This window comes from Thermodesulfobacteriota bacterium, from assembly GCA_040754335.1.
GTDB lineage: Bacteria > Desulfobacterota_D > UBA1144 > Nemesobacterales > UBA2774 > 2-12-FULL-53-21.
In genome coordinates this window covers 230686-288356 of sequence record JBFMCV010000002.1, presented here as the reverse complement: position 1 = coordinate 288356, position 57671 = coordinate 230686, and the positions used below count along the sequence as shown (strand labels likewise).

At 56.4% G+C, this 57671-nt stretch carries 57 protein-coding genes and 1 pseudogene (2 of these 58 only partly in view); 23 read left to right on the top strand and 35 right to left on the bottom strand.

Translation table 11 applies throughout. From position 1 onward, the window contains the following. From AB1598_04740 to AB1598_04670, 15 genes and pseudogenes are all read right to left on the bottom strand, one after another. Positions 1–332 carry the 5' portion of a YIP1 family protein gene (locus AB1598_04740; protein MEW6144309.1) on the bottom strand. 199 nt of this gene lie to the left of the window's left edge, so the window shows 332 of its 531 coding nt (coding positions 1–332); its start codon is at positions 330–332; its stop codon lies beyond the left edge, outside the window. Positions 333–450: 118 nt separating this feature from the next. Continuing rightward, a complete protein-coding gene (locus tag AB1598_04735) occupies positions 451–975 on the bottom strand; it encodes a YIP1 family protein (protein ID MEW6144308.1) in 525 nt (174 codons plus the stop codon). A gap of 113 nt (positions 976–1088) precedes the next feature. Further along, positions 1089–1631 carry a YIP1 family protein gene (locus AB1598_04730; protein MEW6144307.1) on the bottom strand — a complete coding sequence of 181 codons (543 nt, stop codon included), beginning with the start codon at positions 1629–1631 and terminating at the stop codon, positions 1089–1091. 80 nt (positions 1632–1711) lie between these two features. Next, the gene (locus AB1598_04725; GenBank protein MEW6144306.1) at positions 1712–3349 is read right to left on the bottom strand and encodes a GNAT family N-acetyltransferase; all 1638 of its coding nucleotides are present in this window, start codon (positions 3347–3349) and stop codon (positions 1712–1714) included. Positions 3350–3394: 45 nt separating this feature from the next. Next, the gene (locus tag AB1598_04720; protein MEW6144305.1) at positions 3395–3808 is read right to left on the bottom strand and encodes a thiol-disulfide oxidoreductase DCC family protein; all 414 of its coding nucleotides are present in this window, start codon (positions 3806–3808) and stop codon (positions 3395–3397) included. Positions 3809–4299: 491 nt separating this feature from the next. Next, a complete protein-coding gene (locus tag AB1598_04715; GenBank protein ID MEW6144304.1) occupies positions 4300–4863 on the bottom strand; it encodes a hypothetical protein in 564 nt (187 codons plus the stop codon). Between the two features lie 59 nt (positions 4864–4922). Then, on the bottom strand, positions 4923–5660 hold the full coding sequence (locus AB1598_04710) for a Bax inhibitor-1/YccA family protein (protein MEW6144303.1): 738 nt from the start codon (positions 5658–5660) through the stop codon (positions 4923–4925). Positions 5661–5822: 162 nt separating this feature from the next. Continuing rightward, a complete protein-coding gene (locus AB1598_04705; GenBank protein MEW6144302.1) occupies positions 5823–6788 on the bottom strand; it encodes a TIGR01212 family radical SAM protein in 966 nt (321 codons plus the stop codon). 450 nt (positions 6789–7238) lie between these two features. After that, positions 7239–7979, bottom strand: coding sequence for an endonuclease III (gene nth / locus AB1598_04700; protein MEW6144301.1), 741 nt, complete (start codon positions 7977–7979; stop codon positions 7239–7241). Positions 7980–8046: 67 nt separating this feature from the next. Then, a pseudogene (gene fdxA, locus AB1598_04695) lies at positions 8047–8277 on the bottom strand (ferredoxin). Between the two features lie 134 nt (positions 8278–8411). After that, positions 8412–8858: a preprotein translocase subunit SecG gene (gene secG, locus AB1598_04690; GenBank protein ID MEW6144300.1), complete on the bottom strand. Its 447-nt coding sequence runs from the start codon at positions 8856–8858 to the stop codon at positions 8412–8414. Then, complete coding sequence (gene tpiA / locus AB1598_04685) at positions 8858–9619, bottom strand: triose-phosphate isomerase (protein ID MEW6144299.1); 762 nt, start codon at positions 9617–9619, stop codon at positions 8858–8860. Before tpiA ends, secG begins: the two co-directional genes overlap by 1 nt. Then, positions 9616–10809, bottom strand: coding sequence for a phosphoglycerate kinase (gene pgk / locus AB1598_04680; GenBank protein MEW6144298.1), 1194 nt, complete (start codon positions 10807–10809; stop codon positions 9616–9618). The genes tpiA and pgk overlap by 4 nt, the downstream gene beginning before the upstream one ends. Then, positions 10806–11960: a pyridoxal phosphate-dependent aminotransferase gene (locus AB1598_04675; protein MEW6144297.1), complete on the bottom strand. Its 1155-nt coding sequence runs from the start codon at positions 11958–11960 to the stop codon at positions 10806–10808. The genes pgk and AB1598_04675 overlap by 4 nt, the downstream gene beginning before the upstream one ends. Positions 11961–12221: 261 nt before the next feature. Next, positions 12222–13952: a hypothetical protein gene (locus AB1598_04670; protein ID MEW6144296.1), complete on the bottom strand. Its 1731-nt coding sequence runs from the start codon at positions 13950–13952 to the stop codon at positions 12222–12224. A 264-nt stretch (positions 13953–14216) separates the two neighbouring features. Between AB1598_04670 and AB1598_04665 the strand changes: the two genes are divergently transcribed. Next, complete coding sequence (locus tag AB1598_04665) at positions 14217–14654, top strand: YbhB/YbcL family Raf kinase inhibitor-like protein (protein MEW6144295.1); 438 nt, start codon at positions 14217–14219, stop codon at positions 14652–14654. Positions 14655–15032: 378 nt separating this feature from the next. Here the strand turns inward: AB1598_04665 and def are convergent, their stop codons facing one another. The 4 genes from def to AB1598_04645 all read right to left on the bottom strand — a co-directional run bounded on the left by def (position 15033) and on the right by AB1598_04645 (position 18922). Then, positions 15033–15617, bottom strand: coding sequence for a peptide deformylase (gene def, locus AB1598_04660; GenBank protein ID MEW6144294.1), 585 nt, complete (start codon positions 15615–15617; stop codon positions 15033–15035). 128 nt (positions 15618–15745) lie between these two features. Beyond that, positions 15746–16030, bottom strand: coding sequence for an HU family DNA-binding protein (locus AB1598_04655; protein ID MEW6144293.1), 285 nt, complete (start codon positions 16028–16030; stop codon positions 15746–15748). A gap of 195 nt (positions 16031–16225) precedes the next feature. Then, complete coding sequence (locus AB1598_04650) at positions 16226–17644, bottom strand: hypothetical protein (protein MEW6144292.1); 1419 nt, start codon at positions 17642–17644, stop codon at positions 16226–16228. 408 nt (positions 17645–18052) lie between these two features. Next, positions 18053–18922, bottom strand: coding sequence for an anti-sigma factor (locus AB1598_04645; protein ID MEW6144291.1), 870 nt, complete (start codon positions 18920–18922; stop codon positions 18053–18055). Positions 18923–19203: 281 nt separating this feature from the next. On the opposite strand from AB1598_04645, the gene AB1598_04640 reads away from it, so the two are divergent. Continuing rightward, positions 19204–19782: a sigma-70 family RNA polymerase sigma factor gene (locus tag AB1598_04640; GenBank protein MEW6144290.1), complete on the top strand. Its 579-nt coding sequence runs from the start codon at positions 19204–19206 to the stop codon at positions 19780–19782. 14 nt (positions 19783–19796) lie between these two features. Here AB1598_04640 and AB1598_04635 read toward each other — a convergent pair whose 3' ends face one another. Next, positions 19797–20147 carry a DUF3147 family protein gene (locus tag AB1598_04635; GenBank protein ID MEW6144289.1) on the bottom strand — a complete coding sequence of 117 codons (351 nt, stop codon included), beginning with the start codon at positions 20145–20147 and terminating at the stop codon, positions 19797–19799. 143 nt (positions 20148–20290) lie between these two features. On the opposite strand from AB1598_04635, the gene AB1598_04630 reads away from it, so the two are divergent. The 8 genes from AB1598_04630 (at position 20291) to AB1598_04595 (ending at position 28921) form a co-directional block, all read left to right on the top strand. Continuing rightward, complete coding sequence (locus tag AB1598_04630) at positions 20291–21256, top strand: CorA family divalent cation transporter (GenBank protein MEW6144288.1); 966 nt, start codon at positions 20291–20293, stop codon at positions 21254–21256. A gap of 589 nt (positions 21257–21845) precedes the next feature. Continuing rightward, on the top strand, positions 21846–24080 hold the full coding sequence (locus AB1598_04625; protein MEW6144287.1) for a tetratricopeptide repeat protein: 2235 nt from the start codon (positions 21846–21848) through the stop codon (positions 24078–24080). 33 nt (positions 24081–24113) lie between these two features. Then, positions 24114–24599 carry a signal peptidase II gene (gene lspA / locus AB1598_04620; GenBank protein MEW6144286.1) on the top strand — a complete coding sequence of 162 codons (486 nt, stop codon included), beginning with the start codon at positions 24114–24116 and terminating at the stop codon, positions 24597–24599. A gap of 2 nt (positions 24600–24601) precedes the next feature. Then, positions 24602–25216, top strand: a complete 615-nt coding sequence (locus AB1598_04615) for a riboflavin synthase (GenBank protein MEW6144285.1) — start codon at positions 24602–24604, stop codon at positions 25214–25216. Between the two features lie 7 nt (positions 25217–25223). Then, positions 25224–25748 carry a shikimate kinase gene (locus AB1598_04610; GenBank protein ID MEW6144284.1) on the top strand — a complete coding sequence of 175 codons (525 nt, stop codon included), beginning with the start codon at positions 25224–25226 and terminating at the stop codon, positions 25746–25748. Between the two features lie 363 nt (positions 25749–26111). Further along, on the top strand, positions 26112–26798 hold the full coding sequence (locus tag AB1598_04605) for a cyclase family protein (protein ID MEW6144283.1): 687 nt from the start codon (positions 26112–26114) through the stop codon (positions 26796–26798). A gap of 301 nt (positions 26799–27099) precedes the next feature. Continuing rightward, positions 27100–28413, top strand: coding sequence for a magnesium transporter (gene mgtE, locus AB1598_04600; GenBank protein ID MEW6144282.1), 1314 nt, complete (start codon positions 27100–27102; stop codon positions 28411–28413). Between the two features lie 10 nt (positions 28414–28423). Further along, positions 28424–28921 carry a RimK/LysX family protein gene (locus tag AB1598_04595; protein ID MEW6144281.1) on the top strand — a complete coding sequence of 166 codons (498 nt, stop codon included), beginning with the start codon at positions 28424–28426 and terminating at the stop codon, positions 28919–28921. Positions 28922–29338: 417 nt separating this feature from the next. Here the strand turns inward: AB1598_04595 and AB1598_04590 are convergent, their stop codons facing one another. Further along, positions 29339–29539: a hypothetical protein gene (locus tag AB1598_04590; GenBank protein MEW6144280.1), complete on the bottom strand. Its 201-nt coding sequence runs from the start codon at positions 29537–29539 to the stop codon at positions 29339–29341. A gap of 620 nt (positions 29540–30159) precedes the next feature. On the opposite strand from AB1598_04590, the gene AB1598_04585 reads away from it, so the two are divergent. Continuing rightward, positions 30160–30864 carry a hypothetical protein gene (locus AB1598_04585; protein MEW6144279.1) on the top strand — a complete coding sequence of 235 codons (705 nt, stop codon included), beginning with the start codon at positions 30160–30162 and terminating at the stop codon, positions 30862–30864. A 27-nt stretch (positions 30865–30891) separates the two neighbouring features. Here the strand turns inward: AB1598_04585 and trxA are convergent, their stop codons facing one another. Further along, positions 30892–31221, bottom strand: coding sequence for a thioredoxin (gene trxA / locus AB1598_04580; protein ID MEW6144278.1), 330 nt, complete (start codon positions 31219–31221; stop codon positions 30892–30894). A gap of 406 nt (positions 31222–31627) precedes the next feature. Further along, positions 31628–33172 (bottom strand): TolC family protein, encoded by a 1545-nt coding sequence (locus AB1598_04575; GenBank protein MEW6144277.1) that lies wholly within the window; start codon positions 33170–33172, stop codon positions 31628–31630. A 187-nt stretch (positions 33173–33359) separates the two neighbouring features. Between AB1598_04575 and AB1598_04570 the strand changes: the two genes are divergently transcribed. From AB1598_04570 to AB1598_04540, 7 genes are all read left to right on the top strand, one after another. Beyond that, a complete protein-coding gene (locus AB1598_04570) occupies positions 33360–34016 on the top strand; it encodes a TetR/AcrR family transcriptional regulator (protein ID MEW6144276.1) in 657 nt (218 codons plus the stop codon). A 64-nt stretch (positions 34017–34080) separates the two neighbouring features. Further along, on the top strand, positions 34081–35181 hold the full coding sequence (locus AB1598_04565) for an efflux RND transporter periplasmic adaptor subunit (protein ID MEW6144275.1): 1101 nt from the start codon (positions 34081–34083) through the stop codon (positions 35179–35181). An 83-nt stretch (positions 35182–35264) separates the two neighbouring features. Beyond that, positions 35265–38450 carry an efflux RND transporter permease subunit gene (locus AB1598_04560; protein ID MEW6144274.1) on the top strand — a complete coding sequence of 1062 codons (3186 nt, stop codon included), beginning with the start codon at positions 35265–35267 and terminating at the stop codon, positions 38448–38450. Positions 38451–38535: 85 nt separating this feature from the next. Further along, on the top strand, positions 38536–39414 hold the full coding sequence (locus tag AB1598_04555) for an MBOAT family protein (protein MEW6144273.1): 879 nt from the start codon (positions 38536–38538) through the stop codon (positions 39412–39414). 59 nt (positions 39415–39473) lie between these two features. Then, positions 39474–40082, top strand: a complete 609-nt coding sequence (locus AB1598_04550; GenBank protein ID MEW6144272.1) for a type II CAAX endopeptidase family protein — start codon at positions 39474–39476, stop codon at positions 40080–40082. Between the two features lie 57 nt (positions 40083–40139). Continuing rightward, the gene (locus AB1598_04545; protein ID MEW6144271.1) at positions 40140–41141 is read left to right on the top strand and encodes a 3'(2'),5'-bisphosphate nucleotidase; all 1002 of its coding nucleotides are present in this window, start codon (positions 40140–40142) and stop codon (positions 41139–41141) included. Positions 41142–41208: 67 nt separating this feature from the next. Next, the gene (locus tag AB1598_04540) at positions 41209–41988 is read left to right on the top strand and encodes a cyclase family protein (GenBank protein ID MEW6144270.1); all 780 of its coding nucleotides are present in this window, start codon (positions 41209–41211) and stop codon (positions 41986–41988) included. Here AB1598_04540 and AB1598_04535 read toward each other — a convergent pair. The 4 genes from AB1598_04535 to AB1598_04520 all read right to left on the bottom strand — a co-directional run bounded on the left by AB1598_04535 (position 41963) and on the right by AB1598_04520 (position 46109). Next, positions 41963–42526 (bottom strand): CAP domain-containing protein, encoded by a 564-nt coding sequence (locus AB1598_04535; protein ID MEW6144269.1) that lies wholly within the window; start codon positions 42524–42526, stop codon positions 41963–41965. The two genes, AB1598_04540 and AB1598_04535, sit on opposite strands and share 26 nt — an antisense overlap. Positions 42527–42589: 63 nt before the next feature. Continuing rightward, positions 42590–43225: a peptide-methionine (S)-S-oxide reductase MsrA gene (gene msrA / locus AB1598_04530; GenBank protein MEW6144268.1), complete on the bottom strand. Its 636-nt coding sequence runs from the start codon at positions 43223–43225 to the stop codon at positions 42590–42592. 156 nt (positions 43226–43381) lie between these two features. Then, positions 43382–44755 carry a sigma-54 dependent transcriptional regulator gene (locus AB1598_04525; GenBank protein MEW6144267.1) on the bottom strand — a complete coding sequence of 458 codons (1374 nt, stop codon included), beginning with the start codon at positions 44753–44755 and terminating at the stop codon, positions 43382–43384. Positions 44756–44786: 31 nt separating this feature from the next. Then, positions 44787–46109 (bottom strand): ATP-binding protein, encoded by a 1323-nt coding sequence (locus tag AB1598_04520; protein ID MEW6144266.1) that lies wholly within the window; start codon positions 46107–46109, stop codon positions 44787–44789. A 357-nt stretch (positions 46110–46466) separates the two neighbouring features. Between AB1598_04520 and AB1598_04515 the strand changes: the two genes are divergently transcribed. Continuing rightward, complete coding sequence (locus AB1598_04515; GenBank protein MEW6144265.1) at positions 46467–47063, top strand: tetratricopeptide repeat protein; 597 nt, start codon at positions 46467–46469, stop codon at positions 47061–47063. Positions 47064–47284: 221 nt separating this feature from the next. Continuing rightward, entirely contained in the window at positions 47285–47755 is a 471-nt protein-coding gene (locus AB1598_04510; protein MEW6144264.1) for a YHS domain-containing (seleno)protein, read from the top strand. 100 nt (positions 47756–47855) lie between these two features. Here AB1598_04510 and AB1598_04505 read toward each other — a convergent pair whose 3' ends face one another. The 6 genes from AB1598_04505 to AB1598_04480 all read right to left on the bottom strand — a co-directional run bounded on the left by AB1598_04505 (position 47856) and on the right by AB1598_04480 (position 54925). Next, entirely contained in the window at positions 47856–49262 is a 1407-nt protein-coding gene (locus AB1598_04505; protein MEW6144263.1) for a bifunctional enoyl-CoA hydratase/phosphate acetyltransferase, read from the bottom strand. Positions 49263–49370: 108 nt separating this feature from the next. Then, positions 49371–50318: a GDP-L-fucose synthase gene (locus AB1598_04500; GenBank protein ID MEW6144262.1), complete on the bottom strand. Its 948-nt coding sequence runs from the start codon at positions 50316–50318 to the stop codon at positions 49371–49373. A 63-nt stretch (positions 50319–50381) separates the two neighbouring features. Next, positions 50382–51425, bottom strand: a complete 1044-nt coding sequence (gene gmd, locus AB1598_04495; GenBank protein ID MEW6144261.1) for a GDP-mannose 4,6-dehydratase — start codon at positions 51423–51425, stop codon at positions 50382–50384. A 201-nt stretch (positions 51426–51626) separates the two neighbouring features. Further along, entirely contained in the window at positions 51627–52595 is a 969-nt protein-coding gene (locus AB1598_04490; GenBank protein MEW6144260.1) for a nodulation protein NodZ, read from the bottom strand. A gap of 157 nt (positions 52596–52752) precedes the next feature. Continuing rightward, entirely contained in the window at positions 52753–53715 is a 963-nt protein-coding gene (locus AB1598_04485) for a nodulation protein NodZ (GenBank protein MEW6144259.1), read from the bottom strand. 73 nt (positions 53716–53788) lie between these two features. Continuing rightward, on the bottom strand, positions 53789–54925 hold the full coding sequence (locus AB1598_04480) for a lytic polysaccharide monooxygenase (protein MEW6144258.1): 1137 nt from the start codon (positions 54923–54925) through the stop codon (positions 53789–53791). Positions 54926–55241: 316 nt separating this feature from the next. Between AB1598_04480 and AB1598_04475 the strand changes: the two genes are divergently transcribed. From AB1598_04475 to AB1598_04465, 3 genes are all read left to right on the top strand, one after another. Next, positions 55242–55697 carry a cupin domain-containing protein gene (locus tag AB1598_04475; GenBank protein ID MEW6144257.1) on the top strand — a complete coding sequence of 152 codons (456 nt, stop codon included), beginning with the start codon at positions 55242–55244 and terminating at the stop codon, positions 55695–55697. Between the two features lie 37 nt (positions 55698–55734). Beyond that, positions 55735–56184 carry a cupin domain-containing protein gene (locus AB1598_04470; GenBank protein MEW6144256.1) on the top strand — a complete coding sequence of 150 codons (450 nt, stop codon included), beginning with the start codon at positions 55735–55737 and terminating at the stop codon, positions 56182–56184. 136 nt (positions 56185–56320) lie between these two features. Then, entirely contained in the window at positions 56321–56731 is a 411-nt protein-coding gene (locus AB1598_04465; GenBank protein ID MEW6144255.1) for a GFA family protein, read from the top strand. A gap of 116 nt (positions 56732–56847) precedes the next feature. Here the strand turns inward: AB1598_04465 and AB1598_04460 are convergent, their stop codons facing one another. Together AB1598_04460 and AB1598_04455 are read right to left on the bottom strand one after the other, a co-directional pair. Further along, entirely contained in the window at positions 56848–57228 is a 381-nt protein-coding gene (locus AB1598_04460) for a hypothetical protein (GenBank protein MEW6144254.1), read from the bottom strand. A 231-nt stretch (positions 57229–57459) separates the two neighbouring features. Continuing rightward, positions 57460–57671, bottom strand: the end of a protein-coding gene (locus AB1598_04455) for a nitronate monooxygenase (GenBank protein ID MEW6144253.1). The gene runs 877 nt beyond the window's last position; only the last 212 of its 1089 coding nucleotides appear in the window; its start codon lies beyond the right edge, outside the window; the stop codon is at positions 57460–57462.

Here is a 57671-nt window from a genome sequence, read left to right as displayed (position 1 = left end):
ACGACCGCGAAGACCCTGAAGATACCCGGAGCGCTAGCGAACCCGAGCACGCGCATGACCTCCCACTGGTCGCTCCTGGTCTCGGATTCGGGGAAGAGCTTCGTGCCGATTATGTATATGAGGAAGGCGAGCAGTATCCAGAGGACGAAGCTCGTGATTGTGCCCAGTATGAGGCCTTTATAGTCGCCCGTCTGGTAGCTGTAGACGCCCCTCGAGAGGCTCGCGAGGAAGACCACGACCACCGCCTGCCACATGGCGCTCTTGTCGTGCTCGACCTCCTCGTAGAGCTCGGGGTCGAGCGTGAGCGCCCTTATGACTCTCTTGATAAACACGGATGCCTTTCACCTCAGCATTAATAAATATAGGGATTAGAAGATAAATCTAACGAATCCATAAGTCAAAATAAGTAGACAATCGGCCGGCAAATTAAAGCATTACCCGGCGCGCAGGTTATGCGCCGCCCCGGTTCACCAGGAGCGTATTTACAGCGACGTTAATAATAAAATAAATTACTGCTCCCAATACGCATACGCCCACGGCGCGCCATGTGCTCTTGTAGTCGAGCGCCTGTCTCACTCCGATTACCATCGCCGCGAACATCCAGACCGTTATAACGAGAACGATAAACTTGGTCAGCACCGTTATCAGCATGAGAATAAGAAAGATCCCGGGCGACCTGGCGAACCCTATTACCCTGAGCAATTCCCCGAGATCGGATTTGGTCCCCGGCTCGGGCAGGAGCTTCGTGCCTATTACATAAGTCAGCAGAGCCCAGAGAAACCACCCGATCAGGTCCAGCACCGTCCCGACGATAATCCCCTCTATGCCCAGAATCCCGATCGAGCCTATACCCGCCGCGATGCTTACCACTACGACCACAAGCATCGCCTGCCACATCGAGCCCTTATCGGCCTCGACCTCTTCATACAGCTCCGGGTCGAGCCTGAGCGCCCTTATGACTCTTTTAATAAACACGGATGCCGTTCACCTCTCGATCGGAATGGAGGAGTAAAATCAACGCCCGGCAACCGAAAGTCAAAACAAAAAAGGAATTGCCTCTCTCAGGAACCGGCTCGATCGCAAGCACTTCAGGCGGTCGGCTCCCCCGCCGGATTCACGCCGATAATCGTAAGAATGAAATACATGATCACGAAATATATGATGAAGCCGATAATAGCCACGCCTACCGCTCGCCACGTGCTCTTGTAGTCGAGCGCCTGCCTCACCGCGATGATCATTGCCACGAGCATCCATATTCCCACCACGAAAGATATGATGGGGCCGGCCACCGGAATAATACCCAGGATGCGGAGCACCCCGGGAGAGCTCGAAAATCCGATAGTCCTGAGCATCTCGCCCATGTCGGTCTTGGTCTCGGGCTCGGGCAGGAGCTTCGTGCCTATGATGAAGGTCAGAAACGCCCATATGAGCCATCCGATGAGGGCGCCGATGGTAGTGAATATCAACCCCTCTATGCCGAACACGCCTAATGAGCCGATGCCCGCCGCGACGCTCGAAAGCACCACAACCGCAGCCGCCTGTCCCATTGCCCCCTTGTCGGCCTCGACTTCCTCATAGACGCTCACGTCGAGCTTTGAAGCCCTGATCATCCGATCGATTAAGCTAGCCATCTTGGTTCCTCCTTTATGAATTTAGAAATAAGCACATAATAAATCTTTAGGGAGGATTCGTCAAAGAGGGGGTGAAAGTCTTATGCACGTCGGCGGGACATCATTTCCCGGCGAAGCAGATCTACCAGTGGAGACAGGCTGTCCTCGCTGCATTCGCCCATGAGGGCGATCTGTATCCAGTTCCTGTCGAGGAGGTAGTCGCTCCTCCAGTTGAGATAATAGCCGGAGCGTTCGAGCTTGTTCCCGAGCGCCACGGAGCTGACCCTCTCCGGGAGCCTGATAGTAACTATGGCGGGCGACTCGTGACCCTTCCCGGCGACGATATCGAGCCCGGCGTCCGAAAGCCTGCCCCTCAGCCAGCCGGAGAGCGAGAGGATGCGGGCGTACCTTTCCTGTGCGGAGAAATTGCCGAGCGAAGCCTTTAACGCGCGCAGCAGGTTAGACGAGAGCGTAAACGGCGTCCCCACAGACTCCGCGTATAATCCGAGGTCGAGATAGCGGGGCAGCCTGCCCGGCCGGGACGCGACCGCGCGATTATAGAAAACGAACGAGAGCCCCGGATAGGACCTGAGCCCCTTGCCGCTCACGCCCGTCGCCATATCGACGCCGGAGAGGTCGATAGGCACCGTCCCGAGCGAGCTTATGCAGTCGAGGCATAGGGCAACTCCCCTGGCCGCACATATCTCCCCGAGCATCCGAGCGTCGTTCAATACCCCCGTCGAAGTCTCCGAATGCACGGCCCAGAGCCATGACGTATCGGTATGCAGGGCGAGTGTTTCTTCGATCTCTTCCCTGTCGAAGCACTCGCCCCATCCATTTTCCAGGGCATTGAAGGAAAGCCCCCACCTCCGGGCATGGTCTATGAGGCGCTCCCCGAACTCCCCGTTCGAGAGGACGAGGCCCTTCCCTTCCTCAAGAGAAAGCTGGGCGGCCAGGGCGTCGTTGGCGAGAGTGCCCGATCCCATCAGCACAGCCGCGTGTTTGGCTCCCGTGATGCCCGAAAGCATGCGCTTCACAAGGAGCAGGTCATCCGTAAGCTCATCCGCCCTGTGAGAAACGGGTGCTTCGGACATAGCCCTTTCGGCCCCGGCGCAAACGTCGACGGGCCCCGGCAGAAGGTTAAGGGGGAGTATCGAGGACGGCCTGGATTCATCCATCCTGGAGAGGAGCTTCGTCCGCCCCTTCATCCTGTAATAGGATTCGGGAGTGAGGTACATGGGCTGATACCTCGCCCCTTCCGTGCCGACTTCGGGGCCGAAAGGCACGAACCCGAGGTTCGTGTAGAGCTTCTCCTGCGCAATATTGGCGGATATCAGGGCGAGGTCGTATTTTTTCTCCTCGCAGTAGGCGGCGAGGCTCACGAACAGGCCGAGCAGCACTTTCCTGTAGCGGCGCTCTTTCTTCACGGAGAGGAGCCTGAGCTCGCATAATGAACGCGATTGTGGGAGGTATGAATCGAGGCCGGGGAGCTTCCGGTCGAGAGAGAAGGGCCGCTTGTCCCTGACGGCAAGCATGCCGGCGAGCTCGTCCCCGTCGAGGCATATGATGTAGGTATTCTCGTCGTGGAATTTATCTACGAGCCTTCTCGATGCGTTCTTACCGTGCTGGGGTATCTCTTCGACGAACGTCTCGTAGTTGAGCCTGTGAATCTGCTCGAACTCGCTTTCGAGCGTCGCTATCTTGTAGAGGAGTCCGTCCGGTCTTCTTTCGCGGTTCATAAAGTGCGCTCTGACAGGAATAAGATTATATATGACAGCGGGCGCTCATTCGAGGAACCTGTCCTTAATTTCGGGCGTGGGTATCATGCACTCATCTTTCTTGCCGTACCATTCATATCTGTGCCGGGCTATGTAGTCGTAGACGGCGTCCCTTATGGGGGCGGGCACTATGATGAACGCGTAGAGGAGCCTGTGGATACCGCCGAGCAGTTTCTGCACCCTGAGCCCCGCTTCGGATTTGGTATAGAGCTTCCCGTCCTCTATCAATACGAAGGAATCGAGGCTGTCGGTTGGGTAGTTGTATCTCTCCAGGATTCTTTTCGCGGCGCCGGACTGGAAGGGCGCGAACCTGAACACCCCGCGCGGGTCCCTCTCTATGATGAAATTGACCACGCCGCAGCAGTAGTTGCATACCCCGTCGAAGATTACAAGAGGATGGCCGGAATCATTGCCGCTCATATAAGTCTCTCCGGGTAATTATTGTACCCGGAATTCTTATTGCCTCTTCCGCTTCAGGAATCGTAGAAGCCAAACCCGTTCGCTCTGAGCCTGTCGAAGGATGTTTCATGAATTCCCTCCTTAGAAAAAGAACGGTTCTGAACGCGTGCAAGAACCGGACGCCATACCAACAAAGGCGGATGAGTAAATTATCTTCCGCGTCGCCGTTGCCTAAGCCAAAATAGGCTAGGGAGGATTTGCTTTTTTTCTATTTTTAAATCCCCCTTTAATTTGGATTCAATACCTGCATTGCTTCGATCAAGGCATTTCTTTGCCGTTTATCTATAGTGACCAATTCCTCAGATTCTTCGGAATTGTTCCCCTTTTTCTAAGGGGGAAAATGATTCTGTCATTCCCGAGACCGATCGTAAATCTCGTCTTTTCATTTAAAGGAATCGCGGCTGGAAGCCGCTCCTACAGACATGATGCAGGATAAAGGATGCGCACAAGACCTACTGCTGTATTTGCTCCTGTTTCTCTTCTCGCTTCTCGGCGACCTTTTTCACGGGCAAGACTATAAACCACTTGTTATTATTTTGGGTGATTGTATACACCATTGCGCCGACTTTGACCTTCACCTTCGTCTCTTTACCTTTCTCGTCTTTCTTCGGAATCTCCGTCTCCGTTACGAGTACAAGTAAATCCATCGGTGGGACTGGGAAGTAAAGCGTATTTTCCCTGAACACAAGTGTCTGCGTAGCTTTATCGTATTCGGACACTTCTTCAATGGGTTGGACTACGAATTCACCGTTATCAGGCACCGGCAGAGTGAGAAAATTATCCAGCACCTTATCCAGCTCCCCCGGGCTCTTTTCCTGCAGATAAGATACGACCTCGGGATGGATGAGGGACTTGAGCCCTTCCTTGTTCTGTGTTTTGATTGCTTCGAGCACCTTGTTTCCGAGGGCCTCCGGCGTATCGGCTCCGCTCTCCGCCTTTACCGAGGCGACGGGAGCAATAAGAACGGCAACCGCGACGATAAAGCGAGCAGCCGCGCAAATAAATTTGGTCTTCAAATTCTTCCTCCTAGAGAATTATTTTTCAAGGTTAGATCCGCACCGCTGCGACAATGCTGTCACTGTCTCAGCTTCGTGAGGAGCCTCAGGAATTCGATGTAGAGCCATATCAGAGTGACCATGAGCCCGAACGCCCCGTACCATTCCATGTACTTTGGCGCGCCCTGAGCGGCCCCCTGCTCTATGAAATCGAAATCGAGGACGAGGTTGAGAGCGGCTATCACAACGACGAACAGGCTGAACAGTATTCCGATCGTGCCGCCCGAGTAGATCAGAGGCACGTTAACGCCGAAAAACCCGATAACTATGGACACCAGGTATACGAGGAATATCGCCCCCGTGGCAGCCACGACCCCGAGCCTGAACTTCTCCGTCACCTTTATGACGCCCGACCTGTATGCGATGAGAAGCGAGAAGAGCGTGCCGAAAGTGAGAGCGACGGCCTGGAACACTATCCCCTTGAACTGGGCCTCGGCGTAAGCGGATATGCCGCCTATGACGAGCCCTTCGAGCAGCGCGTACACGGGGGCCGAGTAAGGCGCCCACTCCTTCTTGAATATCGTGACCATTGCGACTACGAGCCCGCCTATGAGCCCTCCGTAGAGCCAGGGGCTCACGGCCGCGACGCCCGATTTGGCGAACATGTCCCAGACCCAGAGGGCCGGGACGGTGACGAGCACGAGGAGTATGAGGGTCTTGTTTATGGTGCCGTTTATCGTCATCTGCCCTACGCCCGTATAGCCGGGCGCGAGCCTCTGGAAAGTCTTTTCTCCGAGAGCGGGGTTAGAGCTTTTTATCATTTAGAATTTGCCTCCGGTATGAAGTATCAATATTAACCTAACTTTGGAGAAAGTATATCATCCGAAAGAGAACTTGGTACCTGAAAATGAGCCGCAGGGTGTTCGGGCGAGCCGCCGCAGTATCAATTAAATACAACGATCCGTAACCCTTATACAGGTTCACCGGGTAACTCCCGGCGCTCTCGAGATAGACGGGACATGTCCGGGAGCGTCCCCGGCATAGAGCCTGCCCTGGTACGTACCGCGCCTCTCGAGCTCGTTTTCTATGCCCCTTATCACCTCTATGTGCGACCTGTTCCAGCCGGGGGCGATGAGGAGGCTCCTCGGGGTGTCCGTGAAGAAGCGCTCGACGATAATATCGGGCGAGAGTCTCTCGACAAACCTCACGATGAAGTCTACGTATTCCTCGTACCCGAAGAGCTCGAAAGGCTCGTCCCTGTACATCCTCGCCAGGGGCGTGCCTTTGACTATGTGCAGGTTGTGAATTTTGATGCAGTCTATGGGGAGCGACGACACCTCGTCCGCCATGGCGAGCATCTCTTCCCGCGTCTCCGTGGGCAGGCCGAGTATGATATGCGCGCCGAGCTCGAACCCTCTCCCCTTCGATAACTCCAGCGCCTCCACGACCGAGCGGTAATCGTGGCCCCTGTTCATGAACTCGAGCGACTTGTCGTAAACGGACTCGATCCCGTATTCGAGCGAGACGTAGCACTCTTTAGCGAGCCTCTCGAACATATCCAGCTTCTCCTCGTCGACGCAGTCTGACCTCGTGCCGACGGCGATGCCGACGACGCCCTCGTATTTGAGCGCCTCCCTGTACATGCTTTCGAGCTCCGAGACGCCGCCGTACGTGTTCGTGTACGCCTGGAAGTAGACTATGAACTTCTCTGCCTTGAATCTCTTTTTTAGATATTCCATTCCCCCCGTGAGCTGGTCGTGCATGGAATAGCGGGCGCGGGCGTATGGGGGGACGAAGCTGTCGTTGTTGCAGTATACGCAGCCCCCGCGGGCAAGCGACCCGTCCCTGTTAGGGCAGGTGAACCCCATGTCGAGGGAGACTTTGTTCACCCTGCATCCGAACCTCTCTTTCAGGTAATCGTGGTAGGAGTTGTAGCGCCTCTTCATGATTTATACGGGATATTATACAGGGTGCGGAGTTAATTTTTGTAGGAACGCCATCCCTGGCGCGGTTATTTGAGCGGTTATTTGAATTGGATAGGCTGGATTCCCGATCGGAGCCTGCCCTGGACTTGATTCAGGGTCGGGAATGACAGCTCTTTTTTGTCTTCGCGAGGCTCCGAGGCCTTACGCGAAGGAACCGTGGCGATCTCGCTTTTTTCATGAGATTGCCGCGCTGCGCTGACTTTCGTCAACTCCGCTCGCAAAGACAGGAGTGGCGAGATTGCCGCGTCGCTTCGCTCCTCGCAAAGACAGGAGGGCCCAAGATTGCCGCGGACATACGGGAATGAAACCCGTTCAACCCTTCGACACGCTCAGGGCGAACGGGTTTGGCTTCATTGCAGGTTTAAGCGTAAGAGGTAGAGTAGGATCGTAAAAACACACTATGTGTGTGCGCTAGACTTTTCCTGCCGAGGGGCAGAGGTGGCTTATGACGCATTCGCCGCAGCGGGGTTTACGCGCGAAACAGACCGTACGCCCGTGGTCGCCGAGCGAGTTCGAGAAGAACGTCCAGTCTTTCTCGGGTATGAGTTCCCGGAGGTCGAATTCGATCTTCGTAGCGTCCGTGTTCGAAGTGAGCCTGAGCCTCTTTGATAACCGCATGATGTGCGTGTCTACGATTATCCCCGGTATGCCGAACCAGTTCCCGAGCACTACGTTCGCGGTCTTCCTGCCGACGCCCGCGAGCTTCGTGAGCTTCTCCATCGAAGCCGGCACCTCTCCCCCGTATTCCCCGACGAGCGCCTTCGTGCACGCGAGTATAGATTTCGCCTTGGCCTTATAGAACCCGCAGGAGTGTATCTCATCCTCGAGCGCGGCACTTTCGGCCCGGGCGAAATGTGCGGCATCCGGGTATTTCCTGAAGAGGCTCTTCGTCACTTCGTTCACGCGTTTGTCCGTGCACTGGGCCGACAGTATGCACCCTATCAGAAGCTCGAGCGCGTTCGTGTAGTTGAGGTGGCACCTCGCCTTGGGGTACTCATCTCTCAGTATCTTGAGTATTGCGAGCGCCCTCTTTTTCTTCTCCGCCCGGCTCTCGCCGTCCTTCACGGCTCCTTTCCGACTTTTCCCTTTTTCGGCCATCTTCGGAATAAAAAAAAGGGGACATGCCCGAGGCACGTCCCCTTTCGCTTTCATTTTCAGTTAATCAGTTCCCGGTCCGCCCGGCTCAGTCCTTCCTCGCGGGCTCGAGACCTTCCTTGCCTTCGAAGAAATCCTTGTTCTTGTCAATGTAGTCGTGCCATTTCTCGGGGAGCTCGTCTTCGTGGAAGATCGCATCTACAGGACATGGGTCAACGCAAGCGCCGCAGTCTATGCACTCCTCAGGATGTATGAAAAGCTGGTTTTCGCCCTCGTAAATGCAGTCTACAGGGCACGCTTCGACGCAGGCCTTGTCCTTAACTCCGATGCAGGGCTCCGCAATAATGTACGCCATTCTGAATACCTCCGAATATATGTAAAGTTTAATATACTTAATGCGCTACTCAGCCGCAAGACAGCGTCCGGCTTCCGCCTGCTGTTAAAACCTTGAATCCGCGAATCCGCGTGATGCGAATCCTGCTGGTGTAGTTAGTTCTTGTCCTGCGCCCCGTCGCCCGTATTCCCGCTCTCGTCCCCCGCAGTGTCTCCGGGCTGAGTGGCGGATTCGTTCGAGGCGGGGGTTTCAGGCGAAGCCGCCTCGTCCGCGGGCTCCGTTACGCTTGCAGGGGCTTCCTCCGCAGGCACCGTCTCCTCGACCGCGGCCCCGGGCACGTCGGTAACAACCGACTTGCCCCCCGTGCTCGCAGCGAAGTATCCCAGCGAAAGGGAAGTAAGCAGGAACAGTATCGCGAGTCCCCTCGTCACCTTGACCAGGAACGGGACTGCGCCGCTCGATCCGAATATGGACTCGCTCGTTCCTCCCCCGAATATCGACCCCAGGTCGCCGCTCTTTCCGGGCTGGAGCAGCACGACTATAATGAGCAGTATGCTCACTATTATATGAATTATCTTGACCGAAAATATTATAAGCTCCACTATTTCTCTCCTGCTGTCTCGACTATGCTTGCCATCGATTCCGCTTTGAGGCTCGCGCCTCCGACGAGAGCGCCGTCTATATCGGGCTCGGCAAGCAGGTCTCCTATATTTTCTTCGTTAACGCTCCCCCCGTAGATTATCCTCATACGGGAGGCCGGGTCCCCCAATATATTACCCGCTATTTCGCGGATTGCAGCCTGCACGATCTCCGCCTCGGCAGGGGTCGCGTGATGGCCGGTCCCTATGGCCCATACGGGCTCGTACGCGATTACGAGTCCGGACGGGTCGTCCAGACCGACCCCGGTGAGCGCCTTGACAACCTGCCCGTCGACCACCTTTACCGTCTGCCCCCGCTCTCTCTCCTCGAGCGTCTCGCCTACGCAGACGATCACCTTGAGGCCGGCCTTAAGCGATGCGCCTATCTTCATCCTCACCATTTCGTCCGTCTCGCGGAGTATGCGCCTCCTTTCGGAGTGGCCTATTATCACCCACGTGCAGCCGGCATCGGCAAGCATACCGGGCGAAACCTCGCCTGTAAACGCCCCCTTCTCCTCCCAGAATACGTTCTGGGCGGCGATCGTGATGCCCGTCCCCCGCAGCTCCTTCCCCACGGTTTCAAGGTCGGTAAACGGCGGGGCGAGTATTATGTCGACTTTCTCCGCCATTCCCTTCGTCCTTTCCACGACCCCGCGCGCGAGCCCGGCCGCTTCCCCCCTCAGCATGTTCATCTTCCAGTTGCCCGCTATGAGCCTCTTTCTCATCTTGCCCGCCTTTCGAGCGCCCGGATCGCGGGCAGCGTCCCGTTCATAATGAATTCGACCGACGCGTCCCCCCCGCGCGACAAAAAGCACTTTCCGGTCTCACACCCGCCGCCTTCGAGCGCGTCGATAGTGCTGTCCCCTACGGCCGCGCTCCAGGCTTCCGACTCCGAAAGCGCCTTCGCCACGGCCCGGGTTCCCTCGCCGAAACCGGCCCGCTCGCACATACCCAGGGGCCCGTTCCAGAGCACGGTCCGCGCCCTCGCTATATGCTTCGCGAATTGCCTGATCGTTTCCGGCCCTATATCTACAGCCATGGAATCTTTCGGGATACGGCCGCCCGAAATTATATAGGAATGGGAGTCGTTCTTCAAATCCCCTCTGACCGCTACGAAATCCTCCGGGATGACGAGTCTTATATTCCTCGACATGGAGGAGGAAATTAGCCTCTTGGCGCTGTAAATAGTCCCCTCGTCGATCTCGGAGCGCCCTATGTCCCTGCCGAGCGCACGGAGGAACGTGTGGGCGACAGCCCCCCCGATCAAAATAGTATCGACCCTGTCCATGAGGCTCTCGATGAGCCCGATCTTGCCCGGAGAGCAGCTCCCGCCTATGACGGCCGCGAAGGGGCGCTCCGGGTTCGTGATGCGGCCGAGGTTCTCCGTTTCTTCCTTGAACTTTAACCCTATGCACACTGTATCGAAGTAATCGGCGATAGAGAGGAGGGACGCCCTCTGCTGATGAGAGACGGAGAACGCCTCGTTCACGTAGACCTCCGCCACCTCAGAGAGCTTCTTCGCGAAGTCCGGGCTGTTCAGGAGCTCGCCCTTGTGGAACTCCAGGTTCTCAAGCAGCATGACGGAGCCCGGAAGCATCTCTCCCGATATTTTTCTTACAGCGTCCCCGATCGAATTCTCCGGGAAATATATCTCGCAGTCGAGGAGCTCGGACAACTTGCTCCCGAGAGGCTCGAGCGAGTGTCTGCGGCTCACCTTCCCCCCGGCACCGCTCATGTGGGAGGCTATTATCACCCTCGCTTTCTGCCCGGCCGCGTATCTTATCGTCGGCAGCGCGTGTGTTAATTTCCGCGTATCCGGTATTTCTCCGGAGCGCGTGACGGCCACGTCGAAATCGACCCTTATTAGGAGCTTTTTGTCCCTTATGTCTATTTCAGCGATCGACGGCAGAGTCATTGTGGGCCGCTTTTCCTTTCGTTCAGATACACCCCTAGCCTCCTCATCCCTTCCTCAATGTCCGCCAGAGAGGCCGCATACGAGAACCTGAGATAACCTTCTCCGCCCTGCCCGAAATCTATGCCGGGCGTAACCGCGACGCGCGCCTTCTCGAGGATGTCGAACGCGAGCGCGTGAGAGTCCGGGCTTATGCCGGACGCGTTCACGAAAACGTAGAAGGCGCCCAAGGGCTCCGCGCCGAGGACGAAACCGAGCTCTTTCAGACCCTCCAGCATCGCCCTCCGCCTCCTGTCGAATTCGCCGACCATGCCGAGCGCCTCCGCCTTCCCCTGTCTTATCGCGGCAATGCCCGCCCTCTGGACGAACGGGTTCGGGGATATGAAGAGGTTCTGCTGGAGCTTCTGCACGGGTCTTACGAGTTCTTCCGGTACGATGAGGTAGCCCAATCTCCAGCCGGGCATCGAGTAGAGCTTCGAGAAACCGTTCACGGCTATGGCGCTCTCCGCGAATTCGAGTATGGTCCTCGCCTCGGGGCCGTAAACGAGCCCGTGGTAGATCTCGTCCGAGATGACAGGCACGCCCAAAGAGGCTACATCGCTCATTACCCCGGGCGTAAGCACCGTCCCCGTCGGGTTTGCGGGCGAGTTGATGAGTATGGCTTTCGTCCGGGGGGTGACAGCCTTCCTTAACCTTCCGGCGTCGATCTGATACCCCTCTTCCTCGTATACCCTCACCGGCACAGGCACGCCGCCTGCTATCTTAATAAGCTGGGGGTAGCAGGCGTAGTGGGGGTCGGTGATTATCACTTCGTCCCCGGGGTCGAGGAGCGCGAGCATGGAAAGGAAGAGCGCGGGCGAGCTGCCGAGCGTGATTATGACGCGGCCGGGAGGGACCTTTACGCCGTAAGTATTTTCGTAATCCTCCGAAACGGCTTCCCTGAGTCCGCTTATGCCGAGGCTGTGAGTATACCTCGTGTCTCCTTCCCTTATCGCTTCGACCGCGGCGTCGCAAATAACGGAGGGGGTCGAGAAGTCGGGCATCCCGACCTCGAAGTGCACGACGCTCCCGCCCGAGGCCTCTATCTCCTTCGCCCTTTCGAGCACTTCCATTACGTAGAACGGGGAAATTTCTTCGGACAACCTCGACGGCATGGGGATTTATTCTATGTGCAAAGGGCGGGGTTGTCTAGGCGGCGCACAAGTGTGAATTATGACTACATACAGATCCTAAAGCCAACCTACCCTGTCATTGCGAGTGGAGCGAAGCGGAACGTGGCAATCTCATGAATAGAGCGGGATCGCCGCGGTCGCGATCCTGAAAGATCCCGAAATGATCCCGGATCGTGGTCCGGGACGTGGTTCAGGACATGGTTCAGGACAGGCGCTCCCTCGCGAAGACAAAAAAAAGAATATTCACTCCCCGGTCGCCGCGGGCTCGAACGTGGGCTGCGGCGACGGCTGCGGAACGTTGTCCGGGCAGAGCGTGACGACGTAATTTATGTCGTCCCCCTGACAGGTAAAGAGCGCGTTCGCGAGCCCCAGCACCTGGTCCCCGTCGTCGAACGACCAGGCGTACGCGCCCGCCTGTCCCCCGCCGGTATTATCCCCGCACGCTTCGTGCACGTTCTCTATGTATTCCGTCGTATTCCCACCGCCGTCGTAGGTCGGCCAAGCGGCCGTCCTTCCCATGACGGAATCGCACTGTCCGTAGGGGTCGCACATGGTCGCGGGGAATTCGCAGCACGGCGGGGTCGAGTTGCCGGTGGGCGGAATGTTCGTATTAGTTCCGCAGGTGGTAGATGATGTCATCGCGCAGCTGTTAGTGTTGTCGCCGAAGCTCGTCATGCAGACGCCCCACGCGTCCTGGTTCGTCCAGGGGGTTTCATTGTAACCGCCTACGCAGCCGAGCCTGTTCATCTCGTCAGTGGTCATCGAATCGAGGGGCGGAAGCCCTATAGAGGCCATGTTGAACGGCGAGAGGCAAGTCCCTATGTCTCCCGCGGGGGTCTCGACGAAGCCGCCTGTGTTCGGCTGTGTATCCGGCTGGAAAACGTAGGTGTCCCACGGGCACACGGGCAGCATCGTACACCCTGAGCCTGCGCTCCCGCAGCCGTTCTGACAGGGTGCGGTTTCGATCAGCACGTTGAAGCCGGCGACGAAAGAGACGTCGTAGTTATCGGCGCCGGTGCAGTTGGCGGGAATACCGCCGTCGAACGTGAACTCCGCGATGGAGACGGGCTTGGGCCCGTTGATCCCGCCGCAGTTCTCTACTCCGTATGTTCCGCCGCAGTTCCCCGTCTCGCACGTGAGGTTCGTCGAGGGGGCAGGTGACGGCAGCACCTGGCAGCCGGTGCGGGCTACGAGGATTCCCGAATCCCAGCAGTCGGGGATCGTCAGCTGCCTTACGCCGCCGAGCCCAGCCGGATCGTTGTCGCTGGGCGGTATCTCCCAGGTGGCGCCGCCGTCGGTATCCCAGGGCGGAGGCCCTACCCAGTTTGTATTGTTGGGAATAGTGGTGCCCTGGCCGCCCTCGGGGCCGCAGTTGCCTACCCCGGGAGAGCTGCCGGTACCCGCCTCGCAGAGGAGAGAGGTGAAGCCTATGCTTTGCGCGCCAATCCATACGGACTGTGAGCATTGATTAATAATGCTTATAGTGTGTGTCCCGGCCGGTCCGGGCGTTGGGCACGGCAGTGGGGTGGGAGTGGGAGTCGGCGCGGGCGTTGGAACAGGCGTTGGTGCGGGTGTAGGGACAGGCGTAGGCTCCGGTGTAGGAACGGGGGTCGGTACCGGAGTAGGCTCGGGCGTTGGCTCCGGTGTAGGAACGGGGGTCGGTACCGGAGTAGGCTGCGCTCCTATGACACACGCGGCACTTAGATCGTCGTTGCACTTAGTAAACGTGGTTATCTGTTCGACGGTCCCGCAGCCGGCCGGTGTGGTCAGCGTGCAGCAAGCCGCTAGGCCCAGCTGTTCGCATACTTCGCAGGCCGAATCAGAGCCCGTAAGGTCGCACGTCCTCAATTCCGGATCGTCGTCATCCCCGCCGGAGCTTTCACCGGACGTTTCGCACCCGCCGATATTTGCGAGACCGATCATTATGAAAAGAGCGTAAACGAGAAGAAACCGAACGCGAGTGTATTTGGTCATTTTATCCCCTTCTAAGCGCATGAATTTTAAGACCGTCTGGATTCTTATAGCTTGAACCTCAACTTTTACCTAAAAATACGGCCGTTAGGGATTTAGCACAATAGATAAAATATTAAATTCCGCAGAACGTGATATTGGCTGACTCGGCTGACGCCCGTGCCACTCCGGCCCCGGCAATAAGGAGGGATACGCATAACTGCTTGTCAAAGATATGTAAACCGTGAGATAATTTTAATTAGAGGAAAACATTTCAGGAGGCGGACTATGAAGATAACGAGCCCCGATTTCGAAGAGGGTGGGATGATGCCGAGGGAGACAACCTGCGAGGGCAGGGACGAGTCCCCTGAGCTTCACATATCGGGAGTCCCGGAGGGGACGAAATCGCTCGCGCTGATATGCGACGACCCTGACGCCCCGGGCGGCACGTTCGTACACTGGCTCGTGTGGAATATTCCTCCCGATACCAAAAAGATAGAGCGCGGGAAAGAGCCAAAGGGGATTCTTGGCGTAAACGGCTTCGGGGGGAGAGGATACCGAGGGCCCTCCCCTCCCTCGGGAACACACAGGTACTTCTTCAGGCTCTTTGCGCTGAGTGAAGCGCTCAGCCTCAGGGAGGGCTCGAAGAAGCAGGCGCTCAAGGAGGCGATGGACCCTTACATCATAGCCAAAGCGGAGCTGATGGGGAAATACAGGAGGGGGTAGGTTTTTCTGTCATTGTGAGGGAGCGGTCTGTCCCACTCAGTACGAACTTTCTTTTATAATTTCTCATTTCAAGCAGTGCGAGAAATCCGTCATTTGTGTTCCGTCTTTTACCGATACTACAGAATCGCGCCAGGCCTGTCCCGGGCTCGACCCGGGAACTAGCTCCTACAAAGATTAGCCTTGAACCCCGTAGGAGCGGCTTCCAGCCGCGATTGATTCGAATGAAAAGACTGGATTCCCGATCGGTCTCGGGAATTACAAAAACATTTGGATGACCAAAATAAGGTCTCGCGATGAAAGCAAAGGAACGCCGTATAGGAATATAATCAAATGGGGGGTGTAAGCTTACTGATTGAGTAAACCGAATTTAACGGGAAATCACAGCACCGCGTATCTCTTTTCCTCTTTCCCGAGCTCTTTCTCGATCTTGCGCTTTATGAGTTCGCGTTTGAGGCGGGAGAGCCTGTCGATGAAGAGCACTCCGTTCAGGTGGTCGATCTCGTGCTGGAATACGCGCGCGAGGAGGTCTTCGGCCTCGATCTCCACCATCTCCCCTTCCCTGTTGTAAGCCTCGATCCTGACCTTCTGCTTCCTCTTCACATCGCTCGTGAAACCGGGGATGCTGAGGCACGCCTCCTCCGCGATGATTTCGCCATCGGAGGAGATTATCTCGGGATTTATGAGCTCGATAAGTCCGGGCCCCTCGTACTCGGCCTTCCGCCCGTCTTCCGCATCCTCTTCCTCTTCCTCGTCCGTGTCCAGATACCTCGGGCTTATATCAATGACCACCACCCTTTTATCGACCCCTATCTGGGAAGCGGCGAGCCCGACCCCGCGCGCCTCGTACATGGTCTCAGCCATGTCGTCAAGCAGCCTCAGCACCTCGCCGTCGATCTCTTCGACAGGGGCGCATTTCTTTCTCAGAAACGGGTCAGGATATGTAAGTATTTTACGGAGCGCCATAAAAAAGAGGCTATCGCATACGACCGGATTGTCAATGTATCAGGTAAGCGCAGCCGCGGGTCACGGAACATACGTCCCGTCACGACTGGATAAATGTCAGGGCCTCCTGCTGCCGGGCCGGGTCCGCTCTACTCGTTCCCGCCGTTCAGCTTCGTTATAAGCTCTCTGCTCGGCCTGAAATGAGGGAGCTTCTTCGACGATACCATAACCTTGGCGCCGGTCCTGGGATTCCTGCCCTCGTAAGAACCGTAGCTCTTCGTGAAGAAGCTTCCGAAGCCCCTGATCTCGATCCTGCCGCCTCCTTCGAGCACTTCCGTCATATGCTCGATTATGGTATCGAGTATCTGCTCGGATTGCGAAGGTTGAAGGTTAAATTTATCGGCCAATTCCTTTTCTATATCTGAACGCTTCATGGTTAAGCTCCCAACCTTTTTAGTCCACCATTATTCCCGCCCTCTAACTCTTATCACGTCCGCCCCCGGCCTACACTTCCAATGTAGATAATTCTCAAGTGTTTGTCAAGTGTTAGATTGACCAGAATGAAAATATTTTCTGCGCCCGGCAAAGGACGGAATTACAGGCGCGGGAACGCCCGCCCTATGGACGAATCAAGCCTTTATCTTCTTTTTAGTCCCGCCCGCGGCCCTCGCCTCCCTGCCGCCCGGTTTTTCCCCCGCGCGCGGGCGCGCCTCGGGGTGGTCGCTCAGGAACTTCTGCAGGTGCATTTCCGAATAAGAGCCCTTGGGATAGTACTTGTCGTAGAACTCGACGTCTATGTTCATCGCCTGAAATACGAGCCTCATGTACATCGGGTCGACGAAAGCCGGGAACCGGCCGTACGTGTCGTAAATATAGTTCGCCACGTCTTTCACGATTTGTATAGTGTTCTCGGTCGGTTTGGGAGCCCGCATGAGATGCTTGTCAGGCTCGGCGTATGGGAAGGGCTTCTCCGGTTTCCACGCCGCTTCCTTGTGGTGATGAAACGCGTCAATGGCCTCGTCCATGTTCTTGTAATAAGGCGGACAATAGGACTCGAAGACCCCGTCCCTTCCTACCGGGACAGTGGCGGGCGGGTCTATGACTCCCTTCTTCGGCTGAATGAACCTGAAACCCAGCCCCTTGAAGAGATGCGGGGCGGCCCCCATGGCGAACCTCGGTATGAAACCGCTGAACGTCCAGCCGGCGAGTCCGAGCGCCTGGAGCGCGAGGCTCATGTTCTGGCATATGAACGCCTGCTCGACGTTGAGTCCGGTGAGTATCCTCACCTCGAGGTCGAATAGCGAGAGCTTTACCTCGCCCTTGAGCCTCCCCTTGTCTATCCACTTCTGCACCCCCGCGGGCTTGCCCGTGAGGTCGTCTATTATGCTGAACCCGTAGGTGTAGCTGCAGTAAAGGTGAAGCAGGTTGATGTATTCCTCGGTAACGTCCGTAACGGGGATGAATACCGAAGTCCCCGGCTTGTTGGTGTTCCACTGGTTGAATTCGAAGAGTCCGGGCATGCGGTCGGGGAGCTGCGCCCTCCCGTCCTCGAGCTTGACGAGGCTCTCCCTGTATAGCTCGAGAATCCGCTCCATCTTCTCCTCGCGGCTCATGCGGAAGAACATGTCGAGCTCGTTGTTTTTGGGGAGCATGTTCTTCACGTTCACGTGGTAGAGGCCCTTGTCGTTCGTAAAGAAAAGCTCTGTCCCGTGGTTGTTGCACGCGGACGGCCACGTGCGGCCCGTCCACTGGCAGAGGAGGTCGATTCCCGTCTCCGGCGGCAGGTCGGCGAGGCAGAGACCGGTGAGGCCGGTGCCGGCCCACACGAGGAGCGCCTCTTCCATCTCCTCGAGCGGGATCGGATCGTAGCGCGATTCGAACCCGAGCGTGGCGTCCTCGAGCTTCATGCCCAGGCCGAAGCGGCGGGAGCGCCTGTTGAATATGGAATCGAAAAGGGGGTAATTGAGCGCCCGCTCGTACCTTTCGCCGAGAACGAATTTACCGTTCCCTTTGCCGTTATTGCCCTTATTGTTGACGCCTTTAGCCATAACAGACCTCCCAGCAAAATATCAAAAATATCGAAAGAATCATCCCCCCCAACAAGAGAATTTAAAATAAGTCGGCGGAAAAAGCAAGGAACCGGGGGGACGCGCCGGGGCCGGACGTAAGGGCAAGCGCTCGTGGGGAGGGTGAAGTCGAGAAGTTCGAATCCACTGGGAGACGACTATGAGGACTATGTTCATGCAAAGAGCCAGCAGCCGCGTGAGCGGGGAGTCGAAGAACCGGAAATCTGATGAAAAACGAGAGATCGCCACGGTCGCGATCCTGAAACAATCCTGAAACGAGTTCAGGACATGGTTCAGGACAGGCGCTCCCTCGCGAAGACAGAAAAAGTAGTGTCGAGTCCGCCCTGATGACAGCCACGGAGCCGTGTAAGGGATCGGGTACGAGGCAGCTTATATCGACTGCCCCCTCAGGAGCTCTTTGCCTGTAGGCTTTCTCGCGCCGCCGTCGGGCTCGACGGTGACAATGAACTTCTCTATCCTTCCATATTTCTTCAGCGAGTCTATCAGAATTACGCTGTCCCCTTCCTCGTCCACGTCGAACACTCCGACGCTCTTGGGCACACCGCCCACCAAGACCCACCACTGGTAGGTCTTTCCCGGAGGCGCCTTGGGCAGGTCGAGGCAGTAAAGGAGCGCGTCGCTCTCTTCCGTATCCCAGAGCACCCTTCCCGCGGCGCGTATCCCGGGGTCAGACCTCTCCATCCTGATGAGCACTATCTCCTGGTCTTCCATAAACTCCGTTATTTCCTCCAGGCTCGCGAGCTTGGCTTCGAGCCCTCCCACCATGCCCTCCTTTTCCGCGAGCAGGTTCTTGAGCGATTTTATCTCCTCTTCCTGGCCCGAAACCTTTGCCCGGAGATCCCCGACGACCGCTTTCTCCTCGCGGAGTGTCCCCCGGAGCGATAGGTTGTTCACGAAAAGGAAAACGATTACAGCGGCGGCCAGAGCCCCGCCGAGGCCGAAGAAGAAGGGCCTGAGCCTTTCCGCAAGGCCGCCCTCGCGTGCTTCTCCCGCGGCCCTCCGCCTGCGTGCGCTCTTCCTCGCGTACTCCATTATCTCGCGCCTGACGCCGGGGCCGGGCGAGGCCGCACCCGCCGAATACGGCAGGAGAGACGTCACCCCCTCGTACTGCTTGAGCAGCTCGACCGCGCGGGGCGAGCCCTCCCCTATCAGGCGCTCCGCCTCCCTGAGCTCATCGCCCTCGAGCACGCCGAGCGCGTAAAGCGGGATCAATTCTTCGAGTCTTGGGTCTTCGGTCATAGCAGAATCGGTCGAGATGCCGGAATCCGGCAATTTGCCGCAAGAACACTATAAATTATTAAGCCGCACAAATAAATATACGCAGGCGGTCGAGTTTCGGTTTATCCGCCGTCTAAATATTATAACCGCATAAGACACGCAGGCGCCATTACCCGCGGGAGTCCCGGAGAGAGGAAAATTACATTGTAAAACCGGGGGCTGAAATATGTTATAGTGATGGGACCGGATCATACGAATCGGAATTATCCTTATTAAACCAACGACGGTGCGGACGGACGACGATGCCTGCGGCTGATAGTGCCGGAATATCCGAGATCGAGAGGGAGCTGAGGGAGCTCATAAACAAGATCTCGCGCGGCTGCGAATCGGCTCTCGGAAGGCTCTACGACAGGATGATATCCCAGGTCTACGGGCTCGCGCTCAAGATCCTCCGCAGCACTGCGGAGGCCGACGAGGTATCCGCCGACGTATTCAAGCAGATATGGGACAAGGCCCGCGACTATGCGCCAGACCGCGGCACGCCGTCCGCGTGGCTTATCACGCTCACGAGGAGCCGCGCGATAGACAAGCTGAGGTCGGAGAGTAAAAGGAAAAGCCTCCACGACCCGCTCCACGACGATTTACCCTCACAGGCGGACCCTCCGGATGAGACAACTGAAACGAGGGAGAAGCGCGCGCTCATCGAGAGGGCGCTCGCGGAGCTCACCCCCAAGCAGAGGGAGTCGATAGAGCTCGCCTATTTCCACGGGCTCACGCAGACGGAGATATCGGCCCGGATGAACGAGCCGCTCGGCACGGTGAAGAGCTGGATGCGCGCCGGGATGATGAGGCTGAGAGATATAATCGGGACCGGATACTGACGCGCCCGGCGCCCCTAGAGCGGGAGCCCGAGCTTCCTCCCGAGAGCGGCGTACGCGAGATAAAACGCTATCATAACCCCTGACGACGCCGCCATAGACACCCAGAAATTGAAACTATGCCTCAGCATCCAGGGCAGGATCAGGAAGAAGAGGAGGGTCGGAAGGACCAGCCAGAATATGCTTATGGACAGGTCGGCGATCCTCCCCGCGTCCTTCGTATCGGCATAGAGCCACAGCATAGCGAGGAGCGATGTGAGCGGAAGCGCAGCGAGCATGGCGGCGAACGCCGTATGCCTCTTCCCGATCTCCGATACGCCGACGATCACGGCAGCCGTTAACACAGTCTTAATAATGATATATAGCATCGCCCGCACCTTCCCTGTTCATGTAATTGATATTAAAATACTCCCAGTCCGTGAAGGTTAGAATAATCGGAACAGCCGGGTTTGGGAATACCGCGATCCGGCGAACACGCAGGATCGGGAACGCGAGGCATGGAGGCCGGGATTTGAGGATAACATCTTATATAATAGGCGAAGACCTGCACCTCGAGGAAGAAACGTCCGTCGCTACTTTTTCGGATAGGATCAGTGACGGCAGGCCCAGGTGGATCGACATAGTAAGCCCTCTCGACGATGAGCTGAGGACAATACTTTCGCCCCTCGTCCACGACGACTCCATAGTAGAGAATTTCATATTGATGGATCGCAACCTGCCCGTGGCGCATTCGGAAAAAGAGCTCTATTTCGAATTCCCCATCATAAGGGACATGGTCACGTTCGACCTCGAGAACATATCCTTCCTCTGCATGCCTCATCTCCTGATAACGATCCACGACAACGAGATCGAGTCGCTCAACAAGCTGTCACAGGACCTGTGCAAGCACCTCCATCTCCAGAGGGCCACGATAGCGTCGCTCCTGTTCAACCTCATGGCCGAGCTCGTGGAGAAGAACTACTTCCTCTACAGGGACCAGAGGGAGAAGATCACGAAGCTCAGCAACAAGGTGATAAAGGGACAGAACTCGATAGACGTCAGGACCATCCTCCATCTGAAGAAGAATATAGGACGCATAAACATAATGATCGAGGACCAGCTCTACTGCATCAACACCATACAGATTTACGAAGGGGTGGCTTTCGATATAGGCAAGCAGCGGAGGAACTTCAACAACCTCGAGGACGAAGTCCGCAACGGTTTCAGGTTCCTCAGCAGGTACGAGAACAGGCTCGAGGACATACACAAGCACTACGAGCTGATGCTCCAGGAAAAGACCAACAACAGGCTCAAGGTGCTGACCATCGTGGCTGCGATATTCCTGCCCCTTAACCTCGTAGCCGGAATTTACGGAATGAACTTCGAGTATATACCCACCCTCGATTGGGCGTTCGGATATCACACCGCAATAGCGCTCATGATAATAGTCGCCGTGGCGATGGTCTATTACTTCTACCGCCACGGCTGGTTCAAGTGAGGAGGCTGCAATGTGTACTCATAATTGATTCTTCCGTACCTCTTCTGTTTAAACCTGCAGCAAAGCTAAACCGTTCATACTTCGACCCTTCGACTTCGCTCAGGACAGGCGCGCAGTTCAGATTTAACTCCATTATTTGGCCAATACTGAGAAGTGACAGAGGGATCATATACGAGCGCAGGTTCTGCGCCTCAGTACGAACGGTTTTTTAATGATTTGTCATTTCGAGGCAAAGCCGAGAAATCCGTTTTCTGTTGTAAATTTAGATTTCTCACTTCGCTCAAGATGACAAAAAATCCTCCCTACCCCTCCTTTTTCCAAAGGAGGGAATGAAAGAAAAGATGAGATTGCCGTAGCTCCTTCGCTCAAGGCTTACAGCCAGTGAAAACCCGTTCATACTTCGACACGCTCAGCACGAACGGGTTTTAGATTCCCGATTAAAACATTCGGGAATGACGGAAAAGAGTAATGTTTCCCCCGCATTCGAATCAGCCCATCCGGAACATTAATACCCCCCATCCATTGAACGTGGTGTAAAATATAGTCAGCCAGGATAAGAATTCTTTAAAGAGAGCCTCAAGGGAGCAAAATGAATTTCGAGCGGATGTTCTTCTCCACGACGGTGCTTATCCCCCTCGCTCTCGCCGTGGTCATATCCGTTGCGCTCCTGTTCTTTCCCCTCGTGGGCGCGCTCGGCTTCGAGTACGCGGCGGTCACGGGCTTCCTGCTCTCGTTCATAGCCGTATTCATATCGGCGGAGCTTATAACGGGCGACAACAGATCCCACTCGGCGGGGAAGCGCATCTCTGACAGGGTATCGTCCATTCTCCTCGTTAACTTCCTCATCCTCGCGGTCGTCTACCTGATAGGCCTCCTGGGCTCGGTCTTCAAGGGGGACTGCTTCATAAAGGAAGGGACAGTGTTCTTCCTCCTCATCACTGTCGTGAGCGTTTTCTTCTCGTCCGCGCTCGGGCTGCTCTCGGGCTTCGTTCTGAGAAGGAGGGGGTTCATCGCGGGGGCGCTCTCTCTCGTCTGCATATTCGCATACGCCCTCCTCGAGCTCTACAACGAGCCATCGCTCTTCGTCTACAATCCGCTCTTCGGGTTCTTCCCCGGCCCCATATACGACGAAGCGATACCGGTCACGGACACTCTCATTGCGTACAGGCTTATCACCGTCCTCTGGGGGCTCCTCTTCCTCATACTGCTCTATATCGCGAACGGGTTCAGCTACAGGCGCGTGGGCGCGTGGGACATGCTTAAGCTCGTCGCAGTCGGCGTCACCCTCGTCACGGCTTACTCGTACGAGCACGAGCTCGGGATAAGCTACGACAGGGAATACATAACGGGGGAAATCCTCCCGGCGTCCTACGAGACGGACGACTTCATCATTTACTACGACCCCGCGTCAAAAGCGGCGAGGCGCATAGACCTCATCGCGGGCGACCACGAATGGAGGTACAGGGAGCTCAGCGAATTCCTCGAACTCGACACCCGGGAGAAGATACGCTCCTACGTCTATCCCGATGCGGAGACGCGGAAAAGGGTCGTCGGAGCGGGCGACACCACTATAGCGAACCCTATACACAAGGAGATTCATCTGGTCTATGACGCGTTCCCCGACCCGATACTCAAGCACGAGCTCACTCACGTGATGGCCGGGGATTTCGGTACCGAGTATCTCCGCATGAGCCCCAAGGTCGGTCTCCTCGAAGGGCTCGCCGTGGCGGCCGACTGGAGCGGGGACGGCTACGACCCCCACCAGTGGTCGAAGGCGATAACGGAGAACGGCATGGCCCCCGATATAGAGGACATAACGGGGTTCGGGTTCTGGTACGCGCCACCCGCGATCGCCTACACGCTAATGGGCTCTTTTTCGAGATATCTCATAGACACGTACGGCATGGACAAGTTCAAGACCGTTTACAGGACGGGGAATTTTTCCGTCTACGGCAAGACACTCACCGAGCTCGAGACCGAGTGGAAGAATTTCCTTAAGGGCGTGCCCGCGTCAGCGGAAATAAACAAGCTCGCGAAGGCCAGGTTCGGAGCGCCCGGCATCTTCACCGCCTCGTGCCCGAGGAGGGTGGCCGAGCTCAAGGCGGAGGGGTTCGAATATTACGGGAGCGACAATTTCGGAAAGGCGCGGGAATCCTTCGCGGAGGCTTTACAGTACGACGGGAGCGACCCGGTCCTTCTCAACGGGCTTGCGTACTCGTGCTACTACGAGGGCGACTACGACGAGGCCGGTAGAATTGCCGGGGAGACGGACGGCCTCACCCAGGTGGACAGGGCGGCCCTCGAGAACCTGAGAGCGAACGCCCTCTGGCAGAAGGGCGATACGCAGGCGGCAGGCCGTATATTCAGCTCTCTCCGCGCGGGCCCGCTGCCCGACGACCTCAAGCGCGAGATAGACATAAAGCTCACCGCCATAGATGCGGGCGGCACTCCCGGGGAAAGCGTGAGGGATTTCTTCTCGACGAGGGACAGGACGCTGCAGTCGGTCTCGCTCTCGGAGTCGATACTGAATTCCCCCGACTACGCGCCGTCCTACTATCTCCTCGGCAGACTCCTCTATAATACGGGGGAGTACGAGAGGGCGGTGCCTTACCTCTCCATGGCCGAATACCTGGGCCTTCCGACAGAAGAGCTCACGAGGGAGAACCTCCGCCTGCTCGGCATATCCCTCTTCGCGACGGGCAGGTACGATGAATCGGACATGATATGGAGCCGCGTCGCGTCGGGCGGGGACAATGAATCGAGGGCGTACGCTCTCGATTTCCTGAAAAGGTCCGCATGGGGCAGGAAAAACCTGTTGAAGTAATCTTTTAATCCTATATAATCTTAGCTTCCTAAAATGGAGAGATACAGGACAGCCGCTATCATCACAGCGATAGTAGTCGTTATCGACCAGGTCTCGAAGTGGCTCGTGGTCGAGAGAGTGCCGCTTTACGGGAAGATAAACCTCCTCCCGTTCCTCGACGTCACCCACATCAGGAACCCCGGGGCGGCGTTCGGCATATTCCGGGAATTGCCGGAGTCTCTCAGGCTCCCGTTATTCATAGTGGTGCTCATCGCGGCCGTAGTCGTTATAGTGTACTTCCTCTCCAAGACCGGGAAGAACGACAGGCTCCTCGTCTACTCCCTCTCCCTGATACTGGGCGGGGCGATAGGCAATTCCATAGACAGGTTCAGGCTCCGCTATGTAACGGACTTCATCGACTTCCACTGGTTCGGGAACCCGGCGCTCCACTGGCCGCCTTTCAACCTCTCGGACTCGGCCATAACCATAGGCGTTATACTAATACTGTTCGACACGTTCATACTTAAACGGGGCAGGTAGTCATGTTCACGGGGATAGTAGAGGACATAGGGACAGTCGCCGGTATCAAGCGCCGCGCGAAGGAATCGTCCATTACGTTCCGGGTGAAGAAGATAGGCGCCGGGGAGATCGCCAAGGGCGAGAGCATATCCGTGAACGGCGCGTGCCTCACGGTGACCTCGGTCGAAGGGGATACGTTCACGGTCGACGCGTCGCGCGAGACGCTTTCGAGGACGAGCCTCGGGAAGCTCAGGGCAGGGAGCCCGGTCAACCTCGAGCGCTCGCTCAGGGCCGGGGACAGGATGGGCGGGCACATCGTGAGCGGGCACGTGGACGGCGTAGGGAAGGTCAAATCGAAAAAGAAGCGGGGGTCGTCCGTGGAGTTCAGGTTCGCGGCCGCAGGCCACGTCATGAAATATATCGTCGAGAAGGGCTCGGTCGCCATAGACGGCGTGAGCCTCACGGTAAATACCGTCGAGAGCGGCGAATTCACGGTGAACATTATCCCCTACACGCTCGCGGAAACGACGTTCGGCTCGCTCAGGGCAGGGAGCCCCGTAAACATAGAGTGCGATATAATCGGAAAGTACGTGGAAAAGTTCATGACCGCCAAAAGAGACGAGTACACGGTCTATTGATCCCGAGATGAGCCCCGAACGGAAAAAACCGAAAAACATATTCCTCGTGGGCTTCATGGGGGCGGGCAAGTCCACCGTCGGCAGGGTGCTCGCGCGGAGGCTCGGGTGGAGGTACTGCGACGCCGACAAGGTGATAGAGACGAAGGCCGGGAAGACGGTCTCCGAAATCTTTTCGGGCCCGGGCGAGGAACATTTCAGGCAGGCCGAATCGGAGACGCTCCTGTCGCTCGCAGGGAAGGAAAGGCAGGTCGTAGCCACGGGCGGCGGGGCTGTAATGAGGGAGGAGAACATGCTGGCGATGAAAAGGGGCGGCGTCACCGTCTACCTTAAAGCGCCGATGAGCGTCATCTGGGAGAGGATAAAGCACAGCAGGACGCGCCCGCTGCTCAACGTCGAGAACCCGCTCGAAGCCGCGACAGGTCTCCTCGCAAAGCGCATCCCTTTTTATGAAGCGGCGGATATAACCGTGGACACTGAGGGCCTCACGCCGGAAGAGGCGGCTGAGGAAATAATGAAGAGGCTCGGGGTTTGAGAGGGGGGACATACTGTCATTGCGAGCGTACGCGAGAAATCTATTTGTTGTCACCCTGAATCAAGTTCAGGGCAGGCTCGTTTCAGGGTCTCATCATTATCTCTTGTTCCTGAAATAATAAAATCAAAGACGAGATGCTGAAACAAGTTCAGCATGACAATACTATTAGATTCCCGCTTTTAGAATTTATTTCATCGGCTCAGTAAAGACATGTAACTGTCCTACGTCTAAGCCTGGGCGTCCAATTGCTCACTCGTTCGCAATTGTTGCGGGAATGACAAATAAAAGAAAGTTCGCTCCTCGCGATGACAGCATTGTGCGCCGTTTGTCCTTCACGCAAATATCGATTAAGATAATCTCGCCATGCAGACGCGCTCCCCAAGACAGTCAGGCGGTAAAAAGAACTACACCCTCGGCTCGGAGGACTGGATAGACATAACCGTGCCTCTATCGGACGGCATGGTGCACTGGCCGGGCGACCCTCCGGTCAAGGTGTTCCGCGTCCGCGACATGGGGAAGGGGGACGACTTCAACATGACCGCGCTCTCTATGTCCGTCCATACGGCGACGCATCTCGACGCCCCTTCTCATTTCACGAAGCTCAAGACAGGGATCGACAAGATGCCGCTCTCGGCCGTCGTAGGCAGGGCGCGCGTGATAGAGATAGAGGACAGGGAGCTGATAAAGCCCGAAGAGCTCCGCCCGCACCGCATAAAGAAGGGCGAGCGCATACTGTTCAAGACGCGGAATTCAAGGCGGAGGTGGGACAAAAAGCCCTTCGCCGAAAATTTCGTCCACCTCTCGACGGACGCCGCGAAGTATCTCGTCGAGCGGCAGGTGCAGACGATCGGCGTCGATTACCTCTCCATAGGCGGATACGAGGGGAACGTCACAGAGGTGCATCACATAATACTGAACGCGCGCATATGGGTCATAGAGGGCCTCGACCTCTCGCAGGTGGAGCCCGGGGACTACGAGCTCATATGCCTCCCTATAAAGATAGAGGACTGCGAGGGCGCCCCCGCCCGCGCATTGCTGCGGCCGGTTTGAAGAATCGAGTATCGTAGGAGCGGCTCCCAGCCGCGATTCATTATCCGTCATTTGAACATATGTGAGAAATCCATTTGTTGTCACCCTGAACTCGTTTCAGGGTCTCATCCTTAATTCTTTGTCTTCTTTAAAGACGAGATGCTGAAACAAGTTCAGCATGACAATAAAACGAGATCGCCACGGCCAAAATACGGCCTCGCAATGAAAGAAAAAAAGCCGACCCCCGGTACCACATCCCACGTTCATTATGTATTCTTGTATATCCCGGCATCAAGGCCGGTTCAATATCCGGAGGTCCAAAATGTTCCAAGGCTCGCCGCTCGAATACTACATAAAGAAATTCTCCGAATACGACCCCGTCATATCGGCGCACGTGATTGAGACGATGGACGTGGAGGAGAGCGCGGAGGTGTTCAAGTCCCTGCCGCCGCACGTATCGAAGACGATATTCGAAAACCTCCAGAACGAGTACGCGGCCATGCTCCTCGGCCGTCTTCCCGACGATATGGCGGGTGAGATCATACGGAGCATGGAGCCGCTCAAGGTGTCGCTCATAGTGAGCGTCTGCCCCATGGCGCTCAAGGACAAGATAGCGAATAACCTTACCGAAAAGCAGAAGCGCGAGATAGGGGAGCTGCTGGAATACCCGAGGGACAGCGTGGGCTACATGATGAGCCCCATATTCCTCGCGTTAAGGGACGACCTCCGCATATCAGACGCCGTGGCGAAGATAAAGCAGATGGCCGGGCAGGAGAACATGCCGCTCTCATACGTCTACGTGGTCGACGCGGACTTCAAGTTGGCAGGTGTGCTCAGCATGAGGGACCTGCTCATAAGGGACCCTCACATGAAGCTCTCTGACGTTATGATAAAGAACGTGTTTTACTTAAACGCCTTCATGGACGTGGAAGACGCGGCCAGCATCGTATCGAAGCAGAAGTTCTTCGCCGTCCCTGTAGTCGACAACAACCAGAAGTTGGTAGGCATCGTTAACACGAGCCAGCTCCTTAGCGACATGCAGGAGGAATACTCGGCCGACATACAGACGATATTCGGCGTCCACAGCGACGAGAGGCCTTTCTCGGATACCGTCTTCTCGCTCAAAAAGAGGCTCCCGTGGCTCAACATAAACCTCGCCACGGCGTTCCTCGCGGGCGCGGTCGTCGCCCTTTTCGACAGCACTATAGCGAAGGTCACGGTGCTCGCGGTATTCATCCCCATAGTGGCTAGCCAGGGAGGGAACGGCGGCGCGCAGTCCTTAGCCGTCGTCATGAGGGGGCTCGTCATGCGCGAGATATCGAAAAGCGATTTCCCGAAGCTCCTCTGGAAGGAGCTCAAGCTGGGCCTCATAAACGGCGTAATCACGGGGCTCATCACGGCGGTTATCGCGTACATATGGCTCGGAGACGCGACGCTCGGTTATGTGGTCGGGCTCGCGATGATAATAAGCCTGCTCATAGCGGGCCTCTCGGGAGCCGTCATTCCCATAGGGCTCAAGGCCCTGGGCCTCGACCCCGCGCAGTCCTCCATGATAATACTCACGACCGTGACCGACATACTGGGGCTTGCGGCGCTGCTGGGTTTGGCTACAATCTTCTTCGGCGTAACTCTGTAAGAGGGACCGGATGGCAAAGGGAAGAGTCAAGCTGCTCATCGGAAGGAAGGAAAAGGTCGATTTCCCCAAGCTCAGGCTCTACGGGATCGACGCCAAGGTGGACACGGGGGCGTACACCTCGGCCATTCACTGCGACAGTATAAGGGCAGTGAGGAAGGGCGGCGCGAGGTTCGTGAGGTTCAGGCTGCTCGACCCCTCGCACCCCGCATACGACGGGAGGGAGATAAGGAAGCCGCTCCTCGGGAGAAAGAAGGTCAAGAGCTCCTTCGGCCAGACGGAGTACAGGTACATTATAAAAACACTCGTAGAGATCTTCGGAAGGACGCACGAGATAGAGCTCTCTCTCTGCGACAGGTCCGGGATGGAGCACCCGATACTGCTCGGGAGGAAATTCATTCAGGACAAGTTCGTGGTCGACGTCTCCAGGTTCGACCTGTCCCGGAAGAAGAAGGCCATAGAGGTCAGGGGGAACGGGACGGCGCGGCGGCGGGGAAAGACGGGCGTTTAGGGATTCCCGCGGAGTGAGGAAGTATAACCCGTTCGTCCTGAGCGTGTCTAAGAACATCAATGTTTTTTCCCCCTTTGAAAAAGGGGGATTCAGGGGGATTTAAAATAAGAAAAATCCTCCCTAACCTATTTGAACTTTGCCAATGTCTAACCAAAGTTAATTTACTTCTCTGCCTTTGTTGTATGGTGTCCGGTTCTTACGCTCGCTCAGAACCGTTCTTTTCCAAAGGAGGGAATTAACTACATCCTTCGATAGGCTTCCGTCTTCGCCAAGGCTACGCCGGATCACCCTACGGCTCATCCCCCTACGGCTCATATCCTTCGGGCGACGTGCAGCAAGCAGGACGAACGGCTTGGGCTTCGATGCGGGTTTAGCAGAAGAGTTCCAGGAGAATCGTACACGAGCGCAGGTTCTGCGTTAGCCGATCACGTCCACGGCCTGCTTCATGAGCGCTTCGGGGAACCTAGCGACCCTGCCGTCGACGAACTGGACTCGGTAGGATTTCCCGTGCGGCAGGTCGAACTCCTCGACTATCTTCCCCTTTAGCCCCTGCTCGAACCTGTCCTTTTTACCCTCTATCGGCTGATTAAGCATCACCTGCAGCCCTTTCCTGAACATCCCGCACCTCCGGCTTATAAAAATAATCGAATGAGAATATATAAAATCGGCGTAGGATTTGCAAATCCACGATATATCATTGCGAGTCCTTCCCGGCTACGGCTCGGCCTACGCCGAGACGAGCGACTTCGCTCAGGACAGGCTCAGCGCGGCAATCTCATGAAAAAGATGAGATGCTGAATATTTTGATTTTTCAAGGACTGACTGTGGAACAGGTGCATTGTTGCATTCAGCCTACGGCGTCCGGTTCTTGCTAATTTGGCTTCTGATTCAATAGTGCGGAGAGCAAATAAGGCTTGTGCACTCAACCGTTAGCGACCAGTTCTTCGCCTGCTCAGAACCGTTGTTCAGAACCGTAGTTCAGCATGACGGAAAAAGCGAGATCGCCACGGCTTCTTCGCACAAGGCTTCGAGCCTCGCGATGACAGAATAAAAAGTGAGATTCCATACACCGGGAATCCCAAATCCCGTTCAATCCTTCGACAAGCTCAGGACGAACGGGATTTTACAAGTCACCTGAGCCAGTTTCAGTACCAGCAGAGGGAATGAAATGCAAAATCCGATCGTCCTTTACATCGATTCCCCAATCGATATATAATGTGATGGCGGAGGTGACGCCGATGGCAGAGTTCCTCGATAAGCTCAAGGTCAGGATAGACAAGGGTCTTGAGACGGTCAACGTAAAATCCAAGGAAATAATCGAGAAGCAGAAGATAAGGCTCCACCTGTCGGAGCTCGGGGCCGAGAGGAAGATGGTGCTCCAGGACCTGGGCAAGCTCGCGTACGGCCAGTATCAGCTCACGGGGGGCGCGCCCGATCTCACGGGAGGGCAGGCCGCGGGCGGGGCGGTTTCGCCGGGCCTAGACAAGTGGGAAGAGTCCGTCCTCGACGTCCTCGGCAGGATTTCCGCGGGGGAGCTCAAGCGGATACTTTTCGAGGATACACCGAAGCAGTTCAAAGTAACCGCCAAGACGCTTTACGAAGAGGTCGAGAAGCTCATCCCCGCCTCCGAGAAAAAGGGGCAGAACCTCCAGTGGCTGGGGCGCGTTCTCGGCAAATTCAGGCTCGCAGCGAAGAAGGTGTCCAAGAGGATAGACGGCGAGCGGGAGACCGTATACGTGTTCGATAAAGAGAAAACCCGCGCGGCGCTTGAAAGCGTGAAGAAGGCCGGGGAGAGCGGCGTGAGATCCGCAAAACCCGGAAAAGACGCAGGCGGCGCACCCGGGACTCAGTCCATGCTCGCCGTTTGCGGCAAGATCTCTGAGATAGATTCGAAGATTGAAAAGCTTAAGAAACAGATGAAGAAAATCGGTGAAAAGGACTGACGTATAACCCTTTTTTATCTGACTTCATCAGAGGGCTTTTCCGACCGCCCTCTCTATTTCCCCTTTAGGCACGGCGCCTATTATCTGCTCGACGGCCATCCCGCCTTTGAAGACGATGAGCGTCGGGATGCTCCGGATCCCGAACTTCATTGTGGTCTGCGGGCTCTCGTCGACGTTGAGCTTGCCGACTTTGAGCTTCCCCTGATATGAAGACGAAATCTCCTCGACGGCGGGGGCTATCGCCCGGCAGGGGCCGCACCAGGGCGCCCAGAAATCGACCAGCACCGGCACGTCGCTCCTCAGAACCTCGGCGTCGAAGTTAGAGTCGCTCAATTCGATTATTCCGTTGGCAGCCATAAAAGAAATCTCCTTTCGTATAAGCTGAATCATAGTATATCAGAAAACTCCGCCGTGTCACATCCGGCAGCGGCGGGCGCGATGCGTCTCTTCAAGATTGCCATGTGCCTGTCGAAGGATGTGGTTTTTATTCCCTCCTTTGGAAAAGAACGGTTCTGAGCGAGCGTAAGAACCGGTCGCTTCCGGCTGATTGCAAGTATGCTCATTCATTAATGCAAAAGTGACACACAAACCAAATCACGCTGTACGCGACCGTGGCGATCTCGCTTTTTCAAGAGATTGCCGCGGCTCCTTCGCGCAAGGCTTCGGAGCCTCGCAAAGACACCCTTCGAGTGGCAGGGCGAATGGGTATGGTTGAGCAGAGTCGGTGAATAGGACCGTATGCCCGCGGGTGCTCACCCGCCCGTTATTTGCTTCCGGGCTTGTCGGGAGCCGGGCCGTAGTTCTCTATGCGGACGTTATTTTTCTCGAGTATGGTGCCGGTCGCGTATTCGAGCTCGGCGAGGGCGATGTTATAGCTCGTTATCGCGGTGATCTCCCTCGTGCCCGCGTCTATCAGGTCCCTCTGCGCCTCGAGCACGTCTCGCGTCGTGCCTATACCCACGTTCAGCCTCTCCTGCTCGTTGCTCACAACCTCCTCGGCGAGCTTTACGGACACCCTCGCGGCGTCGATCGCACGGAGGCTGTTCTCTATCAGCCTAATCGCGCTCTTAACGTCGAGCGCGACGTCGTCCTTCGTCCTGCTGAGCACTATCGCGCTCCTGTCGAGCTCCGCGGTGGCCTTTATGTAATTTCCCCTCGCCGTCCTGTTGAAGAGCGGGAAGCTGAATATGCCCAGCACCTGCCATGTGGCGAAGTCCGCGCCCCAGAGCTGTCTGAACGCGTCGCCCGGGCTGTCGAACTGGGGCGGTATGGGCTCGGGCTCCTCGTCGAAGCTGAGCCTGTCCGGGTTCTCGTCGCCGCCCAGGCCCTGGAGCTGGAGGCTCCCTTCCACGGCGAGCCTCGGGAGCCTCTGGTTCGAGTAATAGTTCTTGAGCGTCTTCTTGTTCTCTATGTCGAGCTCCACCTGCTCCATCTCCGGCCGGCGCTCGTACGCCTGGGCGAGCGAGTCCTCCTCGCTGAAGGTGTAGACCTCCGTAGTGGGCTCGTCGACGGCCGCTATCTCCTGGGAAAGGTCCATCGCGAGTATGTTTTTCAGGTCGTCGTGCGCGGCCTGGAGGTCGTTCTCGGCCCGGATCACGCTCACCTCCCTCGCGGCGACTTCGGACTCGGCCTGCGTCACCGAGACCGGAGGCAGCACGCCCACGTCCACCTGGATCTGGTTCCTCTCCTTGAGGTCTATGGCGAGCTCGAGCGCGGTGCGTTCGAGATCGAGGTTCTTCCTCGCGGCGACTACGAGCCAGTAGCGCCTTTCCACTTCGAGGAGCACCTCGGATATCCTCTTCTCGAGCTCCTTCTCCGATATCTCGCTCGTCCTCGTGGCGGTGATTATGAACGTCCTGTTCACGTCGACGCCGAAATTCCTCAAGAGCTCCTGCCCCAGGCTGAAGCTCACGTTGTTGAACCAGCTCGGGCTCAGGTCCTCGAGAGGGCTGTTAGTCTCTGTCCACGTCGTCGAGAAATTAATCAGGTTATAAAACGTGCCGGTCGGGAGCAATCCTTCGACGCCCGCCTCGGCGTTGAATTGCTTCTGCGAGATCGTGCCCGACGGCACGAAGGTGTTGAGCGTGGGTTCATCCCCGTCGTTATAGAAGGACAGCATGTTGAGGAAGGGGTCGAACACGCCCTCCTGGGTCTTGATCTCGCCCTGAGAGACCTCGACGTTCTTCTCCTCTATCTGTATGTCCCTGTTGTTCTCGAGCGCTATCTTTACGGCGTCGTTCAGAGTAAGGTCGAGAACGCCCCCCGTGCCGGTCACCGAGATCAAAATCAAGAGAAGCGTTTTGGTCATCGTTATCTCCTCTAAAGGCGCGCGCTATCGGGTGCGGGCAATACTCGACATCGGCAACAATATATAATTGAAAAAATCAGGATTTCAATCGGTCTTTTACTCGTTCAACCGGATTTCTTGACACTGCATGCCATCGCTGGTAATTTGTAAGTAATCACTTACTTACAGCCTACAGGGATAAAATTAAATGTCAACAGATAAAGCGCTTGAGAAAACAGAAATAGCCGCGAAGGAAGCGGCGAAAGAGAAGGTCAACACGCACGACAGGATAATCGAGGCCGCGATCAGGCTCTTCTCCGAAAAGGGGTTCAACGGCACGACGACGAAAGAGATAGCGGAGGCGGCCGACGTGAACGAGGCGCTCATCTTCAGGCACTTCTCGACGAAGAGGGACCTCTACGGGGCCATCATCGAGCGGAAGATAAGCGAGGAGCCGGGAATAGAGCTCCCGCTCGAGACCCACAAGGACTCGAAGGACGACCGTCTCGTATTCACCGCGATAGCCGCGCGCATGTTCGAGAAATGCGGGAGGGACCCTTCGTTCATGAGACTCCTTCATTTCAGCGCCCTCGAAGGGCACGACCTCTCGGATATGTTCTTCGATACGTACGTCGAATATATAAACATGCTGATATCCGATTACATAGACACCAGGATAAAGGACGGCGCGTTCAAGAAGCTGAACCCGCTCTACTCCTCCAAAGCCTTCATCGGCATGGTCGTGAACCAGATAATCGTGCAGGAGCTCTTCGGGGAGAAGAAGAAGAATAAAACGGACTATAAAGAGCTTACAGATACGTTCGTCGAAATTTTCCTCGAAGGCATTAAATCGGAAAAATCGTAACACCCCTTAAAGATCATTCGGACCGAAAGCGCGGCTGAACGAATCAGAACCGCAAGAGAGTGAAATGAGACCGATCAAAGCCGGAACATTTATCGCGGTAATATGCGCTTCGGTTTTCATATTTTCGGCGCACGAGACCCCGGCCCAGGCCCCTCCGCCCGCGCCCGTCGAGGTCGACGAGGTCGAGGTGGAGACCCTCCAGAAGCCCGTGAGCCTCGTAGGATGGGTCGAGCCCGACAAGAGGAGCGTCGTAGCGAGCGAGGTGGAGGGCATAGTCGAGAGCTTCCCTGCGAAGGAGGGCATGTACGTACGGAAAGGCGACGTGCTGGCGGAGTTCAACACGCGCACGATAGAGATCGCGCTCGATCAGGCGAGGGCCGGAAAGAGGGAAGCGGAGGCCCGGTACGATATGGCCCGGAAGAACCTCGCCAGGTTCGAGGAGCTCGAGAAAAAAGGTGTCGCCTCAGTCCAGCAGTATCAGGACGCGCTCACGGAGAAAGAGGCGTGGGGCGCCCGCATCGGACAGCTCCAGGCGCAGATAGACTCGAACGAATACAGCCTCGCGAAGTCGAGGATCACCGCTCCCTTCGGCGGATACGTCATCGAGGAGCACACCGAGGTCGGGCAGTGGGTGGAAAAGGGAGGGCCCGTCGTCGAAATGATAGATACGGGGACGATAGACATAAACATCGACATGCCAGAGCGCTACGTGAGCAAGGTTAAGGAGGGAGAGAGCGTATCGGTCGATTTCGACGCGCTCCCCGGAATGAAAATAGGGGGAGTGATAACGTCGGTCGTCCCGCAGGCGGACAGCCAGACGAGGACGTTCCCGGTTAAAGTCACGGTCGACAACAAGGAAGGGCTTATCAAGAGCGGGATGGTCTCGCGCGTATCGTTCCCGATAGGCGACCCTTCGACAGTAAAGCTCGTGCCCAAGGACGCCATAGTGTCCCAGAACAACGCCCAGTTCGTGTACGTGGTGAACGAGGGAGCCGCGCAGCCCCTGCCCGTAAGCACTGGGATGGCTTATGAGGACCGCATAGAGGTCATTGGGCCTGTCGAGAAAGGCATGAGGATAGTCGTCAAGGGGAACGAAAGGCTCATGCCCAACCAGCCCGTGCAGATAATAAACGGGAAAGAGAAACAAGACGGAAAAATTAACTGACCGTTCACCGCGGTAAGCGCCGCATCAAGCCGTCCCGGAAACACGGGAAGGCTTTTTAATCAATCCTCAGGGACTTAACCGTAATGAAGCTCGTAGAGACATCGATAAACAAGCCCGTAAGCGTTGCCGTGGGCGTCATCTTCGTGATACTGTTCGGGATCATCTCGCTTTACAGGATTCCGGTGCAGCTCACGCCCGACGTGGAGAAGCCCCGCATTACCGTGAGCACTTTCTGGGAGGGGGCGAGCCCTTACGAGATCGAGAGCGAGGTTATAAGGGAGCAGGAAGACGAGCTCAAGGCCGTGGACGGGCTCGTCGAGATGACGAGCGAGAGCCAGGACTCGCAGGGCACAATAGTGCTCGAATTCGAGATCGGCACCGACATCGAATCCGCCGTCGTTGACGTCTCGAACAAGCTCAACCAGGTCCCGGATTATCCCGACGAAGTGGAGCAGCCCGTCATCAGCACGACCGACGTGACCTCGACCGCGCTCGCGTGGTTCATGCTCAAGCCCGTCAAGGGGAACGACGCCGACATTTACGCGTATTACGATTTCGCGGACGACTACATCAAGCCCGCTTTCGAAAGGGTCACCGGCGTCGGCTCTTCGAACGTGTTCGGCGGATACGAGCGCGAGATGCAGGTGATAGTCGACCCGAACGCGCTCGCCGTAAGGGGGATAACGCTCCTCGACATGGCGCAGGCGTTAAGAAGAGAGAACGACAACTACAGCGCGGGCGACTTCGACGAGGGCAAGAGGAGATATATCGTCAGGACGGTCGGCGAATACAAGTCTCCCGAGGATATAGGGAACGTAATAATAACCAGGAAGAACGGCGCACCCGTTTACGTAAAGGACGTAGCGGAGGTGAAGCTCGGTTTCAAGGACGCTCAGTTCGCAGTGCGCCAGAACGGAGAGCCCGGGATAGCGATAAACGCCGTAAAGGAAGCCGGAGCGAATTCCATAGAGGTGATGGAAGGGCTCAGGGAGGCCGTAAAGGAGCTCAACGAAGGCGAGCTCGCAAAGATGGGCCTCGAGCTCCGGAACGTCTACGAAGAAACGGGCTACATCATTGACGCGATAGGCCTGGTAAAGGAAAACATAATCGTCGGCGGGCTTCTGGCGATCCTCGTGCTCTTTCTCTCGCTAAGGAGCGTGAGCAGCACGCTGATCATAGCAGTGGCCACGCCGCTGAGCGTCGTAGGCACGTTCGTGGTCATGATGTTCATGGGGAGGACGATAAACGTCATCAGCCTGGCGGGCATGGCTTTCGCCGTGGGCCTCATAATAGACAACTCGATCGTAGTGCTCGAGAACATCTACAGGCACATGGAGATGGGCAAGTCGCGCATCCGCGCGTCATTCGACGGGACGGTCGAGGTCTGGGGCGCTCTCGTCGCGAACACGCTCACCACGACCTCCGTATTCATCCCGATAATATTCGTCGAAGACCAGGCGGGCCAGCTGTTCAAGGACATAGCCATAGCGATCACGGTCACGTCGTTCCTGAGCCTCGTGATCTCGATAACGCTGATACCGGCTCTCACCGCGAGGACTCTCAGCCTGGCGAAGGAGAAGGAAGGCCGGAATTTCTCTAACCTCTGGGGATACGCGGAGAAGACGACGGGATTCGCCGACTGGACGGCCGGTCTCGTAAAACGGATCATTACACACAGGAAGACGAGGCTCGCGGTGATACTGGGATTCACGATCGGGTCCATTTTCCTCAGCTGGATAATGACGCCGAATGCGGAATACCTGCCCGAGGGGAACCAGAACCTCGTATTCGGCATACTCATCCCTCCCCCCGGATACAACATCGCGGAATTCACGGACATAGGGAAGCAGATAGAGAGCGACCTCCGTCCGTACTGGGACGCAAAACCCGGCTCGCCCGAAGCGGAGAAGCTGGCGGGCCCGCCGATCGAGAATTTCTTCTACGTCGCTGCCGGGCGGCAGGTCTTTATGGGAGCGGCCGTCAAGGAATCGGAAAAGGAAAAGATAAAGGAGATAATACCCGTACTCCAGGCCTCGCTTAACAAGATACCGGGCATGATAGCGATAGTCGCGCAGGCGAGCATCTTCGAGAGGGGCATAGGCGAGGGGCGCTCGGTAAATATCCAGCTCACGGGGCCCGACATGGAGAAGCTGGTCGGCCTGGGAATGAACGTATTCCTCGCCTCCATGCAGAAGCTCCCCGAGGCCCAGGTGCGCCCGATACCGAGCCTCGACCTCGGGAACCCGGAGCTCCAGCTCACGCTCGACAGGGAGCGCGCCTCGGACGCCGGCATCTCGAACGAGGAGCTCGGTTTCATGCTGAACGCGCTCGTCGACGGGGCCGTCGTAAGCGAGTACCAGATGAACGGCGACGAGATAGACCTTGCGCTCAGGGGGAAGGACGAGTACGCGAGCAGGACGCAGGCTGTCGAAGACCTGATGGTGAATACGGGGGACGGCAAGATGGTCACTCTCGGATCGATAGCGGACGTCAGGCTCACGACCGGGCCCGAGCAGATCAACCATTACGAGCGTCAGAGGTCGATCGCCATTTCGGTAATCCCCCCCGCCTCGATGCCGCTCGAGACGGCGATAGAGGTAATAAACACGGAGATACTAAACCCGCTAAGAGAAAGCGGGCAATTGAGCGGCTCGTATAACGCGATACTCACGGGCACGGCGGACGACCTCACGCTCGCGAGAAAAACGTTCCAGTGGAATTTCCTTCTCGCGGCAGTCATCTGCTTTCTTCTCCTGTCGTCCCTATACGAAAGCTTCGTCTATCCCTTCGTAATCATGTTCAGCGTGCCTCTCGCATCGTTCGGCGGGTTCCTTGGTCTCTTCATATTGAACCTTTTCGTCTACGAGCCTCTCAACATACTCACGATGCTCGGGTTCATCATACTAATAGGCTCGGTCGTCAATAACGCCATACTCGTGGTCCATCAGGCGCTCAACAACATGCGGGAAGAGGGAATGAACCCTACAGAAGCGATCGTCGATTCGGTGAAGACCCGCATCAGGCCTATTTTCATAAGCACCCTCACGAGTGTCGTCGGCATGTTCCCGCTCGTCGTCTCCCCCGGCTCGGGGTCGGAGTTTTATAGAGGCCTCGGGAGCGTCGTCGTGGGCGGCCTCAGCGTTTCGACGGTCTTCACGCTCATACTCGTCCCCGCCGTGTTCAGCCTCGTGCTTGAGTGGCGGGAGAGCTTCTTGCACTTCCTCTCCAGAGTAAGGAGCGGCATCTCCGGAACTCTCCAGCCGAAGTAGCTCACACTTGCAGGAAATGCATCCCGCATCCGCTGCGAAAAAATAACCAATCCGAATCCGGGGAATATCCGTATTAATCAGGCAAATGAAGAAATCCCCCACGGACTGGATACCGCTCTTTCTGATCCCTGCGCTCGCGATACCGGCGTCGCGCCACACGCTGCCGGCGTGGGGGACTCTCTTCGCGGTCGCCTTTTCGATCTTCTACGGGTTCAAATGGCTCACGTACAGGAGGGCCGTGCGCATGGGCGCGAGGCCGGGGTTGAAGTGCGCTATTGGGTATCTCTTCTGCTGGGTAGGAATGGACGCCGTCGCGTTTTTCGACAGGAGGATCAAAGTCCCCAGGCCCGCAGGAACGGAATGGCTTCTCGCTTTCCTAAAGACCGCGCTGGGCCTCGTTCTTTTCTTTCTAGTAGCGCGTATGTTTTATCCGCGGCATACCTTGACGGCAGGATATATCGGGCTCACAGGCTTTCTCCTCTTCTCCTTCTTCGGCACATTCCACATGCTCTCACTCTACTGGAGGAGCCGCGGCGTTCACGCCGTCCCGATGATGAACTCTCCGCTCCTCGCATCGTCGCTCCCGGAATTCTGGAGCAGCAGGTGGAACCTCGCCTTCCGCGACCTGGCCCGCATATTCGTCTTCAGGCCTGTCTTGAGAAAGTGTGGCATTGTATACGCCGTCGTGGCCGCTTTCGTATTCTCCGGTATCCTCCACGAGCTCCTCATATCGCTCCCGGCGGACGCCTGGTACGGCCTGCCTACGCTCTTCTTTCTCATCCAGGCGGGCGGGATTTTCATGGAGAAATCCGGACCCGGCATTAGATACGGAATCAACCGCGGACTGAGGGGACGGCTCTTCGCCGCCCTTTTCATTCTAGCCCCGGTCGTGCTCCTCTTTCACCCTCCGTCGATAGAAAGCTGCATGATCCCGTTCATGAAGGCCGCGGGCGCTCTCCCGTAACGGTTGGACTTGCCGCTCCCACGCCGTTAAACTGAACCGGGTTACGGGGCGGGAGAGCGATGCTGTTCTCGATAAAAAAAAGTACGGTGCTTTCTATCGCGGCGACGCTCGTATTCGCGTCTCTCTCCCTCCTCCTCAAATATCTCATCGGAATAGATTGGAATCTATATACAAGTGAAGCAACACTCTGGCAATTCATTCTCGCACTAGGTTTTATACTGGCGTCAGACCTCGCGGTCTGCCTCTTGCTCGTGACAGTATTCCACACCTCATTCGTCAGGCTCTGGATGGAGATGGCCGGATATTTCAGCGTGCAGCGCCTCCACACGATATTAGCCGGAGGCCTCCTCGCCGCGGGCGAGGAGATGTTCTTCCGGGGCATACTCCTTCAGTACATGGTAGAGACTCTCGATTTCGGGAATTTCTCCGCTGTAACATTATCCGCAGCAGTGTTCGCAATATTCCACGTAATACGGAAAAAGCGCCTCGCCCTCTTCTCGCTCTGGGCGTTTTTGGAAGGCGTGATATTGGGAGCGATATACCTCTACACCGGATCGCTTCCGGTCGTGATGGCAGCGCACGCAGCGCACGACATAGCGGGGTTCGCTCTCTTTTCACTGCAGAGGAGGAGGGGGTTCCTCGTCCTGATAAAGCACCCGGGGTTTTGAACAACGAGATACATGGTAGAATTTTCCGCTCGTAAACTAAAACAACAGGAGCAACAGATGAATTATGAATCCGAGCTGAAAGCCGCGGTCGAGGCCGTGAGAAAGGCCTGCGGGCTCTGCATGAGCGTGCAGTCCTCGCTCGTGTCGGAAGAGACGGTGAAAAAGAAGGACGACTCTCCCGTCACCGTCGCCGACTTCGGGGCGCAGGCCGTGATATGCCACGAACTCATGAAATCGTTCCCCGATATACCGATCGTCGCCGAAGAGGACTCGTCCGAATTGAGATCGGAAGGAGGGGAAGCCCTCACCGCCCGCATACTCGAGTACGCGGGGGAGGTATTCCCCGGAATGGACGAAGCGGGCCTCGTCGCGGCGATAGACGCGGGGGACTACGTAGGAGGGGAGAGCGGAGTTTTCTGGACGCTCGACCCCATAGACGGGACTAAGGGGTTCTTGAGAGGGGAGCAGTACGCCATAGCTCTCGCGCTGATTGAAAACGGCCGCGTGGTCCTGGGCGTGCTCGGCTGCCCTGCCCTGCCGCTCGACCTCAGGCATCCTGACGCAGGCAAGGGCTGCATACTTACGGCGGTGAGGGGACAGGGCTCTTCTATGCGCCCTATCGAGCACAACACTCCCCAGCGGATTGCGGTATCCGATATCACGGACACGAAGCACGCGCCCTTCTGTGAGTCGGTCGAATCCGCGCATTCCTCTCACGGGGACTCCGCGCGTATAGCTGAGCTCCTTGGCGTCAAGGCGCCTCCTATAAGGATCGACAGCCAGTGCAAATACGCCGTGCTCGCGAGGGGCGACGCTTCCATTTACCTGAGACTCCCGACTCGCAAAGACTATGTCGAGAAGATATGGGACCACGCCGCGGGCTCGATAATAGTCGAGGAAGCGGGTGGGATAGTGACTGACATAGACGGCAAGGAGCTCGACTTCTCGCTCGGGCGCACGCTCTCGGGCAATAAAGGCATAGTAGGGACGAACGGGCTGATACACGACGCCGTCCTCTCCGCCGTCTCCGAGGTTCTGGGAGCAGGCGCAAAAGACTGACCCATCAGACTCTCTTCCAGACTCTCTTCGTCTTTTCATCCAGGCTGAATTTAAATATAATAGCCGTATGAGCAGAGGAACACGGATCATTGACCTCGGCATAACGATTGAGCCCGCGCCCGGCCCCGAGCACCAGAGGCTCGAGATAAGGTACGAAAAGCACGAGGACACGGCCGAGTACATGATGATGCGCTTTGAGTGCGGCCGCTCCGACCTGCCCGGCGGCCTCGGGTGGGCGAACGAGTACGTGACGCTCGGCACCCACGTCGGCACTCACATGGACGCCCCGTGGCACTATCATCCAATATCGGAAGGAAAGAAGGCGAAGACAATAGACGAGCTGCCCGTCGAGTGGTTCTACGGCGACGGCGTCGTCATAGACATGACGCACAAGAAGCCGGGGGAGCTCATCACCACGGACGATCTCAAAATTTCGCTCCGCGTAACTGGATATGAGCTGAAGCCGTTCGACATAGTCCTCGTGATGACCGGTGCGGACAGGCTATGGGGGAGGAAGGAATACTGGTCGCAGTTCCCGGGGCTCGGGAAGGAGTCCACGTTATGGCTCGCCTCTCAGGGCGTGAAGGTTATGGGGACGGATTCCGCGGGGTGGGACAGGCCCTTCTGGGCGATGGTGGAGGAGTTTAAGAGGACGGGGGATCCGGGCGTCATCTGGGGTGCGCACTTTGCCGGGATCGAGAGGGAATACTGCCAGATGGAGAAGCTCACGAACCTCGACCTACTGCCGCCTTACGGGTTCAAGGTCGTATGCCCTCCTATAAAGATAATTAACGCGAGCGCCGGATGGGTAAGGCCCGTGGCTATTGTCGAATCTGGGCCTGCCTGACACCGCCGTCTTTGGGGGAAGCGAAAACGACCGTCCAGTAGGTCTTGTTCTTCGTGTCCTTGTTGTGAAAACAGGCGCCGCCTATCTCGGTGAAGCTCGCCATCATTATGTTCTCGCAGTGCTCGGGGCTCACGAGCCACGCCGCCACCACCTCTTCCGAGCTCTCCCTGCCCGCGGATATATTCTCGCCGACGCTCATCCATTCGTAATCAAGCTCCTCGACCCTCTCGTCCACCTGACTACCGTCCGAGCCCTTGTGGCTTACGAAATCCCCGGTCGCCATATCGACCGAATGGTCGAGAGCGACTCTCGCGAGCGTGGGGTTCCACGTGACCTGCCCGGCGGGCGTGTATATCTTGTAGCCGCAGTTACGGCTCTGCGCCCTCGCCCTGTTTATGAGCGCGACCATTTTTTCTTTTATGACGTCGAAATCCTCGCACCGGTAGGAGTCGTTCGCGAGGACGTAAGCGATTTCGTTATTCTTTCCGCAGCCGCAGAGAATCATAACGACTGCCGTGAGCGTCAGCAGTCTGGTCACGATCTATATTATACTCGGCATGAGAGAAAATCCATACAGTTTTGTCGTCAGGCGTCTGCGTGTTCAGTGGCTGAGCGCGGCCTCGCCCCAGTATTCCTCGATGAACTGGTCCCTGCCCGAGCCCGACCTGTAGGATTTATACCTGACCGGGTCCTTCTTGTAGAACATCTGGTGGTAATCCTCGGCGGGGTAGAACTCCGCAGCCACGACGATCTCGACCACGATCGGCTTATCGAACCTTCCGGACTTTGCGAGCTTGTCTCTTGACGCCTCGGCCGCCTTCTTCTGTTCTTCCCCGTGATAAAAGATAGCCGGCCTGTACTGCTTCCCCCTGTCGACGAACTGGCCGCCCGAGTCTGTCGGGTCAATGTTCATCCAGAACACTTCCAGGAGCTCCTCGTAAGTGACCTTCTTGGGGTCGTATATTATTTCGATAGACTCCGCGTGCCCGGTCTTGCCGTAAGAGACCTGCTTGTAAGTCGGGTCTTTCTCTTTGCCGCCGGTATAGCCAACGGTCGTTTTCACCACACCTTCCAGCTTATCGAACGGGGGCTGAATGCACCAGAAGCACCCTCCCGCGAATGTGGCGATCTCAAGACCGGCGCCCTTGGCATCGGCGGCGTTGTTATCTTCGGCGCGGAGCGCTCCGGGCAATGACAAAAGAAGCAGCGTAACGAGCATGAACGAAAATTTTTTCATCGGTTTCTCCTATCGGGACGGTCTGACATTCGGACACAAGAACCCCGTTGTTAGCTTATTACATATATACGCTTTCGGGAGCGAAAGGGTTTCAAGGTTTATTTACTTTATTGTTGAGCCCCCGAATGACCGGGAGGTCTGAAAACGAACCCCGCGTCAGCTCAGTAGCCCCCACTTCTTCATGCGGTACCGGAGCACTTCGCGGGTGATGCCGAGCATCTCTGCGGTCCTCGTCTGGTTCCAGTTGTTGAGGTCAAGCGCCTTGGTTATGACCTTCTTTTCTATCTTGTAGAGGGACGCCTCCTCTATCGGGACGTCAATGACCATCTTCTCGTCGGAATTCTGAACCTTGAGGCTCTCCCCCTCCTCGAGCATTATGTACTTGGGGTTGAGCGTGCCGTCTTCGCTCAGGAGCACCGCCCTCTCTATTGTGCTGCGGAGCTCCCTAACGTTCCCGGGCCAGTTGTAATTCATGAACGTCTTCCTGACCTCTTCAGGGATGACCGTGATGTTCTTGCTGAGGTCCGAATTGAAATATGCGACGAAATGGTCCGTCAGCACCGGGATATCTTCCTTCCTGTCGCGTAGCGCCGGCATCTCGAAGCTTATCACCTTGAGCCTGTGATAGAGGTCCTCCCTGAACTCGCTGTGCTTGACCAGAGATTTCAAGTCGTGGTTCGTTGCGGCGATGACGGAGAGGTCGACCGATATGTCCCTGTTGCCGCCTAACCTCCTGAAGGATCGCTCCTCTACGGCCTTGACGAGCTTAGCCTGGAGTGCCAAGCTCATGTCCCCGATCTCGTCGAGAAACACCGTCCCCCCGTCAGCCTGCTCGAGTATGCCCTTCTTCATCTTCTTAGCGTCCGTGAACGCGCCTGCTTCGTGGCCGAAGAGCTCGCTTTCGAGCAGCGTCTCAGGTATCGCGGCGCAGTTTATCTCTATGAAGGGGCCCTGCTTCCTTACGCCGTTGTAGTGGAGTATCTTCGCCGCAAGCCCCTTGCCCGTACCGCTCTCTCCCGTTATGAGTATGGTCTTGGGGTCGGTCTCCGTGAGCTTCTTAAGCAGCCTCCCCAGGTCTTTAATTATCTCGCTCGTACCTATGAGCGACCCGAAGCCGTATTTCTCCTGCGCCCTCATGGCCGCCGCGCTCAGGCTGTCCTTGAGCTCGCTCGTCTTGAGCGCGTTTCGGACCATCACTTTCAACTTGTCGAGGGGGAACGGCTTCTCTATGAAGTCGTATGCGCCTACCCTGATGGCGGTGACGGCGACTTCAACGTTGCCGTGGGCCGTCATCATTATCGTCGTCGGGGGGCGCTCCCACCTCGAGAACGCCTTCAGCACCTCGAGGCCGTCCGTGTCGGGGAGCTTGAGGTCGAGGAGCACGAGGTCGGGGCCTTCCCTCTTCGCGAGGTCTATCCCCTCCCCCCCTTCGTAGGACGTTATGACGGAATATCCTTCCTGCGTGAGCGCCTTATGAAGCTGCTTGCACAGGAGCCTTTCGTCTTCGATTATCAGAATGAGTGAGCTCATATTTTATTTAGACTTCTCCGCTCCCTCCGGATTAGTTGAGTTTATAGTCCTCCGTCCCATGCCCGGCTTCGGCACTGTCTTCCGCCCCGAGCTCCAGATTAAGGTCGGCCGGAATCTCCACAACGAACGTAGAGCCCTCCCCCACCCGGCTCGATATGTGGAGCTTGCCCTTGTGAGCCTCCACTATCCTGCTTGAAATAGCAAGCCCGAGCCCCGTCCCCGTCTCCTTCGTCGAATAGAAGGGCTGGAGTATCTTCTCCATCTCGTCGTCAGGGACGCCGCAGCCTGTGTCGGAGACCGATATCTCGACCGAGCCATTATTACTTCTCGTCTCGACGAGCACCTCGCCGCTCCGCCCCGTGGCCTCTATGCCGTTTATGAGGAGGTTCAGCACAACCTGCTCTATCTGCTCATGGTCCACGTAGAAGGTGCTCCTGCAGGCGAGGTCCTTTTTAATCGTTATACCCTTTTCCCTGGCCTTCATGCTCACGAGGTTGAGGGCCCTCTCGACTATATCGTTAGGGGTGCATTCGATGAGCTGTATGCTCTTCGGATGGCCGAGCTGGAAGAGTCCTTTGACTATGCGCTCGAGCCTCGATATCTCGTTGAGGATGTCCCTTATCGTCTGCTTGTGTTCCTCGTTCTCGGTCTCGTCCTTCATGAGCTCGAGCGCTAGCCCGATCCCCGAAAGCGGGTTCCTCACCTCGTGCGCCACACCCGTTGCGAGCTCCCCTATCGCCGCGAGCTTCTCCGCCTTCATCAGCTCCCAGTGTTTCTCCTCCACCTCGCGTGTCGCCTGGGCGATCTCCGACTCGAGGAGCTCGTTGAACCTCCTCGTCGTCTCGAGGAGCTTCATTATCTCCTCGTTCTTCTTCTGGAGCTCCCTGTTGTTCCTCTCTATGTTGTCTATCATGTTGTTGAAGGCCCTGACGAGCGTATCTATCTCGCTCGAGGTCTTAACCTCCCGGAGCCTCACGGAATAGTCCCCGGCCGCGACCGACTCGGCCGCGTTGAAGAGGCTTTGTATGGGCTTCGTTATCATCTTCGGTATGAATATAGTCAGCACGATCCCGAAGAGCATCGTTACTCCGACGACCGTCAATATCATGACGTATGAGTACTTTATCTGCTTGTCGGAGATCCGTATGGCTTCGAGGAGCATCTCGTTAGCGAATATGCCCTGCTTGCCCTCCTCTTTCTCGGTAAGGAGCTTAGAGAGGGTGTTGTACCGGCCCCTTATGTTGGAGGCCGTCTTGTCGAGGTTGTAGATGCTGTATATAGACAGCCCGCTCGTAAGGAGCATAAAGAAAAACATCAAGGCGTAACCAAGGGTTATCTGTTTACTGAGGTTCAAGGGATTCACACCGTTATTCAGCCGCTAATATACATATACATTAAAAATTCTACCTGTTATTGCAGTCAACTCATATCGAATTTTCTCGGGCCTGCATCGGGTATCGGCATTCCGCGCGGGGGGCGGAAAAACAGGCGCCGCCGCTAAAATTATAGCCCTCAGCCGTTCCGGGTGTAAGAGTACCCGTATCACGGCTCCTCTACACCCCGCGGCCATAAGGGTTCGCCGGTCCCCTATCACGGCCCCCTATTTATACAGTCCCGATCGGAGGGAAGCTCACGAAATCTCATATAGATAAATCCGAAGAATCTGGTAGAGTATTAGCCCTTGGGCGGTTATTCTTAAATCCGTATAACTATGAACATCACGCGCTTGAAACCCGTTTCCGTCGTAGTTCCGTTCATGCTATTAATTTTCACCGGCTGTTACCCTAAAACGGACATCCAGGACCTGTACGACAGGCAGGCGGCGCTTGAAGCCAGGATAGACAAGCTCACGGAGGACATGGAAGCCGGGCTTTCCCGGATTAACCAGGACATCGGCAAGGTAGAGGCCGGGCAGCAGAGGCTCGCACTCGATGTGGAAGCCCTCAAGCTCAGGAACGCAGCCGCTGACAGGACGGCCGTAAAAACGGAGAGCAGGAAGAACGGGAAAAACGGCAAGACCGTTCAGGCGAAGCCGAAAACCCCGTCGAACACACCGGAATTCATATTCTCGAGAGCTGCCGCGAGCTATAACGACGGCCAGTACGAGGACGCCATACTCGAGTACCAGAAGCTGATCGACACCTACCCCAAGGACAAGAGGGTCCCCGAAGCCTATCTCAAGCAGGGGCTCTCCCTCATCAACCTAGGCAGGAAGCAGGAAGCCAAATACTTCCTCAACACCTTGATAGACAAGTACCCGAACTCCCATGAAGCCCAGACGGCGCGGGAGAAGCTGAAGACGATCTGATCCGGCAGAATAAGCCGAGGCTGTCCGTGAACCCCTTTCAAAGCTGCAGCGTTCTCCCCGGCAGATTATTTTAGAACCGTCAGTACGGACAGGATCCGCGCAGCAGCCCGGAAAAAATAATTCTTATTTATAGACACACACTTGTAGATACAAGTATAAATTCCCCGCATCCCTCACGCTTCCGGATCATCACAAACGTAAAATTCACAAGGAGGTGCTTCATGACGAAGCTCATCTTATTTGCAGCTGCATTTGTTCTGGTTTTAGGTCTCGCGGTCTCGGGCGCTACGTCCGCGCGCGCGGGAGACGGTACGGAGGTCGCGACAGTGGCCGCAGGTGGATACGACGTGGTGTCCTATTTCACGGAATCCGGGCCAGTGAGGGGGAACGGGAGATATACCGTGGAGTATAATGGGGTAACGTACCTCTTCTCGAGCGAGGCGAACAAGAACGCGTTCGAGAAAGACCCTCTGAAATACCTGCCCGCATACGGCGGATACTGCGCATACGGTGTCGCAAAAGGGAAGAAGTTCTGGGGGGACCCGGCTGTGTGGGAGGTTGTCGACGGCACTCTCTACCTGAATCTCGACAAATCCATACAGCAGGAATGGGACAAGGACAAACCCGGCTACATCACGCAGGCGAATTCCAACTGGGGCACTATAAAGGACAAATCCCCCGGAGAGCTATAGTGGTTTCATGAGGGTGTCATAAGAGCATTTTAGGGGAGGGCGCACGCGGCAGCCGTGTCCCTCTCCCCTTCATTTTGTTCAGTGATGGACGGTGTTTGACTTATTTCCGCCCGGAGTCCGCGGACTTCTTCGAGGCGGCTATGAGAACGGCCACGGCGCAGGACGCGATTTTCGTGCGGAGCGAATCGGACCTGCTCGCGAGAATTATCGGCACGCGCGCGCCCAGCACAATTCCCGCCCCTTCCGCCCTTGCCATGTAAGTGAGCTGTTTCGCGAGCATGTTCCCGGCCTCGAGGTCGGGCACTATCATGATGTCCGCGTCGCCCGCGACTTCCGATTCGATCCCCTTTATCCGGGCGGCCTCTTTGTTTATCGCGTTGTCGAACGCGAGCGGCCCGTCGAGGATCGCCCCCGTGATCTGCCCCCTCTCGGCCATCTTGCAGAGCGCCGCCGCCTCGAGCGTGGACCTTATCTTGGAAGTGACCGTCTCGACGGCGGAGAGTATCGCTACCTTGGGCGTCTCGATCCCGAGTATGTGGGCGAGCTCTATGGCGTTCCTGCATATGTCCACCTTGTCGTCGAGCCCCGGGTATATGTTTACGGCCGCGTCCGTGATTATGAGGGTCTTGTGGTACGTGGGCACGTCCATGATGTAGGCGTGGCTGATCCTCCTCTCCGTCCTGAGCCCCGTATCGGGTTTCACGACCTCCGACATCAGCTCGTCCGTATGTAGGCTCCCCTTCATGAGTACCGCACAGTCCCCTTCCCTCACGAGCCTGACGGCTTCCGCGGCGGAGGCATGACTGTGAGGCGTGTTCACTATCCCGAGCCCGGATATATCGATGCCGTTTTCGGCGGCTGCCTTCTTTATCCTTTCTTCAGGGCCAACAAGCACGGGCTCAATGAGGTCTTCCTCCCAGGCCGCCGCTACCGCCCTGAGAGAAGACTCGTCGCAGGGGTGGGCGACTGCGGTGCGCGGATTTTCGAGCTCGGCGCATCTCTCTATGAAGCGCTCGTACTTGTTATACGTCTTTACCAGGAGCTCGGGGCCCTCGGCGAGAGGCACCGATACCTTCTCGACGGGGGCTATCACGGACGCGGTCCCCGTCATCACCGTTTCACCATTTTGATTTACGCAGAGGCAGTCGAAGCTCACGACCTTCGTCTTGGGCTCCTTCCTGTTCGCCCGTATTGTCAGCGTGATCGTATCCCCGACCTTGAGCGTCTTTATGAAATCGAGCTTCTGCGATACGTAGACGGTGCCCGGTCCCGGCAGCTCGGAGCCGAGCAGCGTCGACGCGAGGAGACCGCTCCATATGCTCTGTGCTGCAAGTTTCCCCGAATTGTGCTTGACCGCGTAGCCCTCGTTCAGGTGGATCGGGTCGAGGTCCCCGGTCAGCGCGGCGAACTTCTCGAGGTCCTCTTTAGTGAGTGTCTTCGAGATGCTGGCCGTATCGCCCAACTTTATCTCTTCGAACGTCCTGTTCTCGAGCGTCTTGCCGGTCATTTATATCATCCGGATGAATGAATTATAACGCCAAACTGCCGCCTGAATATTATGCCTGATTTGCATTAAGAGGCTGATAAGGGAGACGTGACACAGGAAAGAATGTGTCTAACGCCTGAGCATATGGGTCCTGTACCACTCGATCGTTTCGACGAGCCCTTCCGCAAGCGATATTTCGGATTCGAAGCCGAACTCTTCCTTCGCTTTCGTGACGTCGAGCTTACGCCTCGGCTGCCCGTCGGGGCGCGAGGCGTCCCATTCGACCTCGCCTTCGTAACCGACGAGCTCCTTTATCATATAGACGAGCTCCCCTATCCTGATCTCCTCCCCGGAGCCTATGTTCACGGGAGCGCTCTTTTCATACCTCTCCGCTGCCGTGACTATGCCTCTCGCGGCGTCCTTCACGAAGAGGAACTCCCTCGACGGGTTACCCGTGCCCCACGCCGTGACCTTTTCCAGGCCCTTTTCCTTCGCGTCGAAGAACTTGAGTATGAGGGCAGGAATGACGTGGGCGTCCTCGGGATCGAAATGGTCGCCCGGGCCGTAGAGGTTCACGGGGACGAGGTATATGGCGTTGAAACCGTACTGTTTCCTGTAGGACTCCGCCTGGACGAGGAGGGCTTTCTTGGCGACGCCGTAAGGGGCGTTCGTCTCTTCGGGGTACCCGTCCCACAAATTCTCCTCTTTAAAAGGGACGGGCGTGAACTTCGGATACGCGCATACGGTCCCGACGCAGACGAATTTCTCCACTCCAGCCTGCCTGGCGGCTTCCATAAGCTGTATCCCCATTATGGCGTTATCGTAAAAGAGCTCGCCCGGGTATTTGAGGTTGAATCCGATACCCCCTACCTTCGCCGCCAGGTGTATGACGACGTCGGTGCCGTCTACAGCCTTCCGGCAGTTCTCCCACTTCCTGAGATCGAGGTCCCTGCTCCGCGGGATTCTTATATTGCTTTTCCTGACACCCCTCGCCTCAAGCTCCCCCGCAACGAAAGTGCCGAGGAACCCGCTGCCTCCGGTAAGCAGAATTTTTTTCGAGCTTAGGTCGAGAGCCATTTTCTTTACCTGTCCTGAATTATAAAATACGAAGAGAGAAAAATCTCTCCCCCGTCCCGCAGATCAATCCCTCTTCCACCACCTGTCCGGGAATTTTTCCCTGATTATCCTGTCCCCCTCCCCGACCGGCTCTAGCCCCGCTTTCCTCATGTCCGCGTCGACCATTATCCGTACGAGATCGCCGAACCTTATCACGGGCTTCCAGCCGAGGACCTCCTTCGCCTTCCCGAAGTCCGCCTGCAGGCTCTCGACCTCCGTCGGCCTGTAATAGTTGGGATCGGTCTTCACGTACTTGCTCCAGTCGAGATCAGCGTACGAGAAGGCCTCCTCCACGAATTCCCTTACGGAATGCATCTCGCCGGTCCCGATAACGAAGCTCTGTGGCGCATCCTGCTGGAGCATCTTCCACATGGACTGTACGTACTCGGGCGCGTAGCCCCAGTCGCGCTTGGGATCGAGGTTCCCGAGGTAGAGATCGTCCTGTTTGCCCGCGAGTATATTCGCGAGCGCCTTCGTGATCTTCCTCGTGACGAAAGTCTCTCCCCTCCTCGGGGATTCGTGGTTAAACAGTATCCCTCCCACGGCGAAGATGCCGTACCCGTCCCGGTAATTCACGGCTGTCCAGTGCGCCATCAGCTTGCCGCAGGCGTAGGGGCTCCTGGGACGGAATTCGGTGTTCTCGTTCTGCGGCGGGGGTGAGGCCCCGAACATCTCGCTGCTCGACGCCTGGTAGAAACGGCAGTTTATGCCGCTCCTCCTTATGGATTCGAGGATCCTCACAGTGCCGAGCCCCGTTATATCGTTACTGTACTCGGGCATATCGAAGCTCACGCGCACGTGGCTTTGCGCGGCGAGGTGGTATATCTCGTCGGGCCTGATGCTGTAAATGAGGTTCGTGAGGTTGCTCGAATCGCTCAGGTCCCCGTAGTGCAGGTAAAGCCTGGCGCCGGTCACGTGCGGATCGACGTATATATGGTCGATCCTCTCCGTATTGAAAGTGCTCGACCGCCTGATGAGGCCGTGCGTCTCGTACCCCTTCGACAAAAGGAACTCCGCCAGGTACGACCCGTCCTGTCCCGTTATCCCCGTTATAAGAGCCTTTTTCATGGTTAACCCCGGTATTGCCTGATTCAGGTCACCGACAACCCGGCGATAATCTCACACGACCCGCGGCATTAATTATTACAGCAAATTATAACAACAGCTCGGGATAATATAAAAATGAATTTATCCGTCAAGCCGTGTCCACCGGTTAATTTCCCCGACAGAGAGAAATTCCCTGTCCGCCTCCCTGTCCGTGTCGTAAGGTCAGGTTATGACTTCTTTCGCGTACAGGCTCGCGTAATAAGAGAACCACGACCACGCCGGATACCTCACAAGGGCGTCGCTTTTGGCAAGGAGGAACATCTCTATTACGGCAGCGGCAGCCGTCTCGACCGGGAGCTCATGGTGGAGCTCCTTTGATCCGTCACTACCGAATTCCTTTTCATACGTCACCACGTTACCGATAGACCGGCTGATATGGTCCTGGACCATGCCGGAATCCGTGCATAAAAAAACTATATATTCCGATTCTTCGAGCCCCGCCGCGGCCTCCCTGATCTTGTCAATACATGAGGCAAGCGCGCCTGCTTCGTCGAGCCATGAATCGGTATGGTCGGAATGGGGCAGGCTCTGTCCGTAGTAACGTATATGCGCGCCTATCACCTTTTTATTCCTGAAATGTTTCCCTGCGAAGTCGTCCACTTCCTTCCTGAACTCGGGTTTTAATTGCAGCGCATCGAAGAAAGGCCTCAGATGACCGTACGGGGTAAAATGGCCTCCGTTGGTAACGAATACTTTCCATACGGACTCTTCCGAGTTAACGATTATCCTGTCAATGGGCACCTGCCGCTTGCTTCTTCTGTTAGTCAGCAAATTGTGTTTGGGATCAAATCCCAGCTTGTGTATCAATCCGTAGAGAAATATGAGCGGGTCCGGGAAGGGCAGGAATATATTGGAGTAGTTGATGAGGAATGCCGACAGCCAATCGACCCTATCCTCGACCATGACCGGAACCCCGCCGATAGTTTCGGGGACGCTGAAAAAATGGCTAAAGGCGTTCTCGCATTTGTCGGTGAGGTACCTCGAAGGCACCCAGGCAATGACGAGGGTACGTTCCGTATTTTTCGCATAGCTCCAGACATTCGCGGCCGATATTAAATTGTCCCCAAACCCGCTGTTCCGCCGCGTAATGACAAATTTCCCTTTTTTGAAAAGTAATCTGAGGAGAAACATATATTCACGGAGTCAAGTTTAATGCCTGTCCGGCTATTGCTGACGATATTAGCCCTAATGTTATCGCTTATATACCTGTTGTCAATGGCGTCTCTCCCCGGTCCGCTCGCTTCCGGGGACGATAGTGCAGACGGGCGCAGGGCCCGGGTTTGGCGGATCACGTTATAATGTTTTTCGCGTACAGGCTCGCGTAGTGAGAGAACCACGACCCGGGCGGGAACCTCACGAGCACGTCGCTCTTCGCGAGCAGGAACATCTCGATCACGGTAGCCGCCGCCGTTTCTTCGGGCAGCTCCTCGTGCATCTCTTTCGAGCTGTCCCTGCCGAATTCCTTTTCATACGCTACTACATTCCCTATGGAGCCTGAGATGAAATCATGGACAAGACGGGAATCAGTGCATAGAAAAACCACGTATTCCTGTTCCTCGAGCCCGGCCGCCGCCTTCTGAATTTTATCCAGACACACGGAGAGTGCATTCACCTGATCGAGCCAGTATTTCGTGTGGTCGGAAGGCAGCATGTTTTGATTGTAATACCTTATATGCACTCCAATGACTTTCTTCTCCCTGAAATGCGCGTCGGCAAAAGCATCCGCCCTGGTTCGATACGCCTCATTAAGCGAGAGCGCGTCGAAGAACGGTCTGAGTTTCTCGTTCGGGACGAAACAGCCGTGCGTAACGATGACTCTCTGGTTCAAATCGGCCATGGCCCTTAGTCTTTCATCGGTCTCGTCGAAACGTTTACGGATTCTCCGCGTCAGACGATAATCCGAACGTATGCCCAGCTTGCTCGTCGTCCTGTAGAAGTACATAAGCGGGTCAGGCCGCGGGAGCAGGTAATGGAGGTGCAACAAGAGAAAGCCGGACAAGCGGTCAATGCGAGATGCGGTTATTATGGGAACGCCCTCGATGCTCGCGGGGATTTCAAAGAAATGAGAGAAGGCGTTCTCGCTCTTATCGGCGAGGTAGCGTGAATGATACCAGTATATGACGAGCGCCCTGCCCGTGTTTTTCGCGTAATACCAGGCATTGGCGGCCGCAAGCAGGTTGTCCCCGAACCCGCTGTTGCGGCAAGAAATAATAACCTTCCTGTGTTCTCTCAGGAGTTTCAGAAGAAACATTCGGGAAGATATTATGACTGATTAAACAGATAGTCGGTACACGGGCATGGAGCAATAACGCAGTCATCGTTATTCAATCGAGCCTGACCCACGCGTCCCCCCACGCGAGTCCCGTCCCCGGCGCGTAGTATAGCTCGCTCTGGTTGCACCAGCCAGAGTTCGGGAACGGCCTGCACCGATACAGGTCCCCGTCTGAACCGAGCACTACGGTACCCTCCTCATAACTGCCCAGGCCGTCCGGATAGACGTAATCGGCTTCCCCTCCCGGGTGCCCTTCGCATCCGCAGTCGCATCCGCCCCCGCCGTCTCCGCCGCCTTCTCCGCCGTCCCCGCCCCCGTTGTCCGCCATATCGATGTCCACCTGGAAGGAGTATTCGGCCGTCGAGGAAACGTAAACGGAGTTCTCCTGCGAGCTGTGGACGGGCGTTATATTCCCGTCGGGACCGAGCACGCCTATTTTCACGAGCGTGGAATTCCCGTTCACTTCTTCAGCGAGAAAGAAGGGCCAGTCCCCGGCTCCCGCCTCGCCCTCCCCGAGCTCGACCGTATACGTGCCCGCGTCCCCCGACTGCGCGTCGAAGAGGCGGAACGTAACCTTATCGCCGGGAGCGAGGTCCTGATGCGCCCTCAATTCGCCGAGAGACCTCCACGCGACAGGCGTGCCGCCTGAGAACTCAACGTCCATGCAGGTGTAGAACGCTTCCGGGCTGTCGGCCCTCTGCCATACGGCGTATATCAGGCCCTTTCCAGATTTATCAGGCAGCGGGCACTTCATCCTGTACCTCCCGTTTACGAGCTCGACGCTCGTCACCGTGCAGAACGGAGCGGCTTCGAGGTCCGACCATTTTAAAGCGCCGAGCGGATCATATCCGTCCTTCGTGACGAAGAACCTGAAATATTTCGTCTTGTGCGGGGCGGTCGCCAGGAATACGAATTCGAAATTCCCGTCGGGACCGGGCGAGATCACCGTCGTATGCCAGTCGTCCCTCACGATTTCCATGCCTTTGAAAAGCTCGTTCCCCCCGCTGCAGAGCTCGCCGTCAGGCACGACCGCCTTGTGGTCATCGTTCGCGTTCGCCTGGTTTACGCCGTTCCAGTCGTATAGCGCCTGCTTTCCCCCCGCTCCGACAGCTGCGACGCATGCAGCCGATTTCGGGTTTTCGGGTCCTTCCAGATAACAGTTGTAAATACGGCTCACAGGGGTCTCCATGGAGCCGTGAGCCCGGGCGTTCTGAGCGTGGGCCGAATAAAATACGATGACAACGATGAGGAATATTAACGAGCGGCTGAGATGCAGCATGTCTGCCCCCTTTCTCTTTTTTTTTTACGAGATTAACCAATAAATTAAGGGGACAAAGCGGTTTTTTATCTCCGTGCCAATTTGTGCCATATAGCACAATTTGCTGAAATTAATGCGTATGGCGTGGCGTTCTGCCGGGGGAACTCTTTTGTACTCCTTCCCACAGCAAGAATAATTAGTAAAATCATCGTAAATTAATTCGTATCGAGAAGCAGGAGAACAGTTCATGGATTTACGGAATAAGTACGGCGCCCTCTCGCTAGGGGGGCAACTTTACAAGTTTTACATGAAGGGTGAAGACACGGACGGGGCGTATGCGTTTTTCGAAGTGAGCGTCCCTCCCTTTGACCTGGGCCCTCCGCCTCATATACATAATAACGAGGACGTCGCGTTCTACATCGTACAAGGCCGGTTCACGTTTTCCCTCGATGAGAACGAATTCAACGCAGAGCCCGGCGACTTCGTGTTCCTGCCGAGGGGACGAAAGCACTGGCTCAGGAACGAATCAGACACGATAGGCAGGATGCTCGTATTCTCGAGCCCGGCGGGATTCGAGAAGTTCTACGACGCTACGGGCATACCCGTCGAGGACGACACTAAATTACCGTCTCCCCCATCACACGAAGAGCTCATGAGGCTCGTGGAGGAGGCGCCCAACTTCGGGATAAAGATGTTCCTCTGAGATTCCCGGGCACTGATAAGGACAAGGAGAAAAACATATGGGTTCTATAAAGAAATCGGTAGCTGTCGCGGGTTCGGTTTATAAATACCTCGCCACGGGAGAGGACACGGGAGGTGCGTATTCCCTGTTCGAGGCTCTTGTGCCGCCCAAAGACCCGGGACCGCCGCCTCACATTCACCGGAACGAGGACGAAGCTTTTTACGTGCTCAAGGGCAGGTTCACTATATTTTCCGGCGATGAGGAATTCCGCGCAGAGCCGGGCGATTTCATATCGCTCCCCCGTGGGATAAGTCATTCGTTCAGGTCCGATTCCGATGAAGCCGGAAGGCTGCTCGTTATCGTGAGCCCTTCGGGGTTCGAGAAGTTCTTCGACGCCGTAGGCGAGCCGGTCACCGATGATACGAAGTTCCCTCCGCCGCCCTCGGAGGAGCACATACGGAAAATCATAGAGGAAGCGCCGAAGTTCGGAATACAGCTGATACTTTAGATAGGGATTCCAGCGTCCCGGGTATTACGGCCATGTGAGTTATAATCCGGGCCCGGTTAATAGCATGCTTGACCGCGGATCCCGGCGCATATACTCTGGATAAGTCGTCAAATCCTCCGTGAGTCGAGATCACAGCATGAAGAGACAGCTCGAAGGCGGCTGCCTGTGCGGTGAGGTCCGTTACAGAATAAGCGGCGAGATAATCGACGCCGGGTACTGCCACTGCAGGATATGCCGGCGCGCTTCGGGAGCGCCCGTGGTCGCATGGCTCACAGTCCCCGCCGGCTCTTTCTCTTACCTGCAGGGGACGCCCTCCGTCTACCGCTCGTCGGCGCAGAGCCAGCGCGAGTTCTGCCGCGGATGCGGCACGCAGCTCGTATTCAGGAGGTCGGAAGGCCCCGTAACCGTGGACGTCACGACCGCGAGCCTCGACGACCCTTCGCTCGTCCGCCCCGAGTACCATATATGGAGGGAAAGCAGAATAAAGTGGTTCGAGACCGCAGACAGTCTGCCGCGTCATGAGGATGCCGGTCCCGACAAGGAGTGATAGACCTGCGATCGTGCAGATGCGGCGAACGAAAGGTATCTAAAAAAAGTCCGCCGCGGGAGCCCATCCTCTCTGCGGCGGACTAAAAAACAGGCAATCTGTAAAATAATCCGGTACTACCCCGCCTTGGGCGGAGAATAAACCCAGAGGAGCTCCGAGCCGTTCTCCATGCAGTGCACCTCGTACTCGGTCTTGGGCGGGAACCCTATCCACGTCCCCTGACCTATGGTCTTGGTCTCGCCTTCGCTCAGGATCTTGAAGCTCCCTTTCGTCACGAAGTAAGCGACATGGGTTTCGGAATTCTTCCACCGCTTTAATTCCTCGCCCATGTTGCAGCGGTACCAGCCGAACCAGAACGGGTACTGCGCGTTTCCCGCGGGCGCTCCGCTCAACTGATCGGCGGCGGGGCCGAAGGCGAGCGTGAGCATGCCGCTGCTCCCAGGAATAACGTCTCCGCAGCTGAACTGCTTTAAATTTGAGTTACTTAAAAAACCCATGATAGCACCCCCTGTCAAGGATTTTTCAACTACGGAACCGTTATAACATACGGGTTTGGACGATACAACAAAAAATTTCCGCTTATGAAAAAATTCCCTGAGATTGAAAATATCTATGTGTATGCAAATAATATTAACGGAGTGAGATTTCAAGACCGACCTCCGAGCAGTGAATACGGAAGGGAAAAATTTTCCTAAGATCAGTGTTGTTGCGTATGCAACGATTTGAAATCACCCTCTCAAGCGGCGGAAGGTTTCCTTGTATTCCTCGACCAGCATACGCACGAGCTCTCCTGCCGGGCATCTCCTCGACATGGGCGAGCCCTGCCCCGCCCAGAGGGACATGTATTCGGGATTGCCCTTAGATCGCGACACCGATCTTATAGGCCGCGTGAGATAGTTCTGGATCGGATAATCAGGGAGCTTGTCCTCGAGTGCCGACA

Bases quoted from the DNA above. Each gene is read 5' to 3' on its own strand.
- AB1598_04590 (MEW6144280.1), bottom strand. From the start codon at position 29,539: ATGTTCAGGAAAGGGCTGCAGGTGATGCTTAATCAGCCGATAGAGGGT.
- AB1598_04665 (MEW6144295.1), top strand. From the start codon at position 14,217: ATGAAGATAACGAGCCCCGATTTCGAAGAGGGTGGGATGATGCCGAGG.
- AB1598_04675 (MEW6144297.1), bottom strand. From the start codon at position 11,960: ATGCCGTCGAGGTTGTCCGAAGAAATTTCCCCGTTCTACGTAATGGAA.
- AB1598_04725 (MEW6144306.1), bottom strand. From the start codon at position 3,349: ATGAACCGCGAAAGAAGACCGGACGGACTCCTCTACAAGATAGCGACG.
- AB1598_04635 (MEW6144289.1), bottom strand. From the start codon at position 20,147: ATGCTATATATCATTATTAAGACTGTGTTAACGGCTGCCGTGATCGTC.
- AB1598_04485 (MEW6144259.1), bottom strand. From the start codon at position 53,715: ATGTTTCTTCTGAAACTCCTGAGAGAACACAGGAAGGTTATTATTTCT.
- AB1598_04510 (MEW6144264.1), top strand. From the start codon at position 47,285: ATGACGAAGCTCATCTTATTTGCAGCTGCATTTGTTCTGGTTTTAGGT.
- AB1598_04550 (MEW6144272.1), top strand. From the start codon at position 39,474: ATGCTGTTCTCGATAAAAAAAAGTACGGTGCTTTCTATCGCGGCGACG.
- AB1598_04500 (MEW6144262.1), bottom strand. From the start codon at position 50,318: ATGGCTCTCGACCTAAGCTCGAAAAAAATTCTGCTTACCGGAGGCAGC.
- trxA (MEW6144278.1), bottom strand. From the start codon at position 31,221: ATGGCTGCCAACGGAATAATCGAATTGAGCGACTCTAACTTCGACGCC.
- AB1598_04570 (MEW6144276.1), top strand. From the start codon at position 33,360: ATGTCAACAGATAAAGCGCTTGAGAAAACAGAAATAGCCGCGAAGGAA.
- AB1598_04480 (MEW6144258.1), bottom strand. From the start codon at position 54,925: ATGGAGACCCCTGTGAGCCGTATTTACAACTGTTATCTGGAAGGACCC.
- AB1598_04560 (MEW6144274.1), top strand. From the start codon at position 35,265: ATGAAGCTCGTAGAGACATCGATAAACAAGCCCGTAAGCGTTGCCGTG.
- gmd (MEW6144261.1), bottom strand. From the start codon at position 51,425: ATGAAAAAGGCTCTTATAACGGGGATAACGGGACAGGACGGGTCGTAC.
- mgtE (MEW6144282.1), top strand. From the start codon at position 27,100: ATGTTCCAAGGCTCGCCGCTCGAATACTACATAAAGAAATTCTCCGAA.
- AB1598_04470 (MEW6144256.1), top strand. From the start codon at position 55,735: ATGGGTTCTATAAAGAAATCGGTAGCTGTCGCGGGTTCGGTTTATAAA.
- msrA (MEW6144268.1), bottom strand. From the start codon at position 43,225: ATGAAAAAATTTTCGTTCATGCTCGTTACGCTGCTTCTTTTGTCATTG.
- AB1598_04610 (MEW6144284.1), top strand. From the start codon at position 25,224: ATGAGCCCCGAACGGAAAAAACCGAAAAACATATTCCTCGTGGGCTTC.
- AB1598_04540 (MEW6144270.1), top strand. From the start codon at position 41,209: ATGAGCAGAGGAACACGGATCATTGACCTCGGCATAACGATTGAGCCC.
- AB1598_04720 (MEW6144305.1), bottom strand. From the start codon at position 3,808: ATGAGCGGCAATGATTCCGGCCATCCTCTTGTAATCTTCGACGGGGTA.
- AB1598_04465 (MEW6144255.1), top strand. From the start codon at position 56,321: ATGAAGAGACAGCTCGAAGGCGGCTGCCTGTGCGGTGAGGTCCGTTAC.
- AB1598_04475 (MEW6144257.1), top strand. From the start codon at position 55,242: ATGGATTTACGGAATAAGTACGGCGCCCTCTCGCTAGGGGGGCAACTT.
- nth (MEW6144301.1), bottom strand. From the start codon at position 7,979: ATGAAAGCGAAAGGGGACGTGCCTCGGGCATGTCCCCTTTTTTTTATT.
- AB1598_04555 (MEW6144273.1), top strand. From the start codon at position 38,536: ATGAAGAAATCCCCCACGGACTGGATACCGCTCTTTCTGATCCCTGCG.
- AB1598_04645 (MEW6144291.1), bottom strand. From the start codon at position 18,922: ATGACCGAAGACCCAAGACTCGAAGAATTGATCCCGCTTTACGCGCTC.
- def (MEW6144294.1), bottom strand. From the start codon at position 15,617: ATGGCGCTCCGTAAAATACTTACATATCCTGACCCGTTTCTGAGAAAG.
- AB1598_04565 (MEW6144275.1), top strand. From the start codon at position 34,081: ATGAGACCGATCAAAGCCGGAACATTTATCGCGGTAATATGCGCTTCG.
- AB1598_04625 (MEW6144287.1), top strand. From the start codon at position 21,846: ATGAATTTCGAGCGGATGTTCTTCTCCACGACGGTGCTTATCCCCCTC.
- AB1598_04670 (MEW6144296.1), bottom strand. From the start codon at position 13,952: ATGACCAAATACACTCGCGTTCGGTTTCTTCTCGTTTACGCTCTTTTC.
- AB1598_04545 (MEW6144271.1), top strand. From the start codon at position 40,140: ATGAATTATGAATCCGAGCTGAAAGCCGCGGTCGAGGCCGTGAGAAAG.
- AB1598_04650 (MEW6144292.1), bottom strand. From the start codon at position 17,644: ATGGCTAAAGGCGTCAACAATAAGGGCAATAACGGCAAAGGGAACGGT.
- AB1598_04505 (MEW6144263.1), bottom strand. From the start codon at position 49,262: ATGACCGGCAAGACGCTCGAGAACAGGACGTTCGAAGAGATAAAGTTG.
- AB1598_04575 (MEW6144277.1), bottom strand. From the start codon at position 33,172: ATGACCAAAACGCTTCTCTTGATTTTGATCTCGGTGACCGGCACGGGG.
- tpiA (MEW6144299.1), bottom strand. From the start codon at position 9,619: ATGAGAAAGAGGCTCATAGCGGGCAACTGGAAGATGAACATGCTGAGG.
- lspA (MEW6144286.1), top strand. From the start codon at position 24,114: ATGGAGAGATACAGGACAGCCGCTATCATCACAGCGATAGTAGTCGTT.
- AB1598_04460 (MEW6144254.1), bottom strand. From the start codon at position 57,228: ATGGGTTTTTTAAGTAACTCAAATTTAAAGCAGTTCAGCTGCGGAGAC.
- AB1598_04640 (MEW6144290.1), top strand. From the start codon at position 19,204: ATGCCTGCGGCTGATAGTGCCGGAATATCCGAGATCGAGAGGGAGCTG.
- AB1598_04525 (MEW6144267.1), bottom strand. From the start codon at position 44,755: ATGAGCTCACTCATTCTGATAATCGAAGACGAAAGGCTCCTGTGCAAG.
- pgk (MEW6144298.1), bottom strand. From the start codon at position 10,809: ATGACTCTGCCGTCGATCGCTGAAATAGACATAAGGGACAAAAAGCTC.
- AB1598_04705 (MEW6144302.1), bottom strand. From the start codon at position 6,788: ATGAAGAGGCGCTACAACTCCTACCACGATTACCTGAAAGAGAGGTTC.
- AB1598_04605 (MEW6144283.1), top strand. From the start codon at position 26,112: ATGCAGACGCGCTCCCCAAGACAGTCAGGCGGTAAAAAGAACTACACC.
- AB1598_04595 (MEW6144281.1), top strand. From the start codon at position 28,424: ATGGCAAAGGGAAGAGTCAAGCTGCTCATCGGAAGGAAGGAAAAGGTC.
- AB1598_04730 (MEW6144307.1), bottom strand. From the start codon at position 1,631: ATGGCTAGCTTAATCGATCGGATGATCAGGGCTTCAAAGCTCGACGTG.
- AB1598_04490 (MEW6144260.1), bottom strand. From the start codon at position 52,595: ATGTTTCTCCTCAGATTACTTTTCAAAAAAGGGAAATTTGTCATTACG.
- AB1598_04655 (MEW6144293.1), bottom strand. From the start codon at position 16,030: ATGAAGCGTTCAGATATAGAAAAGGAATTGGCCGATAAATTTAACCTT.
- AB1598_04615 (MEW6144285.1), top strand. From the start codon at position 24,602: ATGTTCACGGGGATAGTAGAGGACATAGGGACAGTCGCCGGTATCAAG.
- AB1598_04515 (MEW6144265.1), top strand. From the start codon at position 46,467: ATGAACATCACGCGCTTGAAACCCGTTTCCGTCGTAGTTCCGTTCATG.
- AB1598_04585 (MEW6144279.1), top strand. From the start codon at position 30,160: ATGGCAGAGTTCCTCGATAAGCTCAAGGTCAGGATAGACAAGGGTCTT.